Genomic DNA, 56,371 nt, shown 5'->3' on the forward strand with positions numbered 1-56,371 from the left:
CGAGTCGGCCCGCAGCTCCTCCAGCGTGACCGCCGTACCGTCCAGTTCCCCGGCCAGCCGGCCGGCGAGCCCCAGCCGCACCGGCCCCGACTCGCAGTCCACGACCACCGAGGCGATCCCGTCGGCCGCGAACAGCCGCGCCGCCCGCTCCGCGAGGGCCACCGGCTCCGTCCCGCCCGTCGCCCGCCCGTCGGTCACCACCACGACCAGCGCCCGCCGCGCCGCGTCCCGCAGCCGCTCCACCCGCAGCACCTCGTGCGCCTTCAGCAGCCCGGCGGCCAGCGGCGTACGGCCACCGGTCGGCAGCGACTCCAGCCGCACCGCGGCGGCGTCGACGGACGACGTCGGCGGCAGCGCCACCTCGGCCGAGGAGCCCCGGAAGGTCACCAGACCCACCTTGTCCCGCCGCTGGTAGGCGTCCAGGAGCAACGACAGGACGGCACCCTTGACGGCGCTCATCCGCTGCCGGGCCGCCATCGACCCCGAGGCGTCCACCACGAACAGCACGAGGTTCCCCTCGCGGCCCTCGCGGGACGCCTGCCGCAGATCGTCCCGGCGGATCACCAGGCCGGGACCCGACCGGCCGCGCGCCCGCTGATGCGGGGCGGCGGCCTGCACGGTCGCGGCCAGGTGCAGCTTGGTCAGCGCCCCCCGCGGCCGGCGGGACCCCGTGGTCCGGCCGTGCTCGGTGCGCGCCCGCGACCGCCGCCCGGCGGCGCCCTCACCGATCCCGGGCACACTCAGCACCCTGGCCCTGAACGGTTCCGCGGCACGCGCCGGGGACCGCTCGCCCGGGCCGGCACCGGACGGCTGCGGCTCCCCGCCGTCCGCGGCCTCCGGCCGCGCGGCGATGTCCCCGCCCTGCGGACCGGCGTCCGGCTCCGGCTGCCCGCCGCCCCCGCCGGGGCCACCGGGGCCGGGATCGTCGTCACCGTCCCCGTCCGGACCGTTCCCGTCCGCGCCGCCCCCGCCGTCCGGGTCGCTCCCGGCGAACTGCTCCAGCGTCTCGTCCAGCTTGTCCTCGTCGAGGCCCGGCGCGTCGAACGGGTTGCGCCGGCGCCGGTGCGGCAGCGCGAGCAGCGCCGCCTGCCGCACGTCCTCGGCGAGCACGTCGGTACGCCCGGCCCACGCGGCCAGGGCGGTAGCCGTACGGGCCATCACGATGTCGGCGCGCATGCCGTCCACCTCGAAGGCCGCGCAGGTCGCCGCGATCTGCCGCAACGCCGCGTCGCCCAGCCGCACCTGCGGCAGCAGCTCCCGCGCCGCGACGACCCGCTGCCGCACGGCGGCCTCCTCGCCGGCCCAGCGCGCCGCGAAACCCGCGGGGTCGTCGTCGTACGCCAGCCGGCGCCGCACGACCTCCACCCGCTGCTCCGGCTCACGCGAGGCGGCGACCTCCACGGTCAGCCCGAACCGGTCGAGCAACTGCGGCCGCAGCTCGCCCTCTTCGGGATTCATGGTGCCGACGAGCAGGAAGCGGGCCGCGTGCCGCACCGACACGCCCTCGCGCTCCACGTAGGAGGCGCCCATCGCCGCCGCGTCCAGCAGCAGGTCGACCAGGTGGTCGTGGAGGAGGTTGACCTCGTCGACGTACAGGATCCCGCGGTGCGCGTCGGCCAGCAGGCCCGGCTCGAAAGCCTTGACGCCCTCCGCGAGGGCCCGCTCGATGTCCAGGGCGCCGACGAGCCGGTCCTCCGAGGCGCCCACGGGGAGTTCCACCATCCGGGCGGCGCGCACGGCGGCGGGGCCGGCTTCGTGCGGACCGTCGGGGCACGACGGGTCCGGCGCCGCCGGATCGCACGAGAACCGGCACCCGGGCACCACGGCCACCTCGGGCAGCAGCGCCGACAGCGCCCGCACCGCCGTCGACTTGGCGGTGCCCTTCTCGCCGCGCACGAGGACACCGCCGACCGCCGGTGAGACGGCGTTCAGCAGCAGCGCGAGCCGCAGGTCGTCCTGGCCGACAACGGCCGTGAAAGGGAACGGGGTGGTCACTGGTCGCCCTCCAAGTCGCCTTCCAGCTCCAGATAGGTGGCGCGCAGCCGCTCCAGCGTGTCCGCGTCGGGCTCCGCCCACAGGCCGCGGTCCGCCGCCTCCAGCAGCCGTTCGGTGATGCCGCGCAGCGCCCACGGGTTGGACTTCTTCATGAAGTCCCGGTTCTCCGGGTCGAAGACGTACTCGGCGCTCAGCTTCTCGTACATCCAGTCGTCGACCACGCCGGCCGTCGCGTCGTACCCGAACAGGTAGTCCACGGTCGCCGCCATCTCGAACGCGCCCTTGTAGCCGTGCCGCCGCATGGCCGCCATCCAGCGCGGGTTGACGACCCGCGCCCGGAAGACACGGTGGGTCTCCTCGCCCAGCGTGCGGGTGCGCACCTGGTCCGGTACGGCGCTGTCGCCCACGTAGGCCTCGGGGTTGGCGCCCGTCAGGTGCCGGACCATGGCGACCATGCCGCCGTGGTACTGGAAGTAGTCGTCGGCGTCGACCAGGTCGTGCTCGCGGGTGTCGACGTTCTTCGCCGCGACGGCGATCCGCCGGAACGCGGTCTCCATGTCCCCGCGCGCCGCCCGTCCGTCGAGCCCGCGCCCGTAGGCGTAACCGCCCCACACCGCGTACACCTCGGCGAGGTCGGCGTCCGAACGCCAGTTGCGCGCGTCGATCAGCGGCAGCAGGCCGGCGCCGTAGGCCCCCGGCTTCGAGCCGAAGATACGCGCGGTCGCCCGCCGCCGGTCGCCGTGCCCGGCGGTGTCCTCGTCCACGTGCGCCCGCACGTAGTTCGACCCGGCCGGCTCGTCCAGTTCGGCCACCGTCCGCACCGCGTCGTCGATCAGCCCGACGACGTGCGGGAACGCGTCCCGGAAGAAGCCGGAGATGCGGACGGTGACGTCGATGCGAGGCCGCCCCAGCTCCGCCGGCGGGATCACCTCGAAGCCGGTCACGCGGCGCGAGGCGTCGTCCCACACCGGGCGGCAGCCCAGCAGCGCCAGGATCTCGGCGATGTCGTCGCCCTGGGTGCGCATCGCCGAGGTGCCCCACACCGTGAGGCCCACGGACTTCGGGTACGCGCCGGTGTCCTGGAGGTAGCGCTGCACCAGCGAGTCCGCCAGCGACTGGCCGACCTCCCAGCTGAGCCGGGACGGGATCGCCTTGGGGTCGACCGAGTAGAAGTTCCGGCCGGTCGGCAGCACGTTCACCAGACCGCGGGTCGGGGAGCCCGAGGGGCCCGCCGGGACGTAACCGCCGTCCAGGGCCCGCAGGATGTGCCCGATCTCGTCGGTCGTGCGGGCGAGCCGCGGTACGACCTCCGTGCAGGCGAACTCCAGCACCGCCACGGCGGCCGGGAGTTCACCGCCCAGCACCTCGCGGACCAGGGGGGCGCACTCGGCCGCGGCCCAGCCGCGCGCCTCCATGCCCTCCGCCAGCCGCCGGCACAGCTGCTCCAGCAGGTCGATCGTGTCGGCGGCGGTCCGGGCCGGGCCGTCGACCAGGCCGGTCAGCTCGGCCGGCACCTTCACCGGGGCGCCCGGCTCGGCCAGCAGCTCCTTCTCGTCCAGCCCGAAGTGAGCCGCGAGCGAGGCCCGCAGGCCGGGGATGGCGTTCGCCCGGCCGCCCCACACCTGCGAGGCGCGCAGCACGGCGAGGACGAGGTTGACCCGGGGTTCGGCGACGGGTCCGCCGCCGAGGATGTGCAGTCCGTCCCGGATCTGCACATCCTTGATCTCGCACAGGTAGCCGTCGATGTGCATGACGAACTCGTCGAACGCGGTGTCGTCCGGCTGCTCGTCCACGTGCAGGTCGTGGTGCAGCTCCGCCGCCTTGACCAGGGTCCAGATCTGGGCGCGGACGGCCGGGGCCTTCACCGGGTCGAGGTCGCTGACGAGGGCGTACTCGTCGAGCAGCTGCTCCAGCTTGGCCAGGTCGCCGTACGTGTCGGCGCGGGCCATCGGCGGGACCAGGTGGTCGACGACCGTGGCGTGCCCGCGCCGCTTGGCCTGGGTGCCCTCACCGGGGTCGTTCACGATGAACGGGTAGATCAGCGGCAGGTCGCCGAGCACCGCGTCCGGCGCGCAGCCGGCGCTGAGCCCGAGGCCCTTGCCCGGCAGCCACTCCATCGTCCCGTGCTTGCCCATGTGCACGACCGCGTCGGCGCCGAAACCGTGTTCCAGCCACCGGTAGGCCGCCATGTAGTGGTGGGAGGGCGGCATGTCGGGGTCGTGGTAAATCGCGATCGGGTTCTCGCCGAAGCCGCGCGGCGGCTGGATCATCACCACGACGTTCCCGAATTGCAGCGACGCCAGCACGATGTCGTCGCCGTCCACGTACAGACCGCCCGGCGGCTCGCCCCACGCCTCGGTCATCGCATCCCGCAGCCCCGGGTCCAGCTTCTCGAACCAGGACCGGTAGTCGGCCAGCGGCACCCGGGCGGGCGCGGCGGCCAGCTGGTCCTCCGTCAGCCACTCGACGTCGTGGCCGCCGGCCTCGATCAGCCGGTGGATCAGCTCGTCGCCGCCGGCGGGGTACTCGGTCAGGGAGTAGCCGGCGTCCCGCAGCGCGTCCAGCACTCGAACCGCGGACGCGGGCGTGTCCAGGCCCACCGCGTTGCCGACCCGGGAGTGCTTGGTCGGGTACGCGGTGAAGACCAGGGCGATCTTCTTCTCGGCGTTCGGCTTGTGCTTCAGCCGGGCGTGCCGCAGGGCGATCCCGGCGACCCGCGAGGCCCGCTCGGGATCGGCGACGTACACCGGCACGTCGTCCGGGCCCTGCTCCTTGAAGGAGAACGGGACGGTGACGAGACGGCCGTCGAACTCCGGGATCGCGACCTGCATCGCCGCGTCCATCGGGGACAGGGCCGCGTCGGACTCCTCCCACGCGGCCCGCGAGGAGGTCAGGCACAGGCCCTGGAGGACGGGCACGTCCAGGTCGGCGAGGGCGCCGATGTCCCAGGCCTCCTCGTCGCCGCCCGCCGAGGCCTGGGAGGCGTGCGTGCCGCCGGCCGCGAGGACGGTGGCCACCAGCACGTCGGCCCGCTCCAGCAGCCGGTACAGCCCGGCGTCCGCGCCGCGCAGCGAACCGCAGTACACGGGCAGGGCGTTGGCGCCCTTCGCCTCGATCGCGTCGCACAGCGTGTCCACGAAGGCGGTGTTGCCGCTCAGTTCGTGGGCCCGGTAGAAGAGGACGCCCACGGTCGGGCGGCCGGCCACGACCGGGCGGTCGCCGTGCACCCCGTACTCCGGCATCCCGCGCGGCCCCTCGAAGCCCTCACCGGTCAGCAGCACGGTGTCCGACAGGAACCGGGACAGCTCCAGCAGGTTCTCCGGGCCGCCCTCGACCAGGTACTTCAGCGCCTCGGCGACCACACCGGCCGGCACGGACGACTCGGCCATCAGCTCGGCGTCCGGGACGGCCTCGCCGCCCAGCAGCACGGTCGGGATCCCCGACGTCCGCAGCACCGCCAGCCCGTCCTCCCAGGCGCGCTTGCCGCCCAGCAGCCGTACGACGGCGATGTCCGCGCCCTCGACCAGGGCCGGCAGCTCCGCGGCGACGTCGACCCGGGTGGGGTTGCCGATGCGGTAGCCGGCGCCACAGGCCCGGGCCGCCAGCAGATCCGTGTCGGCGGTCGACAACAACAACACTGTGCTCATGCGGGCGCTCCCGGTGGAATGAAAGGCAGTCCTTGCGGCGCGCCCGACTCGATGAGCCGCCGGAGCGCGTCGGTGTCCGCGTGCTGTTCGATCAGGTCGCCGAGCCGGTCGAGCTGCTCCTCGCGCAGCGCGGCGAAGGAGGTGTCCGGCGCGGGCACGAAGCGGCGGCCCGCGGCGGCGGCCACCTCGCGCAGGAAGGCCCGCCGGAAGCCGTCCGACTCCAGCGAGCCGTGCCAGTGGGTGCCCCAGGTCCGGCCGGCGCGGCAGCCGTCCAGGAAGGCGTCCCCGCCGGTGACCTCGGCGACCCCGTGATGGATCTCGTACCCCTCGACCCGCTCGCCGAGGGCCTCGCCGACGGGCCGGGTGAGGGTCTTCTCGCGGGCGAAGCGGACCCGGACGGGGAGCAGGCCGAGTCCGGGGACGTGTCCGGCGCGGGACTCGACCTCGTCCTCGATGTGCTCGCCGAGTATCTGGAAGCCGCCGCAGATGCCGAGCACGGGGCGCCCCTCGGCGGCCCGCCGCGCGAGCGCGTCCGCCAGTCCGCGCTCCCGCAGCCACTGGAGCGCCCGCACGGTGCCGCGCGTACCCGGGACCACCACGAGGTCGGCGTCGGCCAGCTCCTCCGGGCGGTCCACGAAGCGCACGACGACGCCCGGTTCGGCGGCGAGGGCGTCCACGTCGGTGAAGTTGGACATCAGCGGGATTGCGCAGACGGCGACCCGCAGCACGTCCGCGCCGACCGGGGGCGTCACCGAGGACTCGCGCACGGTGCCCCGCAGGGACACTCTCAGCCCGTCCTCCTCGTCGATGCCGAGGCCGTGCCGGAAGGGCAGGACGCCGTACGTCCGCCGCCCGGTGAGCCCGTGCAGCATGTCCAGGCCCGGCTCCAGCAGCGACACGTCGCCGCGGAACTTGTTCACGAGGAACCCGGCGACCAGTTCCTGGTCCTCGGGGGAGAGCAGGGCGACGGTGCCGAAGAAGGACGCGAAGACGCCCCCGCGGTCGATGTCGCCCACCACCAGCACCGGCAGCCGCGCGTTGCGGGCGATGCCCATGTTGACGATGTCCGTCCGCCGCAGGTTGATCTCGGCCGGACTGCCCGCCCCCTCACAGATCACCGCGTCATACGTGCCCCGCAACTCCGCCAGGCAGTCCAGCACCGTGCCGAGGAGCCGCTGCTGGCGCCCCCCGTGGTAGCCGCGTGCGCTCAGCTCCCCGACGGGCTTGCCGAGCAGCACCACCTGGCTGCTCTGCTCGCCGCCCGGCTTGAGCAGCACCGGGTTCATGAGCGCGGTGGGCTCGACCCGGCAGGCCTGCGCCTGCATGGCCTGCGCCCGCCCGATCTCCGCGCCCTCCAGGGTGACGAACGAGTTCAGGGACATGTTCTGCGCCTTGAAAGGCGCCACCTTCACGCCCTGGCGGACCAGCCAGCGGCAGATCCCGGCCGTCACGACGCTCTTGCCGGCGTCGGAGGTGGTGCCGGCGACGAGGAGACCCCCGTTCACTTCCCACGTCCCTTCATCAGGCCGCGCGCGGCCAACGTGGTGCCGAGCGCGAGCAGGCCGACGCGGCGCGAGAGCCGTACGGCCCGGTCGATGTCGGCGACCCGGACGGGCCGTCCGGTGCCGCCGTTGAGCACGGGCCGGTGTTCGACCCGGCCGCCGTAGGAGAGCGTCCCGCCCAGCCGTACGCCGAGGGCGCCCGCGAACGCGGCCTCCACCGGCCCGGCGTTGGGGCTCGGGTGCCGGGAGGCGTCGGCCCGCCAGGCCCGCGCGGCGCCGCGCGGATCGGGTCCGGCGAGGGTGGCGAGTACGGCGGTGAGCCGGGCCCCGGGCCAGCCGGCGACGTCGTCGAGGCGGGCGGAGGCCCAGCCGTACCGGCGGTGGCGGGGCGACCTGTGGCCCACCATCGCGTCCAGGGTGTTGACCGCCCGGAATCCGAGCAGCCCCGGAACTCCGGCCACCGCGCCCCAGACGAGGGCGCCGACCACGGCGTCGGAGGTGTTCTCGGCGACCGACTCGACCACGGCCCGGGCGATGCCGTCGGCGTCCAGCGCCTGCGGGTCCCGGCCGCACAGGTGGGGCAGCCGGGCCCGGGCGGCCTCGACGTCCCCGGTCTCCAGCGCGCGCCCGACGGTGCGGGCCTCGCGGGCGAGCGAGGTGCCGCCGACGACGGCCCAGGTGGCGGCGGCGGTCAGCGCGGCGGAGACGGCGGGACGGGGACGCGCGGCGCGTGCGGCCAGCGTGCCCAGCGCGACCGCGCCGCCGGCGCACACGGCGGTGTGCAGGGCACCCCACCCGCGGTGGTCGTGCCACAGGACGCGTTCCACGGCTCCGGCCGCCCGGCCGAACGCGGCGACCGGATGCCCGCGGCGCGGATCGCCGAGGAGCAGGTCACCCAGGAGGCCGGCGGCGGCGCCGTACGCGTAAGTGCGATCGGCACCCATCGGCTCAGCCGGCCGCGGGGGCGGGAGCGGTCCGGGTACGGGTCCTCGAACGGGTCCTCGATGGGCAGCCGAGCATGTCGCTGTAGGTCCTCACTCAGGGTGTCCGCGCCCTGGTTCGACGTGAATCGGCGGCGAGAGTTCCTGGCTCCCGGGGATGACTCCCCGGTGACAGTGGCGGGACCGCGCCGGATTCGCACCGGCTTCCTCTTCTGCCGCCGTACATGGCCTGGGCAGTCCACCACGCGCCCGGAAGGGCCGTCAACTTGCCGTTGACCTGCGTGGGGAGAGTGTGCCCATCCCCACACCGCGGGACCCGTGGGACGGGCGGGGACAAGGCAGAGGCTCCCCCGCACGACCGGTGCGGGGGAGCCTCGGAGGGTCGGGGTCAGGACTTGGCCACGACCAGGTGGATGCCGTACGCCACCGCCGCCGCGCAGGCCGCGAAGCAGAGGTAGGCGCCGGTGACGGCCAGGCCGGCGGTGCCGCCCTGCGCCACGGCCTTCTCGCGCCGGTTCAGGCCCGCGATGCCGAGGGTGAACAGGGACACCAGGCCCACGGTGGCCACGAGGCTCACTCCGAAGACGGAGCCGAGAGCCGCCCAGTCGATCTTCATGGGGATGCTTCCTTCGGTAACCGGGGTGACCGGGCTCAGACGGTGGCGGCCGGGGCGGCCGGGGCAGCGGGCTCGGCGGCCGGGACGGCGGCCTGCTGCGGGAAGGCGATGTCCAGGTCGATGGCGACCGGACCGGCCGGGGGCGGGGTCACGGCGGCGATGGCGGTGGTGACCACACCGGCCGGCTCGCCGGCCTCCTGGGCCACGTGGGTGTGGTCCACGACCTCGCGGCGGGAGAACTTCCAGATCGCGGCGCTGGAGGCGACGAGGAAGAGGGCGACGGCGGCGGTGCCCCAGTCACCCAGGCCGGTGACGGACTCGGCACCCGCGCCGACCAGCGCGGCGGCCGGGAGGGTGAGCGCCCAGGCGATGAACATGCGGGTCGCGGTGGACCAGCGGACCACACCGCCCTTGCGGCCGAGGCCGGCGCCCATCACCGAGCCGGAGACGACGTGGGTGGTGGAGAGGGAGAAACCGAGGTGGGCGGAGGCCAGGATGGCGGTCGCGGCGCTGGTCTGGGCGGCGAAGCCCTGGCGCGGCTCCAGGTCGGTCAGGCCCTTGCCCATGGTGCGGATGATGCGCCAGCCGCCGATGTAGGTGCCGAGCGCGATGGCCAGGCCGGCGGAGAGGATCACCCAGGTGGGAGGGTTGGAGCCGGGGGCGATGGAGCCGCCCGCGACGAGGGCGAGCGTGATGATGCCCATCGTCTTCTGGGCGTCGTTGGTGCCGTGGGCCAGGGAGACCAGGCCGGCGGAGGCGATCTGGCCGGCGCGGTAGCCCTTGCGGGTGGCCTCGCCGTCGGCGGTGCCGCCGATGCCGTAGGAGAACCGGGTGGCCAGCAGCGAGGCGAGGCCCGCCACGACCGGCGCGGCGACCGCGGGGAGCAGCACCTTGGTGACCAGGACGTCACCGTGGACGGCGCCGAAGCCGGCGGAGGCGACGGTGGCACCGATCAGGCCGCCCATCAGGGCGTGCGAGGAGCTGGAGGGCAGGCCCACCAGCCAGGTCAGCAGGTTCCAGAGGATCGCGCCGACCAGGGCGGCGAAGATGACCTCGGGACGGATGCCGCTCTCGTCGACGAGCCCCTTGGAGATCGTGTTCGCGACCTCCACGGAGAGGAAGGCGCCCACAAGATTGAGGGCGGCGGACAGGGCCACCGCGATCTTGGGCTTCAGGGCGCCCGTGGAGATGGTGGTGGCCATCGCGTTCGCGGTGTCGTGGAAACCGTTCGTGAAATCGAACGCGAGAGCGGTTACCACCACTATCGCGAGGATCAGCGAGAAGCTTTCCATTTACCCAGGCAATCGTTCGAGGTCATTGGCAGGCTGAACGTAGGCAATCTGGGTGAACGGAAGATGAACTGGGACCGGCTTGAGAGTGACTGTCGGGCGGGCTCGGCGTGCTGCTCCGCCCGGTCGCCCCTTACGCCCCTTGGCTACCGGCCGCGCGCGAACGTCCGCGGCCGGCTCATGGAGCCGTCGAAGAGATCCTGGTCACCCGGCAGTCTGCCCCCGGTGCCGTACTGCCGGAACGTCCAGTGCCGCCAGCCGCCCGGCAGCGTGCCCGGCCGCGCGGTGCCGTGCCGGGCGGTCCACATCGGGTTCGAGCCGGCGAAGGCCTGTGGCTGTTGCCGGTGCACGGCTTCCACCACGTACACGAACCGCGCGCCCCTGGCCCGGGCGGCCGGCCGGTCGACCCGCTTCCGGTGGGACGACACGTCGTGCCCCCGGGGGAACGACGTGGCCGACTCCACCGGTCCGGCCGACGCGGTGGCGGTCCCCGCGAGGGCGAGGGTCGCCGTGGCCGCCGCCGCGAGGGCGCCGGCGTGGCGGGACAAGGGCGTGTGTAGGGGCCATGCGTCTCTCCGGTGCGTCTCTCCGGTGTGACGGACGGCCGGGCCCCGCGGGCGGTGGCGATCGTACGGATCGTCCAGTGGGCAGGTGTGGGCAGGTGTGGGCAGGACGGACCTTTGAAGGATCGGTGATCACCGAATCCGTGTCCGTTTCAGGCGTTTCGTGACCGAGTTCGCCCGTTCGGTGGTACGGCTCCTGGTACGGCTTCCGGCACGGCCCGCATCGGGAAGTGGCCGGTCCGCCCCCGGGGGCACCGGGCCGGCTGGCAGGATCGCCGCATGGCTGAACCGCGGCGCAACCCGGCAGAAGTGGAAGACATCCGGCAGGAAGAGGCCCGTCTATGGGCGGAACTGGTCGCGACGGCACGCAGGACCGTGGCTGACGGACTCGTGGTCGGCACCTCCGGCAACGTCTCCGCGCGCCTCGGCGACCTCGTGCTCGTCACCCCTACGGGCGTCCCCTACGACCGGCTCACCCCCGGCGACATCACCGGCGTCGACCTCACCGGCCGCCGGGTGCTCGGCTCCCTGGCACCGACCAGCGAACTGCCCATGCACCTCGCCGTCTACCGCACCACCGGCGCCCGGGCCGTCGTCCACACCCACGCCGTGCACGCCACCGCCGTCTCCACGCTCGTGAACGAGCTGCCGCTGATCCATTACATGGCCGGCGCCCTCGGCGGCCCCGTCCGGGTCGCCCCCTACGCCACCTACGGCACCGACGAGCTGGCCGAGCACATGCTCCGCGCCCTCGACGGCCGCTCCGGCTGCCTGCTCCGCAACCACGGCACGGTCACGTACGGCGCCACCCTGGACCAGGCCTACGACCGCACCGCCCAGCTGGAGTGGATGTGTCGCCTGTGGCTCACGGCGTCCTCCGTGCCGGGCCTGACACCGTCCCTGCTCTCGCAGGCACAACTGGCCGAAGCCGGGGAACGCTTGAAGGGGTACGGCCAACGGAGGTGACCCCTTGCCACCCAGCCCACCGAACAGGGCCCCGCACACCCCGGCCCGCGGCACGCCCCGGCCCCGCCTTCTCCGGCTCCGCCGCGCTTCCGGGAGCCGGCTGATTCGGCTCCGCCGCGCTTCCGGGGTCCGGGCGCCCCGGTTCCGTCTCGCTTCCCGGGTCCGGGCGCCCTGGTTACGGCGCGCGCTCGGGAAGCAAACGCTCCGGTTCCGCCGGGCTCCAGGGGATCGACTCCCCTTCATCCGGCGCGACGGCGTTCGGCCAGGGCGTACGGGCCCGGCCGTGGCGGTCCGGGTCGCACCACCCCGGAGCTCACCCCCGCCCACCGCTCCGCTGGCCGGTGGCGCACCCCGCCCCGACACTGGACCCGTGCGCACCGTCAGAGCCACCGCCACCGCGGTCACCGCCGCCGTCGCCGCCGGCCTGGCCTCCGTGGCCGTCGGACGACTCGCCAGCGACGCCGCGCTGAAGGCGCCCGCGGGCCGCCCCCTGCCCACCGAACCCCGTCTCACCGTGCACGGCACGGACGCCGGCCGGATCACACTGACCCGCGACCTGGCCACCCTGCGCCCGGGCACCTACGGCCTCGCCGGCGACGGCAGCCACGCGGTCGTCGGCCCCGTCCTGGAGGCGCCCCGGCACACCGCCGACACCGTCGTACGCCGCCTGGAACGCGTCACCCACGGCACCTTCGCCCCCGGCGACGCGGTGTGGCTGACCCCCAACCTGTACGTCGGCAACCCGGGCACCGCCCTCGGCCTCGACCACACCGACGTCGACGTGCCCGGCGAACTCGGGCCGCTGCCCGCCTGGTTCCTGCCCGGCCACCGGGACACCTGGGTGATCGCCGTGCACGGCCTCGGCACCACTCGCGAGCAAGTCCTCAACGTCCTGGGCTTCCTGCACGGCCGCAGCCTGCCGGTCCTCGCCCTCTCCTACCGCGGCGACCTCGGCGCTCCCCGCCCGCCGGACGGGCTGAACCACCTCGGCGAGACCGAGTGGCGCGACGTCGACGCGGCGATCCGCTACGCCGTCGGCCGAGGCGCCCGCCGGGTCGTCCTCCTCGGCTGGTCCACCGGCGCCACCATGGCCCTGCACGCCGCCGGGCACTCCACCGTCCGCGAGCGCGTGGCCGGACTCGTCCTGGACTCGCCGGTACTCAGCTGGCAGGCCACGCTGCGCGCCCTGGCCGCGGCCCGCCACACCCCCCGGCCGCTGCTGCCGCTCGCGGTGCGGGCCGCGCAGGGCCGGGCCGGGCTGCACACCGGCCGGATCACCGAGGACACCGGGCCGGCGCTGCTCCGTGTCCCCACCCTGCTCATCCACGGCCCGGACGACCAGGTCGCCCCCTGGCGGTTCTCCCGCCGGCTCGCCCGGCACCGCGCCGACCTCGTCGCCCTGCACACCGTGCCGGGGGCCCCGCACGCGGCGATGTGGAACGCGGACCCCGGCGAGTACGAGGAACGCCTGCGCCGGTTCCTGACCCCGCTGATGTGACCCCCGGCGCCGGGGCGTGGCCCGCCCCGGCCCGAACCGTTCCGCTTGTGGCCGTACGACTGGCCGGAACATGTCCTCCCGACCGCCCTGTCACCCTGTGCGTTGGCCACCCCCGTCGCCCCCCGTGACATTCCGTTTGGGTTTTCGGACCATCAACCGGAAGACTGCACCCGTGACGTCCCGTATCCCGCGCGACTCCAGGCTCCGCCTCGTCCGACCACGACCCCTGGCCGCCGCCCCCAGAGCTGTGAACCAGCGGCGCCCGCGCCGCGCCGCACCCCGGCCGCCGGAGGGCACGCCCGCACCCGCCGAACTGGCCGGAATGGCCCGCACCGGTCTGGCCGGCGCGGTCCGCGTGGCCCGCTGGGCGGACGCCGCCCTCGGCCCCGGCCGGGACGGCGCCACCGCCGACGGCAAGGCCACCCTCTCCGAGGCCACCGCTGAACGCGCCGCCGCAGATCTGGGACTGAGCCCCGGTCAGATCCGCGCCGACTGGGACACCGCCCGCCTCGCCGGGCTCGTCGAGGTGCACGGCGACGACGCGCGCCCCGGCTGGCGCCTGCGCGCGTGGGACCGCGACGACAGCGCCGTCCTGCGCGGCTGGGTCGCCCTCTTCGACGCCTGGTCGCTCGCCTGCCCGGAACCCGACGGGCACGAGGCCGCCGCCGTCGCCGAGGTCGTCTCGGCCATGCCCCAGGTGCTCTCCCTCCTCCAGCTGTCCGCCGGTCCCGTCCCGGTCGAGCAGCTGCTCGACCTGCTCCGGCAGCGGGTCACCGAACTGCGCACCGAACGCTGTGAGGTCTCCTACGAGCCCGGCACCGGCCGGCCCGCCGGACCTCCCGCCCCGGCGGAACCGGCCCCCGCCGACGCCCCCCTCGCCCCGCTCCTCGACTGGGCGCTGCGGGCCCTCGCCTCCGTCGGCGCCCTCACCTACGGCGCCGGCCAGGCCACCCTCACCCCGCTGGGCAGCTGGGCGGTGTGGGTCAAGCTGGAGCAGATCTGCGTGGCCGCGCAGAGCCCCGCCGGCAACATCGAGCAGCCGGCCGAGGACATGCTCCGCGGCTGCGCGCAGCTCCGCCCGAACGCGGCCCGCGCCGAGTACCGCGCCTGGCTCGCCGCCCGCCCCGTCGGCAGCGCCGTCACCGAGCTGATCCACGCCGCCCGCGGCGACGACGCCCTGCTGCGCGGCCTGGCCTTCGAGGCGCTGCGCGTCGTCGGCGCCCCCGCCGAGCCCGAGGTGCGAGCCGTCGTGGAGGAGCCCGCCCTGCGGCCGTACGCCCTGCTGTGGCTCGCCGAGCACGACGGCGTCGACCCCGAGGACGCCCACGAGGTCCTCACCCGCGAGGAGGCCACCTGGCTGTGGGTGGACACCGCCGCCGCCGTCGCCGACCACGGCGAGGCGCCGATGCTGGTCCGGCATCTGGAGTCCGCGGTGCAGCCCACCGTCCCCCAGCTGCTCGACGAGGTCCGCGCCGTCGGCCACCCCCGCACGGTGCAGGTCCTGGTCGCGCTCGCCGCCGCCCACCCCGACCCGGCCCTGGCCAAGGCCGTGCGCCGGGCCGCGTTCCAGGTGCACACCGGCCGGTGAGCGGCGCGGAGCCGGGTCAGACGCCGATCTCGGGGGCGTACGTGCCGAAGCTCCAGACGTTGCCCTCGCCGTCCCGCGCCAGGTAGTCCCGCGAGCCGTACTCCTGGTCCGTCGGCGGCATCAGGATCTCCACGCCGTGCGCCACGGCCCGCTCGTGGTGGGCGTCCACATCGTCCACCACGACGTACACCCCGGCGGGCCCGCCGTCTCTCAGCGCTGTGTCGAAGACCCCGCCACGGCCTCTGGAGCCGATCATCACCGCGCCGTTGCCCTGGACCAGCTCGGCGTGCAGCACCGTGCCGTCCGCCGTCTCGTACACCGACAGCTCGGTGAAGCCGAGGGCCTCCGTCAGCTGTCTGATCGCCCCCTTCGCGTCGGCGTACAGCAGCGTGGGGCAGATGCCCGGCCGTGCGCCACCCGTGCCCGCCATGCCGACCACTCCTTCGCGCCTCGCTTCCGGTGCCTCCGAGTGTGGCAGGCGTCACCGACAACACCCCGGCCGAGCGGCTCGCGCGCCACCGCCGCCCGGGCCCGGACGGGCGACGTACCGGCCCCGCCGGAGCCCGGCACCCCCGCCCCGGTCGCGGTCCCGGACCCGGCTACGCCCGCGCCCGATCCAGGCTCCGGGCCTTGTCCCGTACCGCGTCTCCGCGTCGTGGACGGCGACCCGCGCCGGGTGCCGCCCGGTCACCGGGGCTGCCTCTGCCGGCCGCATCCCGCCGTACGGCGGGGCGCGGCCCCGCTGCCCGCCCAGCCGTACGCGCACACCGCCTGGACCGGGCAGCTCGTCGCCCTGGACGACCGGGGCCGGATCACCCCGGGCCGCGACCCGCTCGGCGACGATCCCCCGCGCCGGGGTCCGCGCCCGCGGGCGTAGAAGAAAACCGCTTGCCCGGCCCCGTTAGACTTGGCCCATGGCCATTCTCCTCGCGCATTAGACGGCGGGAACGTCCGCAGCCGCCCACCCGTCAATCCCGTACGCCCTGGAGTCTGTCCGTGATCTCCGCCTCCGGTATCGAGCTGCGCGCCGGTGCGCGCGTCCTCCTCGAGAACGCCAGCTTTCGTGTCGCCAAGGGCGACCGCATCGGTCTCGTCGGCCGCAACGGCGCCGGCAAGACCACCCTCACCAAGTGCCTGGCCGGTGAGGGGGTCCCCGCCGGCGGCACGATCACCCGCTCCGGCGAGGTCGGCTACCTGCCGCAGGACCCCCGCACCGGTGACCTGGACGTCCTCGCCCGCGACCGCATCCTGTCCGCTCGAGGCCTCGACGTGCTGATCCGCAAGATGCGCGACAACGAGCAGCGCATCGCCAACGGCCAGGGCACCACCCGCGAGAAGGCCCTCAGGCAGTACGAGCGCCAGGAGACGGAGTTCCTCACCAAGGGCGGGTACTCCGCCGAGGCCGAGGCCGCCACCATCGCCGCCGCGCTGAACCTGCCCGACCGGGTGCTGGGCCAGCCGCTGCACACCCTCTCCGGCGGTCAGCGCCGCCGTATCGAGCTGGCCCGGATCCTGTTCTCGGACGCGGACACCCTGCTGCTCGACGAGCCGACCAACCACCTCGACGCGGACTCGATCGTCTGGCTGCGCGACTACCTGAAGACCTACCGCGGCGGCTTCATCGTGATCTCCCACGACGTCGACCTGGTCGAGACGGTCGTCAACAAGGTGTTCTACCTGGACGCCAACCGCTCCCAGATCGACGTCTACAACATGGGCTGGAAGCTCTACCAGCAGCAGCGCGAGGCCGACGAGAAACGCCGCAAGCGCGAGCGCGCCAACGCCGAGAAGAAGGCCGCCGCGCTGCACACGCAGGCCGACAAGATGCGCGCCAAGGCCACCAAGACGGTCGCCGCGCAGAACATGGCCCGCCGAGCGGACAAGCTGCTGTCCGGCCTGGAAGCGGTCCGCCAGTCCGACAAGGTCGCCAAGCTGCGCTTCCCCGATCCCTCGCCCTGCGGCAAGACCCCGCTGATGGCCGAGGGCCTGTCGAAGTCGTACGGCTCGCTGGAGATCTTCACCGACGTCGACCTGGCCATCGACCGGGGCTCCCGCGTCGTCATCCTCGGCCTCAACGGCGCCGGCAAGACTACGCTGCTGCGTCTGCTGGGGGGCGTGGAGCGGCCCGACACCGGCGAGGTCGTCCCCGGCCACGGCCTCAAGCTCGGCTACTACGCGCAGGAGCACGAGACCCTGGACCCCGACCGCACGGTCCTGGAGAACATGCGCTCGGCCGCCCCCGACATGGATCTGGTCGAGGTCCGCAAGGTGCTCGGCTCGTTCCTCTTCTCCGGCGACGACGTCGACAAGCCCGCCGGTGTCCTCTCCGGCGGTGAGAAGACCCGGCTGGCCCTCGCCACGCTCGTCGTCTCCTCGGCGAACGTGCTGCTCCTGGACGAGCCGACCAACAACCTCGACCCGGCCAGCCGGGAGGAGATCCTCGGCGCCCTGCGCACCTACAAGGGCGCGGTCGTCCTGGTCACCCACGACGAGGGCGCCGTCGAGGCGCTCCAGCCGGAGCGAATCATCCTGCTCCCGGACGGCGTAGAGGACCTGTGGGGTTCCGACTACGCGGATCTCGTCGCCCTGGCGTGATCGAAAGACTGATCCACTGAGTATGGATCATTCGGCCGATCCGTGATCCACCATCTGTGTGAGATCTCCTCGTATCGAGGTGTGTCGTACACGGATTTTCCGGCCGATCCCCCGGCAGTCGGGGGATCGGCCGTTCGCGTCTCTGACCTGCTGCTTCGTGAATCCACCCGTTCGGACCCACGGACACCCCCGGGCGGAATACTCGATTCCGATTGTGGGGACCGACTCCTGTCGTCACAACGATGTCGCACGGACCTTGCCGAATGGGTGGCCATCAGGCCCGGAAGGGGTGATCATGAGGAGAACCAGAGCGCACTTCCCATGAGGAGGCACGGGTGGCCGAGACTCTGAAGAAGGGCAGCCGGGTGACCGGCGCCGCGCGCGACAAGCTCGCGGCAGACCTGAAGAAGAAGTACGACTCCGGTGCGAGCATCCGGGCGCTGGCCGAGGAGACCGGCCGCTCGTATGGCTTCGTGCACCGGATGCTCAGTGAATCGGGCGTCACGCTGCGTGGACGCGGCGGGGCGACCCGGGGCAAGAAGGCCGCGACGTCCTGACGCCGGGCGGCCCATCGGCTTCGATGGTGGCCACCCGGTCGGCGGATTGATCGGCCGGGTGGTTACTGTGCAGTCACTTAGCTCTGCTCTGCTGACCGCACCCACCGGAGGCGCCCCATGGCTTCGCCCGACCAGGACCTTACTCCTGTACTCGACAAGGACGGCGTACGGCTCACCGTCGACGACGCACTCGCCACGGTGACGCTGACCAACGCGGCCAAGCGCAACGCCCAGAGCCCCGCTCTGTGGCGGGCGCTCGCCGAGGCCGGTCAGCTGCTGCCGGGCTCCGTCCGGGGCGTCGTGCTGCGCGGCGAGGGCAAGTCCTTCTCCGCCGGGCTGGACCGGCAGATGTTCACCCCGGAGGGAATCCCGGGAGAGCCGTCCTTCATGGAACTCGCGCGCCGTGACGACGCCGGGCTCGACGCCACCATCGCCGAGTACCAGGAGGCGTTCACCTGGTGGCGGCGGAACGACATCGTGTCCATCGCGGCCGTCCAGGGCCATGCCATCGGCGCCGGCTTCCAGCTCGCGCTCGGGTGCGACCTCCGGGTCGTCGCCGACGACGTCCAGTTCGCCATGCGTGAGACCAGCCTCGGACTCGTCCCCGACCTGACCGGCACCCACCCGCTGGTGAGCCTCGTCGGATACGGCCGCGCGCTCGAGATGTGTTTGACCGGACGGTTCGTCGGGGCCGAGGAGGCGGTGACGAGCGGCCTGGCCAACCTCGCCGTGCCCGCGGCGGAACTCGACGCGGCGGCACGGGACCTGGCCGCGGCGGTGCTGGCCGCGCCCCGGGACGCCGTGGTGGAGACCAAGGCCCTGGTGCGGGGCGCGCAGGGCCGGGACTACGACACCCAGCGCGCCGCCGAGCGCGCCGCACAGACCCGCCGTCTGCGCGACCTGGCCGGCCTCGGCGAATAACCCCACGCGCGCGTGCCGGTCGCACCACCGCCGCCGGCACCGCACGGCCTGCCGCCGGCTTCCTCACGGCGCCCGCTCCGTCGCCGCTCCCGCCCGCACGGCCGCCCCGGAGCGCAGCCGGCTCCCGTAGGGCCGCCCGGTCCGCAGACAGTTCCTCCACGGGGCCGCCCGGTCCGCCGGGCCGCACACACGGTCCGGCGGTCCGCCAGGCGTCGGTCGACTAGAACCCGTGCATCATGCCCCCGTCGACGGGCACCATGAGGCCGGTCAGATAGGACGCGGCCGGGGACAGCAGGAACGCGGCCACCCTGCCGAACTCCTCCGGAGTGCCGTAACGGCGCAGCGGGATGCGTGACTCGTTCGCCCGCCGGGTGGCCCCGGGGTCCGCGGACAGGGCGTCCAGCTCGCGCACGCGGTCCGTGTCGATCCGCGACGGCAGCACCCCCACCACGCGGATCCCCCGCGGCCCCAGCTCGTCCGCGAGCGACTTGGCGAACCCGGCGAGCCCGGGCCGCAGCCCGTTGGAGATGGTCAGCCCCGGGATGGGCTCGTACACCGACCCCGACAGCACGAACCCGATGACCCCGCCCGCGGCCAGCTCGGCCGCCGCCGCGCGGGCGACGCGTACCGCGCCGAGGAACACCGACTCGAACGCGCCGCGCCACTGCTCGTCGGTGTTGTCGGCGACGAACCCCGGCGCCGGCCCGCCCACGCTCACCAGCACCCCGTGGAAGCCGCCGAAGTGCTCACGCGCGGCGGCGATCAGCCGCTCGGCGGCGTCCGGGTCGGCGTTGTCCACGGCCACGCCCACCGCGTTCGGGCCCAGCGCGGCGGCGGCGTCGGCGACCCGCTGTTCGTCCCGGCCGGTGATGACCACCTTCGCCCCGTCGGCGAGGAGTTCCCGCGCGGCGGCGTTGCCCAGCCCGCGGGTGGCTCCGGTGACGACGTACACCCGGTCCTTCAGTCCAAGATCCATGGGCCCTATCCTGCCTCGTCGCCCCCGAACAGGGTGAGGGCGGTGTTGACCAGGCCGATGTGGCTGAACGCCTGCGGGTAGTTGCCCAGCTGGCGGCCGTCCACCGGGTCGTACTCCTCGGCCAGCAGCCCCACGTCGTTGCACAGGCCCACCAGCCGGTCGAACAGCTCCCGCGCCTCCTTCGTCCGGCCGGTCAGGTGCAGCGCGTCGGCCAGCCAGAACGAGCACGCCAGGAAGGCGCCCTCGGCACCGGGCAGCCCGTCGATCCGCGAGCTCGCGTCCTCGGTGTCGTAGCGGCGCAGGAACCCGCCGTGCCCGAGTTCGCCGCGGATCGCGTCGACCGTGCCGACGACCCGCGGGTCGTCCGGCGGCAGGAATCCGACACGGGGGATGAGCAGCAGCGCGGCGTCGAGTCCGCGGGAGCCGTAGTACTGGGTGAAGGTGTTCCGCTCCCGGTCGAAGCCCTTCTCGCACACCTCCCGGTGGACCTCGTCGCGCAGGCCGCGCCAGCGCTCCACGTCGCCGCGCAGCTCGGGGTGCCGCTCCAAGGTGCGCACGGCCCGGTCGAAGGCCACCCACACCATCACCTTGGAGTGCACGAAGTGGCGCCGGCCGCCGCGCACCTCCCACAGACCCTCGTCCGGCTGCCGCCACGCCGACTCCAGGTACTCCATCAGCGCACGCTGGATGGCCCACATGTGCGGCTTCGTGGGCAGGCCCGCGCCGCGGGCCAGCGAGAGCGAGTCCATCACCTCGCCGTACACGTCCAGCTGGAGCTGGTCGACGGCGCCGTTGCCGGTCCGTACGGGGGAGGAGCCGGCGAAGCCGGGCAGCCACGGCAGGTCCGTCTCCGGCAGCCGCCGCTCACCCGCGACGCCGTACATGATCTGGAGGTCGGCCGGGTCGCCGGCGACCGCGCGCAGCAGCCAGTTCCGCCAGGCCTCGGCCTCCTCGTGGTAGCCCGCGGTGAGCAGCGCGCCGAGGGTGAGGGTGGAGTCGCGCAGCCAGCAGTAGCGGTAGTCCCAGTTGCGCACCCCGCCCGGCTGCTCGGGCAGTGACGTGGTCGCCGCGGCGACGATCCCGCCGGTCGGGGCGTAGGTGAGGGCTTTGAGGGTGATCAGGGAACGGACGACCGCGTCGCGGTGGGGGCCGTCGTACCGGCACCGCCGCGCCCACCGCCGCCAGTCGGCGACGCTGTGCTCCAGCGCCTCGTACGGGTCGACGAGCGGCGGCCGCTTCTCGTACGAGGGGTGCCAGGTGAGCACGAACGCGATCCGTTCGCCCTCCTCGACGGTGAACCGCGCGTGGGTCGCGTGGTCCTCGCCCCAGGCGTCCACGGCCGGCTCGGTGCGCAGCCAGACGGAGTCCGGGCCCGCGACGGCCACCCGGTGGCCGTCCACGCGCCGCATCCACGGCATGACCGAGCCGTAGTCGAAGCGGAGGCGGAGCGTGCTGCGGACGGTGACCCGGCCGCTGAGGCCCTCCACGATCCGTACGACGTCGGGGGCGCGCCCGCGATGCGGCATCACGTCGGTGACCCGCACCGTGCCGTCGGCGGTCTCCCACTCGGTGTCGAGGACGAGGGTGTCGGACCGGTAGGCGCGGCGGGTGCAGACGTCCGCCCCCTCGGGGGCGATCCGCCAGTGGCCGTGGTTGTCGTCGCCCAGCAGCCGTGCGAAGCAGGCGCCGGAGTCGAAACGGGGCAGGCACAGCCAGTCGACGGAGCCGTCCCGCCCGATCAGGGCCGCGCTCTGCTCGTCGCCGATGAGGGCGTAGTCCTCGATGCGCGCGTTCACGGGATGCGGTTTCCCGGTGGACCAGGGAGCCAACCAGGGATGCGCCACCGGGGTGAGACTTCCCGGCAACCGACGGCGCCGGCAGCGCCCCGGTGGCCGGGGAGCCCGCGGCCGGGGGCCGGAGAGTCCGTCGGCGGGGAGCCTCGTGACCTCGTGGCCGGAGGACCCGGGGGCCGGGTGCCCCGGGGCGGCGAGCCCGGTGGGGCGGTGTGCGCCTCAGACCGTGGCCGGCTGGCTCTCCTCCGGCTCCCGCTCGGCCGCGGCCTCCTCCCGGTCGCGGATCTCACGCCGGACCAGGAACCACCAGCCGACCGGTACGGCCGCCGCGAACAGCCACCACTGGATCATGTACGCGTAGTTCAGCGGGGCGTCCTCGCTGCCCGGGTCGGAGATCTGCTCGGGGGAGCCGCCCTTCGCCCCGGGCGCGGTCTGCTCGACGTAGCCGCCGAGTACCCGCGCGCCCAGACGGTGCGCCTCCTCCGCGCTGTTGATCAGCATGATCTGCCGGTCGGGGAGACCCTTGACGTTCTTGATGCCGCTCGCCGCGGTGGTCTCGTCGGCCTTCAGCCGTCCGGTGATCGTGGTCCGGCCGGCCGGCGGGGCGGGGATCTTCGGGAACGCGGTCTGCACGCCGTCCGCGGGGATCCAGCCGCGGTTGACGAGCAGCACCTTGCCGTCCGTGAGCACCAGGGGGGTCAGGACGTGGAAGCCGACCTCGCCGTCGGCGCTGGTGCGGCGCCGGACCACGACCTGCCTGGCGGTGTCGAAGGTTCCGGTGGCGGTGACCGTGCGGTACTTCTCCGTGCGGGTCACGGCGTGCCCGGGAGACGTGAGCCGCTCCACCGGGACCGGTTCGGCGTGCAGTGCGGCGGAGACCAGGTCGTTGCGGGCGGTGCGCTCCTGGTACCGGTGCTGCTGCCAGAAACCCAGCTTGATCATCGTCGGGATCAGCGCGATCGCGACGAGGGTGAGGATCACCCACTGGCGGGACAACAGGAAGCGGTAGCGGTGCACCCCACGACGGTACCTCCGGGCCGCGGGGTGCAATCAGGGGGGTACCGGGTCACACCCGGTCGACGATGCCCGCGTTTCCCTCGGCGCGGGCGCAGTGCGCGCCGCAGAACCAGTGCCCGTCGACCTCGACACCCTGGCCGATGATCTGCACGCGGCAGTGCTCGCAGATCGGGGCCATACGGTGGATCGCGCAGGAGAAGCAGTCGAAGACGTGCACCGCGCCCTGCGCGTGCACCTCGAAGGTCATTCCGTAGTCATTGCCGCAGACTTCACATGTCGCCATGGTCCACAGGGTGAGCCGTCGCCGATGCGCGGGCGAGCCGGCGCCGGGTGAGTCGTGCGGCAATCACCCGTTCGTACGGTGACCCGCCGGGGCGAAGGTTCACCGGCGGACCCGCCGCCCGGTTCACCCGTCGGCGGGCTCGACGTCGCCGAGCAGCTGCCCGAACGCGGCCTCGTCCACGACCGGCGTGCCGTACTGCCGGGCCTTGACCGTCTTCGAGGTGCCCGAGTCGGGGTCGTTGGTCACCAGGAGGCTGGTCAGCCGGGAGATGCTGGTGGCGACGTGCAGTCCGGCCTCCACGGCCCGGTCCTCCAGCAGTTCGCGCTCGGTGGACGTGTCACCCGAAAAGGCTACGCGCATGCCCTGTTTGAGGCGTTTGCCCTCTTCGTAGCGGCCCGGATTGGGATGCGGGCATACCGGGCGTTTACGGGAGGGGCGCCAACTGCCGGACGGGTAGCCGCCGTAGCCGCCCGACGCCTGCCGGGGCACGGACCGGTCCGACCACTCGGTCAGCGGCCGGCACTCCAGCAGCGGCAGCCGTACGCCGCCCACCGCCGCGGCCCGCAGGCTGGGCCGGAACGCCTCCGCCAGCACGCGCGCGTCGTCCAGGGCGTGGTGCGCCCGCTGCTGCACCACCCCGAAGTGCGCGGCCAGCGACTCCAGCTTGTGGTTGGGCAGCGGCAGGCCCAGCTCCTTGGAGAGCGCGATGGTGCACAGCCGTTGCCGCACCGGTGCCTCGCGCCGCACGCGCGCGTACTCGCGGGCGATCATCTGCCAGTCGAAGACGGCGTTGTGCGCCACGAGGACCCGGCCGTCCAGGCGGGCGGCGAACTCCTCGGCGATGTCCCCGAACAGCGGCGCACCCTCCAGCACGTCACTCGTCAGACCGTGTATCCACACCGGCCCCGGATCGCGCTCCGGGTTGACCAGCGTGTACCAGTGGTCCTCGACCTCGCCGCGCCCGTCCAGCCGGTACACGGCCGCGGAGATGATGCGGTCGTCCCGGGCCAGGCCGGTGGTCTCCACGTCAACGACCGCGTATCCCCGCGGATACGCGGCCGGCCACGGGGTGGGGGAGGACACTGCGGTCGCATGGTCTTCGAGCATGGTCCCTGAGGATACGGGCCACGACTGACAGTGCCCTCCGTCAGGTACCGGCCGGGCCGCACGGGCTCACCCGCCTCCCGCGCGCTTGCCGCAACACCGCTCACGCCCCGTCGAGTTCGGTTCGCGCCCACGGCGCGCCCCGGCACCACCGCCGGGCCCCCGGCCGCCGGCGGTCCGGGCGGCGCCGTACGCGGCCGTGTACCGGCCGCCCGCAACACGTGCTCAGCGGCGACGCCTTCACCCGCCCGGACACCGGCGCCCCCGCGGCCTCCCGCCGGCCCGCCATCCCGAGGGCCGCGCCCGGTCGGGGACGGTATGCCCCGTATGATCCCTCAGTGCGTAGCCCCGTAGCCCCGTAGCCCCGTAGCCCGGTCGCCGGTTGGCCCGTACCCCGGCGAACTCCTCCACCCGTTCGCCGGGTTGCGGAGCCGCCGCAAAGAATCGGTCCGGCACTCCGGCAGGGTCCCGCCGGCGTTCACCGGTCGTCGCCGGCCCCCGCCGGACACCGCTGGGCCTGCTGCGCGGGCGACGGCATGGTGGGACGACATCGGCAGGAGCGTCGGTGCGGCCGCCGCGACCCTCCGGATGGCATCCTCCGTGCTGTGACGGAACCCACCCACGACGAGACCCACGGCGGCGCGCTCGGCTCCCGGCTGAACTGGCTCCGGGCCGCCGTGCTGGGCGCGAACGACGGCATCGTCTCCACCGCGGGCCTGGTCGTCGGCGTGGCCGGGGCGACCGGGAGCCGAGCCGCCCTGCTGACCGCCGGACTGGCCGGCCTGCTGGCCGGTTCCATGTCGATGGCGGCCGGTGAGTACGTCTCCGTCTCCACCCAGCGCGACTCGGAGATGGCGGCGCTGGCCGTGGAGCGCCGGGAGCTGCGCGAGCAGCCGGAGGCCGAACTGGAGGAGCTGACCGAGCTGCTGGAGGCGCGTGGCCTGTCCCGGCAGGTGGCCCGCGAGGCCGCCGAGCAGCTCACCGCGCGGGACGCGTTGAGAGCCCACGCGCGCGTGGAGCTGGGCATCGACCCCGACGAGCTGACCAACCCCTGGCACGCGGCCTGGGCGAGCTTCCTGGCCTTCACCGTGGGCGCCCTGCTGCCGCTGCTGGCCATCGTGCTGCCGCCGGCGAGTCAGCGGCTCCCGGTCACCGTGGCCTGCGTACTGGCCGCGCTCGTCCTCACCGGCTGGAGCAGCGCCCGCCTCGGCGCGGCGGACCCGGGGCGCGCGGTACTGCGCAACGTGGCGGGCGGCGTGCTGGCGATGGGCGTGACGTACGCGGCGGGGAGCCTGCTGGGCGCAGCGGGCGTGTGACGGTCACGCGGCGGGACCGGCCGGCAGCGCCTCCCAGCGAGTGCCGGGACAGCCGAGGGCGTGCCGAAGTGCGCTCGGCCACCCTCCGAGGCCACCGTACGAGCCTCCTCCGCAAGCGGCACCCGCCATGCCCGGCAGCGACCTGTGGGCGTAGGCCGCGAGACGGCCCGCCCTCCCTGCCGACTGTGCTGCGAACCCCCGAGAGCGCCGACGCCCGCTGACGGAGACCGCAAGGGTGCTCCGGGCAACGCCAGGACCGCCAGGGCGCCACGGCCTGGGGCCGGGGCCGACCCAGGGGCCGGACCCTGAGGGGGCCGCCGTCCCAAGCCCCGCAGGCATCGACGCCCGCTGACGGGGACCACGACAGCGAACCGGGCAGTGCCCAGGCCGCCCGTGGCGTCACCGCCAGCGGGCCGGGTCCGAGCCCCAGGGGCCCGGGGGCCGGGTCCAAGCGGTGGGGCCGCCCGCGAAGGACACGGCCGGGCCGGCGTGCCGCAGTCGGCTCAGGGGGCCGTCGGTCCTGGTCAGCCAGGCCTCCGGGCCCGGGTACGGTGCCCCCTCGGCCGGGGCCGGGCCGATGCCGGCCGCCAGCCAGTGGGCGGTCCGGGCCAGCGCCAGCCGGACCAGCCGGCTCCCGCCTTCGTACGACTGCTCGGTCAGCGCCCGCAGCACGGCCGCCGCCAGCAGATAACCGGTGCCGTGGTCCAGGGCCTGCGCGGGCAGCGCACCCGGCTCCCCGGCCGAGCCCTCGGTCACCGCGATGCCGGTGGCGGCCTGCACCAGGCTGTCGAAGCCGCGCCGCCCGCCCCACGGCCCGTACGCGCCCCACGCCGACACCTGCGCCACGATCAGGCCGGGGCGCCGCGCGGCCAGTTCCCGCGGGGAGAGCCCGAACCGGTCCAGGGCGCCGGGCCGGTACCCGGTGACCACGACGTCGGCCGCGCCCAGCAGGTCCTCGAAGGTGTCCCGGCCGACCGCCAGATCGAGCGCCGCGGAGCGTTTCCCGAAGCCCGTGTCGGCGTGCTGGTCCGGGAGTTCCGGCAGCCATGGGGCGTCCACACGCAGCACGTCCGCGCCGAGCAGCGCGAGTGTGCGGGTGGCGACCGGGCCCGCCAGGACCCGGGTCAGATCCAGCACGCGCAGTCCGGCGGCGGGCAGCAGGGGAGCGGTGGCCGGATCGAGCGGGGGGAGTACGCGCGTGCGTGCCGCGTCCAGCCGCTCGCGCTCGACAAGCGGCCGCAGGGCCACCTCGGCCGCCTGCTCGTGCGCCTGCCACTGCGCGGGCGTACGCAGGGCCACCGCGAGGCCGCCCGCCCCGCCGACCGCGTCCTCCGCCTCCAGGGCGGACATCGAGGCGAGCCGGGCGGCGACCTTCTCCACCGGGGCGTCGTGCGGCAGATCCAGCGCGCGGAGCAGCCGCACCCGGTGGTGCGGGTAGTTGGCATGGGTGCGCACCCAGCCGTCGGCCGTCCGCCAGAATCGGGACAGCGGCGCGAAGAGGACCGGTGCCCGTCCGTCGACCCGCAGGAGGCGCTCGCTGTGGAAGGCGGCCGCGACCGCGCCGTCGTCGACCCGGACGCCCGGCACCTCGCCGAGGCGGGCCCGGCCGGCCGCCAGCTCCGCCGCGGCCAGCGCGCACGCGCCCACGCACGCGCGGGCCAGGTGCCGTACGGGAAGGCGGGCCGGGAGCACGCCTTCCCGCGCGACGGTGGTGAGCCGTGCGAGCCGGGCGGGGTCACCGCCCAGGGCGGACCATGCATAGTTGATTGCAGTCATGACTGCACTATGCAGTATTGATTGAATCCATATATTGAGCCGGGGGGACCTACCTCGTCACGGCGGCCAGCGCGTCCGCCGTCCCCCAGCCGTAGAAGCCGTTGTGGTTCTTCGTCCCCTCGCACACCGCGTCCACCTTGCCGTCCCCGTCGATGTCGTACGGGTCCGTGCACGGCGCCGTGTCGGCCTCCGCGTACAGCAGTGCCTTGACGAGGGCCGCGGAGGCGTGCGGATGGGTTGACTTGATCAATGCGGCGACCCCGGCGACATGCGGTGTCGCCATGGACGTACCCGCCATGTAGCCCCACTTGCCGCCGGGCAGCGGGCCCAGGACGAGGCCGCTGGTCGCCGGGGGACGCGGCGCCTGGTAGGCCGTCGAGTCGCCGCCGGGCGCGGCGATGTCGATCACGCCGAGGCCGTAGTTGGAGAAGGAGGACTTCAGGCCCTTGGCGCCCGTCGCCGCGACCGTCACGACACCCGGCAGCTGGGTCGGTATGTCGTAGCACGTGTGCGGATCGATCACCCGCTGGGAGGGCGTGCCGTCGTTGGGGGAGACCGGGTCGGTGATCGAACGGGACGCGAGGTCGTAGCGCTCGTTGCCCGCGGCCGCGATGTTGACCGTGCCCTTCTTCTCCGCGTACCGCGAGGCCCGGGTCACGGCGTCCACCAGCGCCCTCTGGTCCGGGTCGGTGGTGCAGTTGAAGTACCACGGGTCGGTGTAATAGCTGTTGTTGGTCACGTCGACGTGGTGTTCGGCCGCCCACACGAAGCCGCAGACCACGGCCTCCGTGTAGAAGTACCCGCCCGGATTGCCGACCTTGATGCCGGCGACCCTGACGCCCGGTGCCACACCCGTGACGCCCACGCCGTTCTTCGCCGCCGCGATCTCGCCCGCCACGTGCGTGCCGTGCGGGCTCTCCGACGCGCTCGGCCGCCAGGCGCCGTCCGTCGTGTCCGGCCTGCCCGGCACGCAGTCGGCGGACGCCTCGCGGTCGAAGTTGGGCGCGATGTCCGGGTGGGTGTCGTCGACGCCCGTGTCGATGACGGCGACCGTGACGTCGCGGCTGCCGAGGGTCTTCTCGTGCGCCTTGTCCGCCTTGATGGCCGGCAGGTCCCACTGGAGCGGCTCCAGCGGGTCCTGGCCGTCTGCCGCCCGGGCGCCCGCCTCGGCGGCCTCCTCGGCGCCGAGCACCTTCGGCGTGCCGACGTCGGTGGTGGACTGGGCGGGCAGCGGCGCGTTGCGCGTGGCACCGGCCGAGTCGACCCCGCGCACCGTGCGTATGGCCTCGGCGAACCCGGGGTCGGCGGAGTGGGCGACGATCACGCCGATCCGGTCGTAGGAGATCACCACCGAGCCCCCGGCCTCGGCGATCGCCTTCCGCACGCGGTGCGCGACACCGTGCCCCGGGCCGACGTTGACGACATAGCTGAGTACGGGCCCGTCGGCGGCGGACACCGGGGCGCCCCCGGCGGCGGACGCGGTGGTGCCGGGCAGGAACGCCAGTGCCGTGGCGAGGGCCATCCCGGCCGGGAGGGCGACGGCGCGACGGCGGCGTGGCTTGAACGCGGTCATGGGTCGGTTCTCTCCAGTTCGTTCGAATTACGAGCGGGTCGTGCGGGTGGTGCGGCGAGGCGCCGCCCTGGCGGCGGTCGACCGACCGCGCGCAGCACGTCGAGAACCGGCACGGCGAGTGCGAGCCGGCGTCCGGAACGCAGATGGGCCATGGGATCTCCACATCATCCGGGTGCGGAACCCCCCCCGGGGCACGGGTTGGGCAGGTACATGACGGATGGTGCAGGCCGAAGTTATCTGCCGCACCCGGTCTCCGGAAGAGCCCGACGCGTGCCGCCCGGAAGCCGCGCACCCGCGCACTCCCGCGCGCGTGCGTCCGCGGAGCGGAACCGGCGTGAACCACTGCGCGCGCGGCGCCGTGACCGTGATCAGGGGGACCGGCCCGATCACGGTTCCCCGGAACACGAGAAGCAAGGCGCGACGTGGCATCCGGTCACCTGGCGCCCGTCCAGCCGAGTCAGGCAACGCGCAGGTCCGTCACCCGAGGAGACTCCGTGGCCACCGAGACACCGCCCCCCACGACACCGGGGACCCCACTTCCCTCCACCGAGGAGTTCACCGAGGTACAGCAGAGCGCGGAGTTCGGTGAACTGCGCCGCGCCCACCGCTCCTTCGCCTTCCCCCTCACCATCGCCTTCATCACCTGGTACCTGCTGTACGTCCTGCTGTCCAACTACGCGGGCGGCTTCATGGGCACCAAGCTGGCCGGCAACATCAACGTGGCTCTCGTCCTGGGCCTCGCCCAGTTCCTCACCACGTTCCTCATCGCCTGGTGGTACGCGCGGCACGCCGCCGCCGAGCTGGACCCGCGCGCCGAGGCCATCAAATCCCGGATGGAGGGCGGCGCATGAGCCCCGCACAGCACACCCTGTCGGCCACCGGCCGGGCATCGCGCACCCTGCTGGCCGCCGGTGAGGCGAGCGAGCACCGGACCCTGATCATCACCCTGTTCGCGGTGTTCGTCGCCGCGACCCTCGTCATCACCGTCTGGGCCGGCCGGCAGACCAAGGACGCCGCCGACTTCTACGCCGGCGGACGGCAGTTCACCGGCTTCCAGAACGGACTGGCCGTCTCCGGCGACTACATGTCCGCCGCGTCGTTCCTCGGCATCGCCGGCGCCATCGCCCTGTTCGGCTACGACGGCTTCCTGTACTCCATCGGCTTCCTCGTCGCCTGGCTCGTCGCCCTGCTCCTGGTCGCCGAGCCGCTGCGCAACTCCGGCCGCTACACGATGGGCGACGTCCTGGCCTACCGGATGCGCCAGCGCCCCGTCCGCACGGCCGCCGGCACCTCCACGATCGTCGTGTCGATCTTCTACCTGCTGGCCCAGATGGCGGGCGCCGGCGTCCTCGTCTCGCTGCTGCTGGGCATCACCAGCGACGGCGGCAAGATCGGCATCGTCGCCCTGGTCGGCGTCCTGATGATCGTGTACGTCACCATCGGCGGCATGAAGGGCACCACCTGGGTCCAGATGGTCAAGGCGGTGCTGCTGATCGCGGGCGCCCTGCTGCTGACCTTCCTGGTGCTGCTCAAGTTCGACTTCAACGTCTCGGACCTGCTGGGGAAGGCCGCCGCCAACAGCGGCAAGGGCTCGGCGTTCCTGGAGCCAGGCCTGAAGTACGGCGCCACCGGCACCACCAAGCTGGACTTCCTCTCGCTCGGCATCGCCCTGGTCCTCGGCACCGCCGGCCTGCCGCACATCCTGATCCGCTTCTACACGGTCCCCACCGCCAGAGCCGCCCGTAAGTCGGTCTTCTGGGCGATCGGCCTGATCGGCACCTTCTACCTGATGACCCTCGCCCTCGGCTTCGGAGCGGCCGCACTGATCAAACCTGACGAGATCACCGGCTCCAACAAGGCGGGCAACACCGCGGCCCCCCTCCTGGCGCTGCACCTGGGCGGCCTCCACTCCGACTGGGGAGCAGTCCTGCTCGCCACCATCTCGGCGGTCGCCTTCGCCACCATCCTCGCGGTCGTCGCGGGCCTGACCCTGGCCTCGTCCTCGTCCTTCGCCCACGACATCTACGCCAACGTCATCAGGAAGGGTCAGGCCACCGAGAAGCAGGAGGTCAGGGCGGCCCGCTACGCGACCGTGGGCATCGGTGCCGTCTCGATCCTCCTCGGCGCCCTGGCCCGCGACATGAACGTGGCCGGCCTGGTGGCCCTCGCCTTCGCGGTGGCCGCCTCCGCCAACCTGCCGACCATCCTCTACAGCCTGTTCTGGAAGCGGTTCACCACCTCGGGCGCCCTGTGGTCGATCTACGGAGGCCTGGTCACGGCGGTCGGCCTGGTGCTGTTCTCGCCGGTGGTCTCCGGCAAGGAGTCCTCGATGTTCCCCGGTGCCGACTTCCACTGGTTCCCGCTGGAGAACCCCGGGATCATCTCCATCCCGGTCGGCTTCCTGCTCGGCGTCGTGGGCACCCTGCTGTCGAAGGAGGTCCCGGACGCCGGCAAGTACGCGGAGTTGGAGGTGCGGTCCCTGACCGGCACCGGAGCGCACTGAAGGTGCGCACGGACGGCCGCGTCGCGGGGGACTGTACGGTCCTACGACGCGGCCGTGCCGCACCTCGTGGGATCGGGCCGCTGTCGTTGTCGGTGGGGTCACGTAGGCTCGCAGTTGACAGGAGACACGCAGCCGATACGGAGCGAGTGATCCGCAGAGGGAGGGGGCCCACGTGCTCATCGACACCTACGGCCGGGTGGCCACCGATCTGAGGGTCTCACTGACCGACCGGTGCAATCTGCGCTGCACGTACTGCATGCCGGAGGAGGGCCTGCAGTGGCTGGCCAAGCCCGACCTGCTCACCGATGACGAGATCGTCCGCCTCATCGACATCGCGGTCCGCACGCTCGGCATCGAGGAGGTCCGCTTCACCGGAGGCGAGCCGCTGCTGCGCCCGGGCCTGACCGGCATCGTCGAGCGCGTCGCGGCCCTCGCCCCGCGCCCCCGGATGTCCCTCACCACCAACGGCATCGGCCTCAGGCGCACCGCTGCGGCGCTGAAGGCGGCGGGCCTGGACCGGGTCAACGTCTCCCTGGACACCCTCCGCCCGGACGTCTTCAAGACCCTCACCCGCCGGGACCGCCACAAGGACGTGCTGGAGGGACTGGAAGCCGCCCGCGAAGCCGGTCTGACCCCCGTCAAGGTCAACTCGGTCCTGATGCCGGGCCTGAACGACGACGAGGCCCCGGACCTGCTCGCCTGGGCGGTGGAGCACGACTACGAGCTGCGTTTCATCGAGCAGATGCCCCTGGACGCCCAGCACGGCTGGAAGCGCGAGGGCATGGTCACCGCCGGGGACATCCTCACCTCCTTGCGCACCCGCTTCGACCTCATCCCCGAGGGCGCCCAGGAGCGCGGCTCGGCACCGGCGGAGCGCTGGCTGGTGGACGGCGGCCCGCACCGGGTGGGCGTGATCGCCTCGGTCACCCGCCCGTTCTGCGCGGCCTGCGACCGCACCCGCCTCACCGCCGACGGCCAGATACGGACCTGCCTGTTCGCCACCGAGGAGACCGACCTCCGCGCGGCCCTGCGTTCGGGCGCGCCGGATGAGGAGATCGCCCGCGTGTGGCGCCTGGCGATGTGGGGGAAGAAGGCCGGAGCGGGCCTGGACGACCCCTCGTTCGTACAGCCGGACCGGCCCATGTCCGCGATCGGCGGCTAAGAATCGCCGGTCCCGCGGCGTGGCGCGGCCCGGTGGGTCAGCGGGCGGGGGAGACGGCGAACGGCTCGAAACCGTGCCGGCGCAGGACGTGCGGCACGACCAGGATCATGGCCCCGGTGGCGCGGGCGGTGGTGATGTCCCCGAGGTCCTCGATCCACGCGGGCCGCCGGCCCAGGTCGCCGAGCAGGCCGGTGACGGTCGTCTTCGCGGGTGCGAGCGGTGGGGCGCTGGTCCGAGAAGGATGATGTTGCCCCCGGCGGGGTCGACGACCCACCACTCGCCGGGCGGCTGCGGGGCGGCTTGTCCCGCGCCCGCTCCTCGAAGGCAGGCGGCCCCAATGATTAACAACAAGTGCATGCTTTTTCACTTATAGAGTTACTTTCATGCAAGTGGACCTGAACCTGCTCACGGCCCTGGACGCACTGCTCGAAGAGGGCAGTGTCGCCGGCGCCGCCGCCCGCCTCCACGTCACCGCACCGGCGATGAGCCGCTCCCTGGGCCGCATCCGCAAGGCCACCGGTGACCAGATCCTGGTCCGCACCGGCCGCAGCATGGTGCCCACCCCGCGCGCGCTGGCCATCCGCGCCCAGGTCCACGCCCTCGTGCAGCAGGCCCACCAACTGCTGTCCGCGCAGCAGGACCTCGACCTGGCGGCTCTGGAGCGGGTGTTCACCGTACGCTGGCACGACGCGCTGACCACCGCCTGCGGCACGGCTCTCATCGCGGCCGTCCACCGCCAGGCCCCCGGCGTCCAGCTGCGCCTGCCCGCCGAGTCCGGCACGGACACTCCCGAGCTACGACGGGGGGAGGTCGACCTCGAATCCAGCTCCGGCCGGCCGACGCTCCCCGACATCCGCCACCGCCTCGTCGGCCGCGATCAGCTCGTCGTCGCCGTCCGGCCGGGCCACCCGCTCACCGAGGGCCCGCTGAGCATCGAGCGCTACGCCGCCGCCGAACACCTCACCGTCTCGCGACGAGGCCGGCTGCGCGACCCGGTCGACGACGCCCTGACCGCACGCGGGCACGAACGCCGTGTCGTCGCCACCGGGCCCACCCTGGCCTTCGCGCTGCAACTCGCACCCGAGACCGACCTGGTGCTCACCCTCCCCGACGCGGTCACCCGCGCGGCCCGGGACCGGCTCGGTCTGATCACCCTGCCGCTGCCGCTCCAGATGCCGGCCGTCCCGCTGTACCTGCTGTGGCACCAGCGCCACGACGACGACCGTGCCCACACCTGGCTCCGCGACCTGGCCACCGAAACCGTCCGGGCGCTGTTCGCACCACCGCCCGCCCCGCCGCGGGACGCCACCCCCTGAACCGGGCAGCGACGACCGGCGTCCGCGGATCGATCAGCGGTTCAAAAGGGGCTTCATCAGTCCGTCACCGGCGGCCCGGCGTCTTCGGACGCCTGCCACTCCTCGAGCGGCACCACGTCCTTGAGGAACCCCCGGACACCGAGGAACTGCGACAGATGTTCGCGGTGCTCGTCGCAGGCGAGCCACGTCTTGCGGCGCTCCGGAGTGTGGACCTTGGGGTTGTTCCACGCCAGCACCCACACGGCGTCGGTGCGGCAGCCCTTGGCGGAGCAGATCGGGGTCTCGTCACTCACGGGTTCGTCTCACGCAAACGGGGGGAACAAGGCGACGCCGAGCAGCCACGGGGGGAGCTGCCCGGCGTCGGTCTGTCGCTCCGACGGGGGATGCGGAGCGCGTACGCAGTATGTCACGCGCACCCCGCCGCCCGGCACCGGAACAGCAGGATTGATCTGAGGTTTTCTTGAGCTTGACACATGGCGGCATTCCGCTTCCGTCGCGTCCGCCGTGCTCAGGCAGGACCGGGGCGTTCACCGGGCATTCCGGACGGCTCCGCCCGTTGGTCCTCGCCCGGTGCCGGCGGCGTGATCATCGGCCGCACAGGCACGGTGACGAACGTCGACGGAAGCGACGGCGGCCTCTCCCGGCCCGCGTTGGCGATCACCACGGCGATGTAGGGGAGGACCGCGCCGAGCACGAGCGCGACGACGGCCACGTACCGCTCGACGTTCCACAGGCAGACCGCGAGGATCACCGAGAGCGTACGGATCGACATCGAGATCACGTACCGCCGCTGCCGGCCCCGTACGTCCTCGGCGAGTCCCGTCCGGGCCCCGGTGATCCGGAACACCTGGACGTCGTCGCCGTGCTGCTTCCGCATCACATTCCACCATCCGCCCGCTTCGGACCACCCCGGCTCGCGCCGCCGTCCACACCCGGCGGGGAACCGGAGGGGTACCGGACCGGGGCACTGTCAACGGTACGCCGCGTCCGCGCCGTCCACGAGACCGGGTCCCCCGCAACCTGCGGCGATGCGGGCCGCGCCGCCGCGTGCGGCGGAACCCGGCATGCGCCGGACGGTGCACGGCACCACACTGACCGTAATGCTCACGTCGAGCCGTACGAGGAGGCAGCCATGGGCTGGTTGTGGGCGATCATCGTGGGATTCGTGCTGGGCCTGATCGCCAAGGCGGTCATCCCGGGCAAGCAGCACAGCCCCCTGTGGCTGACCACCATCTGCGGTGTGCTCGGCGCCATCGTCGGCAACGCCGTCGCCCGCGCGCTCGGCGTGGCCGCGACCCCGGGCATCGACTGGAGCCGGCACGCCTTCCAGCTGGTGGCCGCGATCATCATCGTCGCCGCGGTGGACGCCCTGTACATGGCGACGCTGGGCAAGCGGAAGCACCAGCGCGCCTGAGCCCCCGGCGCGGCGGACGGGGCACGGGGTGGGTCGGCGCCCGCCACCGGACGGACACTCGCCCACACCCCGCGCCCCTGCGGCGTCTCAGCCGCCGGTGACCTCCACAGCGGCCAGGTTCTTCTTCCCCCGCCGCAGCACCAGCCACCGCCCGTGCAGCAGCGCGTCGGTCCCCGGGACGAAGTCCTCGGCGGCGACCTTCACGTTGTTCACGTAGGCCCCGCCCTCCTTCACCGTCCGCCGGGCGGCGGACTTGCTGGCCACGAGGCCGACCTCGGCGAACAGGTCGACCACCGCGGCCGGCTCGGCGACCCGGATGTGCGGCACCTCGGACAGCGCCGCGGCCAGCGTCCGCTCGTCCAGCTCCGCCAGCTCGCCCTGGCCGAACAGCGCCTTCGACGCGGCGATCACCGCGGCCGTCTGGCCGGCGCCGTGCACCAGCGTCGTCAGCTCCTCGGCGAGGGCCCGCTGCGCGGCGCGGGCCTGCGGACGCTCCTCCGTCTGCCGCTCCAGCTCCTCGATCTCGGCGCGGGACCGGAAGCTGAAGATGCGCAGGAACTTGGAGACGTCCCGGTCGTCCGCGTTGACCCAGAACTGGTAGAACGCGTACGGCGTGGTCATCTCCGGGTCGAGCCACACCGTGCCGGACTCGGTCTTGCCGAACTTGGTGCCGTCCGCCTTGGTGATCAGCGGCGTGCCCAGCGCGTGCACCTGGGCGTGCGGCGCGACCCGGTGGATCAGGTCCGTGCCGGAGGTGAGGTTGCCCCACTGGTCGCTGCCACCGGTCTGGAGCGTGCAGCCGTGCCGCCGGTACAGCTCCAGGAAGTCCATGCCCTGGAGGATCTGGTAGCTGAACTCGGTGTAGCTGATGCCCGCGTCGGAGTTGAGCCGCCGGGAGACGGCCTCCTTGGCGATCATCTTGTTGACCCGGAAGTGCTTGCCGATGTCCCGCAGGAACTCGATGGCCGACATGCCCTGGGTCCAGTCCAGGTTGTTGACCATCACCGCGGCGTTCGGCCCGTCGAAGTGGAGCAGCGGCTCGATCTGGGCGCGCAGCCGCTCCACCCAGCCGGCCACGACCTCCGGCGCGTTCAGCGTGCGCTCGGCCGTGGGCTTGGGGTCGCCGATGAGACCGGTGGCCCCGCCGACCAGCGCCAGCGGACGGTTCCCCGCCTCCTGGATGCGGCGCATCGTGAGGATCTGCACGAGGTTGCCGAGGTGGAGACTGGGCGCGGTCGGGTCGAAGCCGCAATAGAACGTGACGGGACCGTCCGCGAACGCCTTGCGCAGTGCGTCCTCGTCGGTGGAGAGGGCGATGAGCCCCCGCCACTTCAGTTCGTCGACGATGTCCGTCACGGTTCTCGTGTCTCCTCGAAGATGTCCGGGCAGTCGGGTGACAGCCGCCTACGAGGTTATACGCCCTGACTGACAGAGCTCATGTTGAAATCGGGGACGCGCAGCGCGGGCATCGCGGTCCGCGTGAACCAGTCGCTCCACTCGCGCGGCAGCGTCTTCTCGGTCCGCCCGGCCTCCGTCGCCCGCCCGAGCAGGTCCACCGGCGACTCGTTGAACCGGAAGTTGTTGACCTGCCCGGTCACCTCGCCGTTCTCCACGAGGTAGACGCCGTCCCGGGTCAGGCCGGTCAGCAGCAGCGTCGCCGGGTCGACCTCGCGGATGTACCACAGGCAGGTCAGCAGCAGGCAGGGCCCGCGGGTGCCCGCGACCATCTCCTCCAGGGAACGCTCCCGCCCGCCGTCCAGGATCAGGTTCCCCAGCGCCGGGGCGACCGGCAGCCCGGTCAGGCCCGCACTGTGCCGGGTGGTGGTCAGCCGCGTCAGCACCCCCTCGCTGATCCACTCGGTGGCGCCGGCCGGCAGCCCGTTGTCGAAGACGGAGCGGTCACCGCCGGAGGAGTGCGCGACCACGAACGGCGAGCACTCCAGGCCCGGCTCGTCCGGGTCGCTGCGCAGGGTCAGCGGCAGCGTGCTCAGCTTCTCGCCGACCCGCGTGCCCCCGCCGGGCCGGGAGAACACCGTCCGCCCCTCGGCCGCGTCCCGGCCCGACGCCGACCACAGCTGGTAGATCAGCAGATCCGCGACCGCGGTCGGCGGCAGCAGGGTCTCGTACCGGCCCGCGGGCAGTTCGAGCCGCCGCTCCGCCCAGCCGAGCCGTACGGCCAGCTCGGCGTCCAGCGCCCCGGGGTCGACGTCCTCGAAGTCCCGCGTGGACCGGCCGGCCCACGCCGAACGCGTACGGTCCGGCGACTTGGCGTTCATCTCCAGCGTGCCGCTGGGCTGGTCGTGGCGCAGGCGCAGCCCGGTGGACGTACCGAGGTACGTCGACACCAGCTCGTGGCTGGCGAAGCCGTACAGCTCCCGGCCGCCCGCACGCGCGCGTGCGAAGGCCTCGCCGAGCGACGGGGCGAAGCCGGCGAACACGGCGGAGGAGGTCTCCGCGGGCGCGTCCGTGAAGTCCGGGGACTGCGGCGCCCCGCCGACCAGCGGCTGCGCGTCCTCGGCGGGCCCGGCACCGCGCGCCGCGGCCTCCGCGGCCCGCACCAGCGGCTCCAGCTCCTCGGGGGTGACCGCCGACCGGGACACGACACCGGAGGCGGTGCCCTCCCGGCCGTTCACGGTCGCGATCACGGTGAGCGTACGGCCCCGGGTGACCCCGTTGGTGGTGAGCGCGTTGCCCGCCCAGCGCAGGTTGGCGGTGGAGTGCTCGTCGGCGATGACGACACAGCCGTCGGCGCGGGAGAGCGCCAGGGCCTGCTCGACGATCTCGTGCGGCTTGGTGGTGCGGGCGCTCATCGTCCGGCCTCCTGCGTGGTGTTGAGGATGTTCACTGCCCGGAACAGGGCGGAGGGGCAGCCGTGGGACACGGCGGCCACCTGGCCCGGCTGGGCCTTGCCGCAGTTGAAGGCACCGCCGAGGACGTACGTCTGCGGACCGCCCACGGCGGCCATGGACCCCCAGAAGTCGGTGGTCGTCGCCTGGTAGGCCACGTCCTTCAGCTGTCCGGTGATCCGGCCGTTCTCGATCCGGAAGAAGCGCTGCCCGGTGAACTGGAAGTTGTACCGCTGCATGTCGATCGACCAGGACCGGTCACCGACCACGTAGATGCCCCGGTCGACGCCCCCGATCAGGTCCTGAGTGGACAGCCCGGCCGGGTCCGGCCGCAGCGACACGTTGGCCATGCGCTGTACCGGGACATGATCGGGCGAGTCGGCGAAGGCGCACCCGTTGGACCGCTCGAACCCGGTCAGCCGCGCGATCCGCCGGTCGAGCTGGTAGCCCACCAGCGTGCCGTCCTTCACCAGGTCCCAGGACTGCGCCTCGACGCCCTCGTCGTCGTAGCCGATGGTCGCGAGGCCGTGCTCGGCGGTGCGGTCGCCGGTGACGTTCATCAGCTCGGAGCCGTACCGCAGCTTGCCGAGCTGGTCGAAGGTGGCGAAGGAGGTGCCGGCGTAGGCGGCCTCGTAGCCGAGGGCGCGGTCCAGCTCGGTGGCGTGGCCGATGGACTCGTGGATGGTCAGCCACAGGTTGGAGGGGTCGACCACCAGGTCGTACACGCCGGGCTCCACACTCGGCGCCCGCATCTTCTCGGCCAGCAGCCCGGGCATCCGCTCCAGCTCGTCGTCCCAGTCCCAGCCGGTGCCGGTCAGATACTCCCAGCCGCGTCCCGCCGGGGGTGCGAGGGTGCGCATGGAGTCGAACTCGCCGCTCGACCCGTCGACCGACACGGCCGTCAGCTCGGGATGCAGCCGCACCCGCTGCTGGGTCGTCACGGTCCCGGCGGTGTCGGCGTAGAACTTGTTCTCGTGCACGGTGAGCAGCGAGGCGTCGACATGGTCGACGCCGTTCGCGGCCAGCAGCCGCCCGCTCCACTCGGCCAGCAGCGCGGCCTTCTCCTCGTCCGGCACCGAGAACGGGTCGATCTCGTACGACGAGATCCACGTCCGGTCGGCGTGCACCGGCTCGTCGGCCAGCTCGACCCGTTCCGCCGACCCGGCCGCCCTGATCACCTGTGCCGAGAGCTTGGCCATCGCGACCGCCTGGGAGGCGACGCGCGCGGCGGCGTCCATGGTCAGGTCCACCCCGGAGGCGAAGCCCCACGTACCGCCGTGCACCACGCGGACCGCGTACCCGAGGTCGGTGGTGTCCGACGTCCCGGCCGGCCTGGCGTCCCGCAGCCGCCAGGACGCGCTGCGCACCCGCTCGAAGCGGAAGTCCGCGTGCTCGGCCCCCAGCGCACGCGCGCGGGCCAGCGCGGCGTCGGCGAGGGCCCGTAGGGGAAGCGCCGTGAAGGCTTCGTCGATGGAATGAGGCACGGAGGTCTCCCTGCTGTCGTGGCCTGTCGTCCCGATCATGTCCTGCGGGCGGTCGGGCGGACCACACCTTCGGGGGTCGCGGACCGGCCGAATCTGTAGGGACCCGACAGTGACACTCCCGCGCCACTGTCGGTGCCCGAATGTCCCCGCGGGAATCCGGACCGATAGGTTTCTGGTGAAGCCGCCTGTCATCCAGGTGTCCGGGCGGATTGTCGGACTGCATCAGACCGCTATCGAAAGGGTGATCCGTTGAGCCGCTCGGTTCTCGTCACCGGAGGCAACCGGGGCATCGGCCTCGCCATCGCCCGCGCATTCGCCGACGCAGGCGACAAGGTCGCGATCACGTACCGCTCGGGTGAGCCGCCGGCCGCCCTGACGGAGTTGGGCTGCCTGGCCGTCAAGTGCGACATCACCGATCCGGAGCAGGTGGAGCAGGCCTACAAGGAGATCGAGGACCAGCACGGTCCGGTCGAGGTGCTGATCGCCAACGCCGGCGTCACCAAGGACCAGCTGCTGATGCGCATGTCCGAGGAGGACTTCACCTCGGTCATCGACACCAACCTCACCGGCACCTTCCGTGTCGTCAAGCGCGCCAACCGCGGCATGCTGCGCGCGAAGAAGGGCCGGGTCGTCCTGATCTCGTCCGTGGTCGGCCTCCTCGGCTCGGCGGGCCAGGCGAACTACGCCGCCTCCAAGGCCGCCCTGGTCGGCTTCGCGCGTTCCCTCGCCCGGGAGCTCGGCTCGCGCAACCTCACCTTCAACGTCGTCGCGCCCGGCTTCGTCGACACCGACATGACGAAGGCGCTCTCCGACGAGCAGCGCAAGAACATCGTCTCGCAGGTGCCGCTCGGCCGTTACGCGCAGCCGGAGGAGATCGCCGCGACGGTGCGGTTCCTCGCCTCGGACGACGCCTCGTACATCACTGGAGCCGTCATTCCCGTTGACGGCGGACTGGGAATGGGTCACTGATCACCATGAGCGGAATTCTCGAAGGCAAGCGCATCCTGGTCACGGGTGTGCTGATGGAGTCCTCCATCGCCTTCCACGTCGCCAAGCTCGCCCAGGAGCAGGGCGCCGAGATCATCCTGACGGCGTTCCCGCGGCCCACGCTGACCGAGCGCATCGCCAAGAAGCTGCCGAAGCCGGCCAAGGTCATCGAGCTGGACGTGACGAACGAGGAGCACCTCGCGCGCCTGGCCGACATCGTCGGCGAGGAGCTGGGCGGGCTCGACGGCGTCGTCCACTCCATCGGCTTCGCCCCGCAGGACGCGCTCGGCGGCAACTTCCTCAACACGCCGTTCGAGTCGGTCGCCACGGCCATGCACGTCTCGGCGTTCTCCCTGAAGTCGCTGACCATGGCCTGCCTGCCGCTGATGCAGAACGGCGGCTCGGTCGTCGGCCTCACCTTCGACGCCCAGTACGCCTGGCCGCAGTACGACTGGATGGGCCCCGCCAAGGCCGCCCTGGAGGCCACCAGCCGCTACATGGCGCGCGACCTGGGCAAGCAGAACATCCGCTGCAACCTCGTCTCGGCGGGCCCGATCGGCTCCATGGCCGCCAAGTCCATCCCGGGCTTCAGCGACCTGGCCGCCGTGTGGGACTCCCGCTCCCCGCTGGAGTGGGACCTGAATGACCCCGAGCCGGCCGGCCGCGGTGTCGTCGCCCTGCTGAGCGACTGGTTCCCGAAGACCACGGGCGAGATCATCCACGTCGACGGCGGTCTGCACGCCATCGGCGCCTGACCCGCACCGGGCCTCACCGACGCCCCGTTCCCCGCCGTCACGGCGGGGAACGGGGCGTCACCCGTTCGGCTCACCCGCCGGGCCGCCCCCGCCACCCCGGCGCACCCTGGAGTACGCCGTCCCCCGCAGGTCCCTCCGCAGCCCGGCCGAGGAGGTCCCCTTGTGCGCCTGTCCCGCAGTCTCGCCCCGGTGACCGTGGCCCTGGCCCTCGTCCTCTCCCTGCCGTACGACGCGCTGCCGCACGCGCGCGTGAGCGACGGGAAACCGCCCGCGCCGAGCCGGTTCGGCGCCGCCTGCCGTACGGCCGTGCACGGCTCCCGCGTGGTGGCCTACTGCCACAACCCGTACGTCGACATCGACCGCGTGCGTCTGCACATCGAGTGCGCCCGCTGGTGGGACATCGACACCGACAGCGCCCCGGTGGACGCCGGGCCCGCCCTGACCGTACGGCTCACCGGCCGGTGCTGGAAGGAGGTCGGTACCGTCTGGGTCAGCCACCAGAAGGCGCGGTGAACCGGCCCGGACGGCACAGGAACGGATAGCTCGCGGCCTCCCGGGCCGCGGACTCCGCGTCCCCCGCGCGGATCGCGTCCGTCAGCCGCGTGTGGTCCATGTACGTCCCGGGAGTCAGCTCCGCGCCCACGTCCGCGCGCAGCCAGTCCCGCATCACCTCGCTCAGGTCGGCGTACATCGCGGTCATCACGTCGTTGTGGGAGGCGGCCACCACCGCCAGGTGGAACGTGGCGTCGGCCGTCACGAAGGCCTCGGTGTCCCCGCTCCGCCAGGCTTCCTCGCGTCGCGCCAAGAGCGCGTCCAGCTGCTTGAGGTCCTTCTCGGTGCGCCGCTCGGCGGCCAGCGTGGCGGCGGCCGACTCCAGCGTGGAACGCAGTTCGGCGATGTGCCGCGGGTCGGCGTCCGCGAACCGGCGGTGCATCACCCCGGCCAGCTCGCTCGTCGCCACCACGTACGTGCCCGAGCCCTGGCGGATGTCCAGCAGGCCGTTGTGCGCCAGCGCGCGGACGGCCTCGCGGACGGTGTTGCGGGCGACCCCGAGCTGCTCGACCAGTTCCGGCTCCGTCGGGATGCGCGAGCCGACCGGCCAATCGCCGGAGGTGATCTGTTTGCGCAGTTCGGCGATGACCTGCTCGGACAGAGCCGAACGACGGGGGTGGCTCAAGGGCATGGCACACCTTCGCACGCGGGGCCCGGGCACGGAGCTCCCGGGGATGGACAACCAATCATCCCATGATTCTATGATGGGCCTCATGGCTAGTGAGGAAACCCGGACAGCGGACACCCGTACGGCGATGGCACCGACCGAACACGGTACGGCCCCCGAGGCGCGCCCGCACGGAACGACCCCCGGGCCGCCCCCGCGCGCGTGGGCGGCCCGGCTGGTCGTCGTCGGCATCGTGCTCTCCGCGCTCAACCTCCGCCCGGCCATCACCAGCCTCGGCGCGCTCCTGGAGGAGGTCCGCGACGGCCTCGGCATGAGCGGCAGCGTGGCCGGCCTGCTCACCTCCGTTCCCCCGCTGTGCTTCGCCGTCTTCGGCGTCACCGCCCCCCGCCTGGCCCGCCGCTTCGGAGCGGCCGCCGTGGTGTGCGCGGGCATGGCCGCCATCACCGCCGGCCTGCTCATACGGCCCTACGCCGGGAACACCGCCGGATTCCTGGCCGGCAGCGCGCTCGCCCTGATGGGCATAGCCGTCAGCAACGTCCTCATGCCCGTCGTCGTCAAGCGCTGGTTCCCCGACCGCGTCGGCTCCATGACCGGCCTGTACTCGATGGCCCTCGCCCTCGGCACCTCCCTCGCCGCCGCGGTCACCGTCCCCCTGACCGACGCCCTCGGCGGCCACTGGCAGCCCGGGCTCGCCGTGTGGGCGGCCGTCGCCGCCGTCGCCGTCCTGCCCTGGCTGCCGCTCGTCCGGGACCGCGGCACGGCCCCGGCCGGGGAACACCGCCGGCCGGCGCCGGAACCGGCCCGGACCGCCCCGCTGCGGATCTCCCGCAGCCGCACCGCCTGGGCCCTCGCCGTCTTCTTCGGCCTCCAGGCCACCGCCGCCTACATCACCATGGGCTGGATGCCGCAGATCTTCCGGGACGCCGGTGTCCCGGCCGGCACCGCGGGCGTGCTCCTCGCCGTGACCATGGTGATGGGCGTGCCACTGGCCTTCGTCATCCCGCGGGTCGCCGCGCGGCTGCCCCACCAGGGGCCGATCGTGCTGGTCCTGGGCGTCTGCGGACTCGCCGGATACGCCGGGCTGTACCTCGCCCCGGCCGGCGGCGCCTGGGCCTGGGCGATCCTCCTCGGTGTCTCCAACTGCGCGTTCCCGCTGGCACTGACGATGGTCGGCATGCGGGCCCGCAGCGGGCCGGGCGTGGCCCAGCTGTCCGCGTTCGCGCAGAGCACCGGCTACCTGATCTCGATCCCCGGCCCGCTGCTGGTCGGCGTGCTCTACCAGCAGAGCGGCGGCTGGGGCCTGCCGATCGCCCTCATGGCGGGCCTCATGGTGCCGCAGATGGTGGTGGGCTTCCTGGCGGGCCGCGACCGTACGGTGGAGGAGGAGGCGGCGCGCTGACCCGTCCGGGCGCGCCCCGGCGGCCGGATCCGGGGGACAAGGTGCGAGACTTGGCGCATGCAGCCTGTGCTCGACCCGAACCCGCAGAACGGCCAGAAGAAGATGCTGCTCGTCTTCGGCTCGTTCTTCGCCATCTTCGTGATCATCGCGATCATCGCGATCATCGCGTCTCCCTGAACGACCGCCCCGCCCCGCCGGCCACCGCCCCCGGCGGACGGTCGTCCCGCCGCAGCCGTTTCCCGTGGGGATGCCTCAGCCGTTCTCCGCGGGGATGGTGGGGCTGGCCCCCCATCCCCTAGGGGGCCAGGGTCAGGGTGAAGTGGGTGGAGTTCCGGATGGGTTGGCGGCCCCGGATTCCGTAGCTTCGAGAGGTGACCGCACCCGGCGGTGACGGACCCGCTCGAGGACCCACGGAGGCGATCATGCCGCTCCGCACCCACTCCCGGCCCCACCCGGCGACCCCGGGCGGCTTCGACACCAGGCTGCCCTGGTGGGCGCTCGCCCTGCCCGCGCTGGCGTTCGTCGCCCTGCTGACGCTGATACTGAACCCGTCGGACGCCCACGCGGCCGGCGGCGCCCCGGCCACGGCGCGCCTCCTGGAGCACGCCCAGCGGCTCCTCGCCCGCTGACCGGGCCCCTCACGCGGTGAATCCCCATGTCAACTCCCTGAGCCGGGTGCCCTGTTTCATGCGAAGCTGGATTCCATGAGCGTCGCAGAACCCCGCAGGATCGCCCTCTTCCGGCACGCCAAGGCCGACTGGCCCGATGTCTCCGACCATGAGCGCCCGCTCGCCGAGCGGGGCCGTCAGGACGCCGCGGTCGCCGGACGCAAGCTGGCCGACACCGGCCTCACCTTCGACCTGGCCCTGTGCTCCACGGCGACCCGGACCCGCGAGACCTGGAAGCTCGCCGTCCACGAGCTGTCGCACCGGCCGAAGACGGTCTACGAGGAGCGGGTCTACGACGCCTCGCCCGGCGAGCTGATCGCCGTGCTGGACGAGATCCCGGAGGACGTGCGGAACGTGATCCTGATCGGCCACAACCCGGGGGTGCACGGCCTGGCCGAGATCCTGGCCGGCTCGGCCGAGGGCGACGCCCGCGAACGGATGAACCGCCGGGGGTTCCCCGCCGCCGGGTTCGCCCTGCTGACCGTCGACGGCCCGTGGAAGAGCGTGGAACCGGGCGTGGCCACCCTCACGGACTACTGGGCACCCTCCGAGTGACCCGGCCGGCCGCCCCCGGCAGCTGACTCCCGGCGCGCGACCTCCGGCCGGCCCGGTGCACCGGTGGGCCGGGATGCCGAAGGGTCCGGCACCGCACCGGGCACCGGACCCTCGGGCAAGCGTTTCCGGCCGGGCCCGGGCCGTGCCGTCCGACCAGTGCCGAGTCGCCTCGGACCGGGGCCGGGTCCGGCCGGGAACGCGGGGCTCAGCCCTCGTCGTGGGTTTCGGCCGCCTCGACCTCGTCCCGGGTGATGCCGAGGAGATACAGGACCGTGTCGAGGAAGGGGAAGTTCACCGCCGTGTGCGCGGCCTCACGGACCACCGGCTTGGCGTTGAAGGCCACGCCCAGCCCCGCCGCGTTCAGCATGTCCAGGTCGTTGGCGCCGTCACCGATCGCCACGGTCTGCGACAGCGGCACCCCGGCCTCCGCGGCGAACCGGCGCAGCAGCCGCGCCTTGCCCGCTCGATCCACGATCTCGCCGACGACCCGGCCGGTCAGCTTCCCGTCGACGATCTCCAGCGTGTTGGCCTGCGCGAAGTCCAGCCCGAGCCGCTCCTTCAGGTCGTCCGTGACCTGGGTGAAACCGCCGGAGACCACGCCGACCTCGTAGCCGAGTCGCTTCAGGGTGCGGATCAGCGTGCGCGCGCCCGGGGTCAGCCGGACCTCGGCGCGCACCTTCTCCACCACCGACGCGTCCAGCCCCTCCAGCAGCGCCACGCGTGCGTGCAGCGACTGCTCGAAGTCCAGCTCCCCGCGCATCGCCGCCGCCGTCACCTCGGCGACCCGGTCCTCGCAGCCCGCGTGGGCGGCGAACAGCTCGATGACCTCGTCCTGGATCAGGGTCGAGTCCACGTCCATGACCACCAGCCGCTGGGCCCGCCGGTGCAGGCCCGCCGAGACGACCGCTATGTCGACACCCAGTGCCGCCGCATCGGAGACCAGGGCCGTGCGCAGCGGCTCGGTCTCCACACCGGACACCGCGAACTCCACCGCCGTCACCGGAAACTTGGCGAGCCGGAAGATACGGTCGATGTTGCCGCCGGCCTTGGCGATCCGGGCGGCGATCGCGGCCGTCGACTCGGCGGTCAGCGGATGACCGAGGACGGTCACCAGGGAGCGCCCGAGGCCGCGCGGGCGGTTGTCGCCGTGCCCGGACAGGATCTCGGCCTGCATCTTCATCGACTCGGCCCAGCTGTGCACGGTGGCCCGCAGATCACCCTCGAGGCCGGCCGGCGGCTGCGTCACCAGCGCGCACAGCACCAGGCGGCCCCGGGTGACGACCTGCTCGATGTCGACCACGTCCACGAGGTAGGCGGCAAGGGTGTCGAAGAGGCCGGCCGTGATGCCCGGCCTGTCCTTGCCGAATATCTTGACGAGCAGGGTGGGCACATCGGGGGTCTGCGAAGCGGGGATCTGCGAAGCGCTCATGGTGTCACCACCGTATCCGGCACCCCGTGCCTCCTGCCGCCGAGGTCCGCCTGACGGACAGGGAACAACAGGTGCGGGGCCGGTGTCGACCAGCTTGCCGCGAAGGCCGGCGCCGCCCTGTGCGCACGGCACCGGTCCGCTTCCCTCACGAGGATCCCACGGCCGGCACGGGACGGCAGATCCAGGCGATGATCACCGCGCCGCTTCATGGCCTCCGGGCGGTGACCGCGGGCGGCGGCTCGTCGCCCCGCGTGCTCCCGGGCACTGGCCCGGACGCGGGTGCGGGCCCCTTCGCGCCCCAGGAGCAGGACCCGCACCAGGATCAGGACGAGGACCGGGAGCAGGCTCCGTACCACCGTGCCCGCAGGGGCGGGGAGTTCGGCCGGCGCACTCACGACTCCTCCCGCCGCAGGGGCCGCAGCGAGGACCGTGACAGGGGGCAGGGCAAGGGGCAGGGCACCGGCCGGGCTCGCACCGAGTGGCGTGATCCCGGCGCAGGAGTGAGCCACCCCCCGAGTGGGACCGAGCCGCCCGCCCGGAGCGCCGCAACGGCCCCCGCCTGGGCCCGGGGACGGATCGGGGTGGGCCGAAGCGCGTGCCGACACCCTTGGCAAGGCCCGGATTTCGGTCAGGGGGCCGAGCCTGAAATAGTTCCCCACGATGTTCGACATCCCTAGACTCCCCGCGACGGGGGCAATTCGGGGGACAACTCAGTGGGGCATGGAGTGCCGGAACTCGTACTCGAAACAAACGGACGTACCTGGACGCTCGATCCGTCCAGGACCTACACCCTCGGACGCGATCCGCAGGGAGACATCGTCTTCGACGACGCCAGGGTGTCCTGGCGGCACGCCACGGTCAGCTTCGACGGCCGCGGCTGGGCCATCGAGGACCATGGCAGCACCAACGGCACGTTCGTGCAGGGCCGGCGGATCCAGCACATGGAGATCGCCCCCGGCGCGTCGCTGCACCTGGGCAACGCGACCGACGGTCCGCGGCTGAACCTGTCCGCCGCCGTGGCGCCGGCCGGCGGCCCGGCCCAGCAGCCGCAGTCGGCGCCCTACGCGGCGGCGGGCGCGCCCGGCTGGTCCCAGCAGGCACCCGCCCACCAGCAGCCCGACCCGCACCAGACGCCCGCGCACCAGGCATCCGTGCCGCACCAGGCGTCCGGGCACCCGCAGGCTCCCGGGCAGGAGTGGCAGCAGGCGCCCGCGTTCCCGCAGCAGCAGGGCGGGTCCGCCGAGCAGTACGCGCAGCAGGCGCCCGGTGGTGGCGCGGGGGCGCCGCCGGTCCACGGTGACCGCAGCCCGACCACGTTCCACCAGTTCTCCCTCGGCCGCGTGATGCGCATCGGCCGTGCCTTGGAGAACGATCTGGTCGTCTCCGACCTCCAGGTCTCCCGCAACCACGCGGAGTTCCACGCCACACCCGACGGCCGCCTCGAGATCCGTGACCTCGGCTCGCACAACGGCACGTACGTCAACGGCCAGCCGATCGCCAAGGGCGGCAGCGCGCTGCTCGGCCCGACCGACATCGTCGGTGTCGGCCACTCCGCGTTCCGCATCGTCGGCGACCGCCTCGAGGAGTTCGTCGACACCGGTGCGGTCTCCTTCTCCGCGCGCCACCTGACCGTCACCGTCGACGGCGGCAAGCAGATCCTCAAGGACGTCTCCTTCGGTGTCCCCGAGAAGTCGCTGGTCGCGGTGATCGGCCCGTCCGGCTCCGGCAAGTCGACCCTGCTCAAGGCGCTCACCGGCTACCGGCCCGCCAATCAGGGCGAGGTCCTCTACGACAACCGGAACCTGTACAAGCAGTTCGCCGAGCTGCGCCAGCGCATCGGCCTGGTCCCGCAGGACGACATCCTGCACAAGGAGCTGACCGTCAGGAAGGCCCTGAAGTACGCGGCCAAGCTGCGCTTCCCGGCCGACACCACCGCGCAGGAGCGCAACGCCCGCATCGACGAGGTGCTGCGCGAGCTGAAGCTCGACATCCACAAGGACAAGAAGGTCACCTCGCTCTCCGGTGGCCAGCGCAAGCGGGTGTCGGTGGCGCTGGAGCTGCTCACCAAGCCGTCGCTGATCTTCCTGGACGAGCCGACCTCCGGTCTCGACCCGGGCATGGATCGTGACGTCATGCAGCTGCTGCGCGGCCTCGCCGACGACGGCCGCACGGTCCTCGTCGTCACCCACTCCGTGGCCGAGCTGGCCCTGTGCGACAAGCTGCTGGTCATGGCGCCGGGAGGCGCGGTCGCCTACTTCGGTCCGCCGGAGGAGGCCCTGAACTTCTTCGGCTACGACAGCTGGGCCGATGTCTTCTCCGCCTTCGAGAACTACCGCGACTACGACTGGGCGGGCCGCTGGAAGGGCTCGCAGCACTACCAGATGTACGCGGCGGACCTCGACTCGGTCGCCCCGCAGTCCGCACCCGGGCCGGTGCCCCAGGCCGTCAGACCGCCCAAGCCGCAGGGCTGGGGCTCCCAGCTGATGACCCTGATAAGGCGCTATGTGTCGGTCATCGCCTCCGACAAGGGCTTCCTGGCCCTGACGGTGATCCTGCCGGCGGTCCTCGGCGCGGTCAGCCTGCTGATCGACCACAGCCGCGGTCTGCTGGTCAACGAGGCGATCAACCCGAGGACCGGCACGCACGTCCCGAACGGCACGGCCACCACCGTCCTGCTGATCCTCGCCGTCGGGGCGTGCTTCGCGGGCGCCGCGAACTCGGTGCGTGAGCTGATCAAGGAACGGGTGATCTACGAGCGGGAGCGCGCGACGGGCCTGTCCCGTTCGGCCTACCTGATGTCGAAGGTGGTCGTGCTCGGTGCCGTCACCGTGCTCCAGGGCCTGATGGTCGGCGTCATCGGCTTCGCCAGCCGGGAGATCCCCGCGAAGGGGCTCGTCCTCGGCGGCTCGACGCTGCTGGAGCTGTGCCTGCCGATCATGGCGCTGGGCTTCACCTCGATGATGGTCGGCCTGGTGATCTCCTCGCTGGTGAAGACCGCCGAGAAGACCATGCCGCTGCTCGTCATGTTCGCGATCATCCAGGTCGTCTTCACCGGCTGCCTGTTCGCGCTGCACGGCACGCTCGGCGTCAACGAGTTCTCGTACCTGATGCCGTCGCGCTGGGCGGTGGCCGCGGCCGGCACCACGCTGGACTTCAACAACATCGCCCCGAACACCGACGACCCGGGCAGCACCGACCCGCTGTGGGACCACACGGCCGCGGCCTGGGGCCTGGACATGGTCGCGCTGATCGCGCTCGGTGTGGCCTGCGGCTTCTTCGTGGCCCGCTTCCTGCGCCGCCACGAGCCGGAGGTCATGCGCAAGTAACCGCACGCCCGTACGACGCCGAAGGGCGGCGCCCCCGCAGTGGGGGTGCCGCCCTTCGGCGCCGTCACCGAGGTCCGCGCCGGCCCTCAGTACGCGCTGTTGACGTTGTCGATCGAGCCGTACTTGTCCGCCGCGTAGTTGGCGGCGGCGGTGATGTTGGCGACCGGGTCGTAGATGTTCCAGGACGTGCCGGAGACGTGGTACGCGGTGAAGGTCGGCGGGATGACCTGGAGCAGGCCCTTGGACGGGATGCCGTTGACGGCGTTGACGTCCCAGTTGTTGATGGCCTGGGGGTTGCCGGAGGACTCCCGCAGGATGTTGCGGTGCAGGCCGTTGTAGGAGCCCGGGATGCCCTTGGTCCTCATGATGTCCAGGGCCTGGCGGATCCAGCCGTCGAGGTTGTCGGCGTACGTCTTGGCGGCGACCGGCTGCATCTGCGGGCGCTGGGCGGAACGGTCGGCGGCCGGACGGGCGGCGCGCTCCTGCACGGCCTTCCGGACGGCGGCGGCCTGCGCGGCCTTCTTCCGCGATGCGGCTTCGGCGGCCTTCTTCTGCGCGGCGGCGTCGGCCGCCTTCTTCGCGGCGGCCGCGTCCACGGCCTTCTTCTGTGCCGCGTATGCGTCGAGCTTGACGTTCGTGCCGGCGAGCTGGTCGGTGACCGTGCCCTTCACGTTCTTCAGGGAGGTGCCGGCCGCGACCTGCGCGGTCGCGGCGGGGGCGCCGGTGGTGACGGTTCCGGCGCTGCTGGGGACGGCCGAGAAGGCGAGCGCGGCGGTGCCGAGCGCGGCGACACCGGAAAGGACGATCCCGTGCTGCTTCGTCAGGGCACGACTGCGAGCACGGCCGAGAATGTTCTTGGGCATGGCTGATGGACCTCTTCGATAGCGCGGAGGCCGCTCTGCGTCCGCCGGAGGAATCGGCTCCCCCCGCACGAACGCCGCGGGCGGAACCCGCGGCGCTGAGCGACGAAAGCAATTCTTAGCTGGCGCAAAATCCCTAGGCAAAGGTGTGACGTACGATCCTGGGTAGTGGATCAGGGAGGGGCAAAATAGGACAGACAGGGCCGTCTGTCCCGTTCATGCGGGCCGGTTCGTCTCCTATGCCCCTTCGTACGTGATGCAGGCCCTATGTGCGGGCTCACACCGCGCTCCCCGCACTCTCACGATGGGTTGCCGCCGCAACGCTATGGGTGAGGGTCCTTGCGCGGGAGGAGGAGATGGACGTCGCCGAACTCGTGCCACAGGTAGCGCCCGCGCAGCGCCTCCTCGTAGGCACGGTCCACCGCCGCCCGCCCGGCGACGGCGTCCAGCATCAGCAGATGCGAGGCCTCCGGCTCGTGCAGCCCGGTCAGCAGCCCGTCCACCACCCGTACCCCGCGTGCGGGCGTCACCACCAGATCTGTCCACCCCCCGGCGGCCCGCACCTCCCCCTCCGGCCCCACCGCCGACTCCACGGCCCGCACGGCCGTCGTGCCGACCGCGATCACCCGGCCTCCCGCCGCCCGTACGGCGGTGATCAGCCGGGCCGACGCCGCCGGCACCGCGAACCGTTCCGGATACGGCGGCTCGTGCGCCTCCGCCGACGACACGCCCGTGTGCAGGACGACCGGCGCGAACAGCACCCCCCGGCTCACCAGCTCCGCCACCAGCCGTGCGGTGAAGGGCCGGGCCGCGCTCGGCATCTCCGCACTGCCCGAACCGTCCGGCGACGGCAGCGCGAACACCGTCCGGTACGCGGACAGCGGCTGGTCCCGCCGCGTGTAGGAGTACCGGATGGGCCGCCCGTGCTCCCACAGCACCTCGCGTACGTCCGCCCCGGCCGCCCGCGCCCACCACAGCCGCTCCCCGCGCGCGCTCAGCGGCTCCTCCAGCACCAGCCGGCCCCCGCCCGGCAGGGCCACCTCCGTACCCGCCGCAGTGGACGCACGCGCGCGCGTGGTGCCGTGTCCGTCCGGTTCCCGCAGCTCCACCGCCCACCGCCCATCGTCCCCCCGGGTGGAGAAGTGCACCACCACGCGCGCGTCCCCGGCCCGCCCGTCCACGGCGGCGGCCAGCGTCGGCGAGGTGTTCACCACCAGCAGGTCCCCGGCCCGCAGCAGCTCCGGCAGCTCACGGAAGGCGTGATGCGTCACCCGCGTCCCGCGCGACACCAGCAGCCGTACGGCGTCCCGGCCGAGCCCCGGCCCCCGCAGCTCGGCCGGCACGCGCGCGGACAGCTCCTCGGGAACCTTCCCCCACGCCCGGACCGCCCCCACCGGGGGAACCCCCGCCCCCGCGGTCACCGCTCCTCCCGCAGCCCGGCCGCGGTGTACCGGCCACTCGCCGGACGCCGGTCCAGCAGCCGCAGGAAGGCCGGTGCGATTTCCTCCGGCGCCGGCATCCCCGACAGGTCCTCGTCCGGCTCGGCCGCGGCGAGCATGTCCGTGCGCATCCCGCCCGGGTCCACCCACCACACCCGCAGCCCCGGCTCCTCCACCGCGAGCACGGCGGACAACTGCTCCAGCCCCGCCTTCGTCGCCCCGTACGCGCCCCACGCGCGGTAGGCCTCCACCGCCGCGTCCGAACCGACACCGATCACGGCACCCGCGGGCGCCTCCCGGAGCAGCGTCAGCGCCTCCTGCACCAGCCCCAGCGGGGCCACCAGGTTGGTCTCCAGAGCGGCACGGAAGCCGTCCAGCGACTGGCCGGCGAGCGGCACCAGCGGCTCGGCGCCCAGGACCCCGGCGTTGTTCACCACCAGGTCCAGCCCGCCCAGCCCGCGCGCCGCCGCCACCAGCTCCGCCCGGTGCCCCGCATCCGTCACGTCCCCGGGCAGCACCCGCACCCGGGTGCCGTGACCGGCGACGGCATCAGCCGCCGCCGCCAGGGCGCCCGCGCCCCGGGCGTCGAGCACCAGATCCCAGCCCCGCGCGGCCAGCGCCCCGGCCAGCGCCCGGCCCAGCCCCTTCGAGGCGCCCGTGATGATCGCTACCGGCATGACTACCGTCCCCTCGTCCCACCGCCCCCGCGGGCGGTGCGATCACCGTAGGAACGGCACGCCCCGCACCGCCTCGGACGCGGGCCGCAGAGCCCGGGGTCCCTTCGGTCTACACCCCGGGCCGCCCGCCCCGCGCCCCGGGCCGGAGGCCTACGCCGCAGGTCCTACGCCCAGCGGACCGGGTCCCGCCGGCACCGGACCGATCCGCCGTGTCACACCCCGCCGGTACCGTGAGCACATGAGCCAAGGCCCCCGGTCCGGCCTCGCCGCGGTCAGTTCCGCGCTGCTGGCCATGAGCAGGCACCTGGAGGTGCGCGACGTCCTCAAGACGATCGTCGCCTCCGCCCGTGAACTGCTCGACGCGCAGTACGCCGCCCTGGGCGTCCCCGACGACCACGGCGGCTTCGCCCAGTTCGTCGTGGACGGCGTCAGCGACGCGCAGTGGCGCGCCATCGGCCCGCTCCCGCGTCAGCACGGCATCCTCGCCGCGATGCTCCGCGAGGCGAAGGCCGAGCGCCTCGCCGACGTGCGCGAGGACCCCCGCTTCGAGGGCTGGCCGTCCGCCCACCCCGACCTGGCCGACTTCCTGGGCCTGCCCATCCGCGACGGCGACGACGTCATCGGCGCGCTCTTCCTCGCCAACAAGCTGTGCGCTCCGCAGGGACACCCCCCGAGCCCCAGGCCCGAGGGCGGATGCGGCTTCACCGAGGAGGACGAGGAACTGCTCGGCATCCTCGCCCAGCACGCCGCCATCGCCCTGACCAACGCCCGCCTCTACGAGCGCAGCCGCGAACTGACCATCGCCGAGGAACGCTCTCGGCTCGCCCATGAACTGCACGACGCGGTCAGCCAGAAACTCTTCTCCCTGCGCCTGACCGCCCAGGCCGCCGCCGCGCTCGTCGACCGCGACCCCGCCCGCGCCAAGGACGAGCTGCACCAGGTCGCCGCCCTGGCCGCCGAGGCCGCCGACGAACTGCGCGCCGCCGTCGTGGAGCTGCGGCCCGCCGCCCTGGACGAAGACGGCCTGGTCGCCACCCTGCGTACCCAGATCCAGGTCCTCGACCGCGCCCACACCGCGCGCGTGACCTTCACCGGCAACGGCTTCCGCGCCCTGCCCGCCGCCCAGGAGGAGGCCTTGCTCCGGGTCGCCCAGGAGGCACTGCACAACGCCCTGCGCCACTCCGGCGCCGCCCACGTCGACGTCAGCGTGCGGCGGAGCGGCTGCGGAGCGGTCCTGCGCGTCACCGACGACGGCGACGGCTTCGACCCCACGGCGGTCCGCCGCGCCGGACGCCACCTCGGCCTGGTCTCGATGCGGGACCGGGCGAGCGGCGCGGGCGGCACGCTGACCGTGGAATCGGCGCCCGGGAAGGGCACCACGATCGAGATGGAGGTCCCCGGTGGGTGAACCGATCAAGGTGCTCCTCGTCGACGACCACCAAGTCGTCCGCCGGGGCCTGCGCACCTTCCTGGAGGTCCAGGACGACATCGAGGTCGTGGGCGAGGCCGCCGACGGCGCCGAGGGAGTCGCCCGCGCCGAGGAGCTGCGGCCCGACATCGTGCTGATGGACGTCAAGATGCCGGGCACGGACGGCATCGACGCCCTGCGCCGGCTGCGTGAACTCGGCAACCCCGCGCGCGTGCTCATCGTCACCAGCTTCACCGAGCAGCGCACGGTCGTCCCGGCGCTGCGCGCGGGCGCCGCCGGGTACGTATACAAGGACGTGGACCCCGACGCCCTCGCCGGCGCCATCCGCTCCGTGCACGCCGGACACATCCTGCTCCAGCCGGAGGTCGCCGGTGCCCTGCTCTCGCAGGAGGAGACCGGCACCGGTCACGGCAGGGGCGGCACGCTGACCGAACGGGAGCGCGAGGTGCTCGGCCTGATCGCGGACGGCCGCTCCAACCGCGAGATAGCCCGCGCCCTCGTCCTGTCCGAGAAGACCGTCAAGACACACGTCTCCAACATCCTCATGAAGCTCGACCTCGCCGACCGCACCCAGGCCGCGCTGTGGGCCGTACGCCACGGCATGGCCGGCTGAGACGGCCCGGCCACGCAGCCCCGCCGGCCGGCGCTCACCGCACTCCCCGCTCCCGCTCCTCCACCACCGCGTTGTACGCCGCCACCTGCGCCCGCCGAGCCGTCCGCTCCACCGGCCGCAGCGCCTCGGCACGCGCCGCCATCTCGGCGGAGCTGACCGCGCCCCCGTGCCCGTGGTCGTACGCCAGCGACACCAGCAGCCCCACCCGCTGCGCCAGCTCCAGCACCCGCACCGCACGGGGCGGGTACCCCGGCGCCAGCACCTCCCGGCCGCGCTCGGCCCGCGACCGGTACGCGGCGATCGCCGCCTCAGCCACCGGACCCGACCCGGCGACGTCCAGCCCGGACAGCACCTCGGTCGCCTCCCGCAGCGCCTCCGCCAGCTCCCGCTCCGCCTCGCCCAGCGACGGCACGTCCGCCGGCGGCGCCTCCCGCACCGGCAGCACGCGCCACACCACCTCCACGTGCACATCACCCTCGGGGCCGGCCTCGGACACCTCGGGCACCAGCCCGGCAGCAGTGCCGTGGCAGACCACCGCCTCCCCGGCCTCCAGCGCCCGCGCGTTGAACTCGGCGGGCCCGCTCAGCCCCAGTGGATGCCCCGGCGCAGGCAGTGCCACCCGCAGCCCGGTCACCCCCAGCGCGCGCAGCCGTCCCAGCGCCAGCGTCAGACCGACCGGAACGGACTCACCGGGCAGCCCCTCCACCCGGTGCACCGCGTCCTCGCCCACGATGGCGAGCACGGCGTCGTCCGGAGAGACAACTCCGGCCAGAAGGGCGTTTCCCCAAGCGGCAAGGCGTCCTGAACGCGGTTCCAAGAGCATGCCCCCACCCTAAGGACCGGACCGATGGAATGGTGCGGGACGCTCGTGGCGTAGATTTCATAAGGGCTGCGCCCGCGGGCGTGGCGGACCCGAGCCACAGGCGTACGCGACAGCCGAGACCGGCGACACTGCAAGGGGAGACAACACGCTCATGAGCGATGTTCTGGAGCTTCAGGACGTATCCGTGGTCCGGGAGGGCCGGGCTCTGGTCGACCAGGTCTCCTGGTCGGTGAAGGAGGGCGAGCGCTGGGTCATCCTCGGTCCCAACGGCGCCGGCAAGACCACCCTCCTGAACGTCGCCTCCAGCTACCTCTACCCCAGCAAGGGCACCGCCACCATCCTCGGCGAGACCCTCGGCAAGCCCGGCACCGACGTCTTCGAACTCCGCCCCCGCATCGGCATGGCCGGCATCGCCATGGCGGAGAAGCTCCCCAAGCGCCAGACGGTCCTCCATACGGTCCTCACCGCCGCCTACGGCATGACCGCCGGCTGGCAGGAGGAGTACGAGGCCGTCGACGAGCAGCGCGCCCGCGCCTTCCTCGACCGCCTCGGCATGAGCGACTACCTGGACCGCAGGTTCGGCACCCTCTCCGAGGGCGAGCGCAAGCGCACCCTGATCGCCCGCGCCCTGATGACCGACCCCGAGCTGCTCCTGCTCGACGAGCCCGCCGCCGGCCTCGACCTCGGTGGCCGCGAGGACCTCGTCCGCCGCCTCGGCCGGCTCGCCCGTGACCCCATCGCCCCCTCGATGATCATGGTTACGCACCACGTCGAGGAGATCGCCCCCGGCTTCACCCACGTCCTCATGATCCGTCAGGGCAAGGTCCTCGCCGCCGGCCCGATCGAGCTGGAACTCTCGTCCCGCAACCTCTCCCTCTGCTTCGGCCTTCCGCTTGTCGTGGAGCAGGTCGGCGAGCGCTGGACCGCCCAGGGCCTGCCGCTGTCCTGACCCGCCCCCGAGCCGGTTCCGTTCCCGTTCGCGCCCTGTCC

General features: G+C 73.2%; 51 protein-coding genes and 1 riboswitch (1 of these 52 cut by a window edge). Of the genes, 24 read left to right on the forward strand and 27 right to left on the reverse strand.

Annotation, left to right across the window (positions count from 1 at the left end; genetic code table 11):
• The 7 genes from ACGFT1_RS23960 to ACGFT1_RS23990 form a co-directional block, all read right to left on the reverse strand.
• On the reverse strand, positions 1–1,995 hold the 5' portion of the coding sequence (locus ACGFT1_RS23960; protein WP_373910997.1) for a putative cobaltochelatase. Its footprint begins 51 nt before the window's first position; 1,995 of the gene's 2,046 nt are visible here — the first part of the coding sequence; the start codon lies at positions 1,993–1,995; its stop codon lies beyond the left edge, outside the window.
• Entirely contained in the window at positions 1,992–5,642 is a 3,651-nt protein-coding gene (gene cobN / locus ACGFT1_RS23965; RefSeq protein ID WP_373910998.1) for a cobaltochelatase subunit CobN, read from the reverse strand. Before cobN ends, ACGFT1_RS23960 begins: the two co-directional genes overlap by 4 nt.
• A complete protein-coding gene (locus ACGFT1_RS23970; protein WP_373910999.1) occupies positions 5,639–7,147 on the reverse strand; it encodes a cobyric acid synthase in 1,509 nt (502 codons plus the stop codon). Before ACGFT1_RS23970 ends, cobN begins: the two co-directional genes overlap by 4 nt.
• Positions 7,144–8,088 carry a cobalamin biosynthesis protein gene (locus ACGFT1_RS23975; protein WP_373911000.1) on the reverse strand — a complete coding sequence of 315 codons (945 nt, stop codon included), beginning with the start codon at positions 8,086–8,088 and terminating at the stop codon, positions 7,144–7,146. The genes ACGFT1_RS23970 and ACGFT1_RS23975 overlap by 4 nt, the downstream gene beginning before the upstream one ends.
• Positions 8,089–8,200: 112 nt before the next feature.
• A riboswitch (cobalamin riboswitch) is annotated at positions 8,201–8,343 on the reverse strand.
• A gap of 130 nt (positions 8,344–8,473) precedes the next feature.
• On the reverse strand, positions 8,474–8,701 hold the full coding sequence (locus tag ACGFT1_RS23980; protein ID WP_373911001.1) for a hypothetical protein: 228 nt from the start codon (positions 8,699–8,701) through the stop codon (positions 8,474–8,476).
• A gap of 35 nt (positions 8,702–8,736) precedes the next feature.
• The gene (locus tag ACGFT1_RS23985; RefSeq protein WP_373911002.1) at positions 8,737–9,993 is read right to left on the reverse strand and encodes an anion permease; all 1,257 of its coding nucleotides are present in this window, start codon (positions 9,991–9,993) and stop codon (positions 8,737–8,739) included.
• Between the two features lie 143 nt (positions 9,994–10,136).
• Positions 10,137–10,538: a hypothetical protein gene (locus ACGFT1_RS23990; protein ID WP_373911003.1), complete on the reverse strand. Its 402-nt coding sequence runs from the start codon at positions 10,536–10,538 to the stop codon at positions 10,137–10,139.
• 294 nt (positions 10,539–10,832) lie between these two features.
• On the opposite strand from ACGFT1_RS23990, the gene ACGFT1_RS23995 reads away from it, so the two are divergent.
• From ACGFT1_RS23995 to ACGFT1_RS24005, 3 genes are all read left to right on the forward strand, one after another.
• On the forward strand, positions 10,833–11,519 hold the full coding sequence (locus ACGFT1_RS23995) for a class II aldolase/adducin family protein (protein WP_373911004.1): 687 nt from the start codon (positions 10,833–10,835) through the stop codon (positions 11,517–11,519).
• 370 nt (positions 11,520–11,889) lie between these two features.
• Entirely contained in the window at positions 11,890–13,017 is a 1,128-nt protein-coding gene (locus ACGFT1_RS24000) for an alpha/beta hydrolase (RefSeq protein WP_373911005.1), read from the forward strand.
• 172 nt (positions 13,018–13,189) lie between these two features.
• Positions 13,190–14,605, forward strand: a complete 1,416-nt coding sequence (locus ACGFT1_RS24005) for a hypothetical protein (RefSeq protein WP_373911006.1) — start codon at positions 13,190–13,192, stop codon at positions 14,603–14,605.
• 16 nt (positions 14,606–14,621) lie between these two features.
• On the opposite strand, the gene ACGFT1_RS24010 is transcribed toward ACGFT1_RS24005, so the two are convergent.
• Positions 14,622–15,035, reverse strand: coding sequence for a VOC family protein (locus ACGFT1_RS24010; RefSeq protein ID WP_373911007.1), 414 nt, complete (start codon positions 15,033–15,035; stop codon positions 14,622–14,624).
• Positions 15,036–15,260: 225 nt separating this feature from the next.
• On the opposite strand from ACGFT1_RS24010, the gene ACGFT1_RS24015 reads away from it, so the two are divergent.
• From ACGFT1_RS24015 to ACGFT1_RS24030, 4 genes are all read left to right on the forward strand, one after another.
• Positions 15,261–15,482: a hypothetical protein gene (locus ACGFT1_RS24015; protein WP_373911008.1), complete on the forward strand. Its 222-nt coding sequence runs from the start codon at positions 15,261–15,263 to the stop codon at positions 15,480–15,482.
• Positions 15,483–15,601: 119 nt separating this feature from the next.
• A complete protein-coding gene (locus ACGFT1_RS24020) occupies positions 15,602–17,200 on the forward strand; it encodes an ABC-F family ATP-binding cassette domain-containing protein (RefSeq protein ID WP_373911009.1) in 1,599 nt (532 codons plus the stop codon).
• A gap of 335 nt (positions 17,201–17,535) precedes the next feature.
• Positions 17,536–17,757 (forward strand): helix-turn-helix domain-containing protein, encoded by a 222-nt coding sequence (locus ACGFT1_RS24025; RefSeq protein WP_010355597.1) that lies wholly within the window; start codon positions 17,536–17,538, stop codon positions 17,755–17,757.
• A 117-nt stretch (positions 17,758–17,874) separates the two neighbouring features.
• Positions 17,875–18,678, forward strand: a complete 804-nt coding sequence (locus tag ACGFT1_RS24030) for an enoyl-CoA hydratase/isomerase family protein (RefSeq protein ID WP_373911010.1) — start codon at positions 17,875–17,877, stop codon at positions 18,676–18,678.
• A 220-nt stretch (positions 18,679–18,898) separates the two neighbouring features.
• On the opposite strand, the gene ACGFT1_RS24035 is transcribed toward ACGFT1_RS24030, so the two are convergent.
• From ACGFT1_RS24035 to ACGFT1_RS24055, 5 genes are all read right to left on the reverse strand, one after another.
• The gene (locus ACGFT1_RS24035; protein ID WP_373911011.1) at positions 18,899–19,654 is read right to left on the reverse strand and encodes an SDR family oxidoreductase; all 756 of its coding nucleotides are present in this window, start codon (positions 19,652–19,654) and stop codon (positions 18,899–18,901) included.
• A 5-nt stretch (positions 19,655–19,659) separates the two neighbouring features.
• Positions 19,660–21,450: a glycoside hydrolase family 15 protein gene (locus ACGFT1_RS24040; protein ID WP_373911012.1), complete on the reverse strand. Its 1,791-nt coding sequence runs from the start codon at positions 21,448–21,450 to the stop codon at positions 19,660–19,662.
• A 216-nt stretch (positions 21,451–21,666) separates the two neighbouring features.
• Positions 21,667–22,464, reverse strand: coding sequence for an SURF1 family protein (locus ACGFT1_RS24045; RefSeq protein WP_373911013.1), 798 nt, complete (start codon positions 22,462–22,464; stop codon positions 21,667–21,669).
• Positions 22,465–22,513: 49 nt separating this feature from the next.
• Positions 22,514–22,747 carry a hypothetical protein gene (locus ACGFT1_RS24050; RefSeq protein WP_361995067.1) on the reverse strand — a complete coding sequence of 78 codons (234 nt, stop codon included), beginning with the start codon at positions 22,745–22,747 and terminating at the stop codon, positions 22,514–22,516.
• Between the two features lie 123 nt (positions 22,748–22,870).
• A complete protein-coding gene (locus ACGFT1_RS24055; RefSeq protein ID WP_373911014.1) occupies positions 22,871–23,854 on the reverse strand; it encodes a DEDDh family exonuclease in 984 nt (327 codons plus the stop codon).
• Positions 23,855–24,456: 602 nt separating this feature from the next.
• Between ACGFT1_RS24055 and ACGFT1_RS24060 the strand changes: the two genes are divergently transcribed.
• Positions 24,457–25,167: a VIT family protein gene (locus ACGFT1_RS24060; RefSeq protein WP_356823259.1), complete on the forward strand. Its 711-nt coding sequence runs from the start codon at positions 24,457–24,459 to the stop codon at positions 25,165–25,167.
• A gap of 399 nt (positions 25,168–25,566) precedes the next feature.
• On the opposite strand, the gene ACGFT1_RS24065 is transcribed toward ACGFT1_RS24060, so the two are convergent.
• Both ACGFT1_RS24065 and ACGFT1_RS24070 read right to left on the reverse strand, forming a co-directional pair.
• A complete protein-coding gene (locus ACGFT1_RS24065; protein WP_373911015.1) occupies positions 25,567–26,943 on the reverse strand; it encodes a CoA transferase in 1,377 nt (458 codons plus the stop codon).
• A 49-nt stretch (positions 26,944–26,992) separates the two neighbouring features.
• A complete protein-coding gene (locus ACGFT1_RS24070; RefSeq protein ID WP_373911016.1) occupies positions 26,993–28,516 on the reverse strand; it encodes a S8 family serine peptidase in 1,524 nt (507 codons plus the stop codon).
• 494 nt (positions 28,517–29,010) lie between these two features.
• Here ACGFT1_RS24070 and ACGFT1_RS24075 point away from each other — a divergent pair, with 494 nt between their 5' ends.
• The 3 genes from ACGFT1_RS24075 (at position 29,011) to moaA (ending at position 32,181) form a co-directional block, all read left to right on the forward strand.
• Entirely contained in the window at positions 29,011–29,367 is a 357-nt protein-coding gene (locus ACGFT1_RS24075) for a DUF485 domain-containing protein (protein ID WP_373911017.1), read from the forward strand.
• Complete coding sequence (locus tag ACGFT1_RS24080; RefSeq protein ID WP_373911018.1) at positions 29,364–31,019, forward strand: cation acetate symporter; 1,656 nt, start codon at positions 29,364–29,366, stop codon at positions 31,017–31,019. The genes ACGFT1_RS24075 and ACGFT1_RS24080 overlap by 4 nt, the downstream gene beginning before the upstream one ends.
• Positions 31,020–31,191: 172 nt before the next feature.
• Positions 31,192–32,181: a GTP 3',8-cyclase MoaA gene (moaA, locus tag ACGFT1_RS24085; protein WP_373911019.1), complete on the forward strand. Its 990-nt coding sequence runs from the start codon at positions 31,192–31,194 to the stop codon at positions 32,179–32,181.
• Positions 32,182–32,218: 37 nt separating this feature from the next.
• Here moaA and ACGFT1_RS24090 read toward each other — a convergent pair whose 3' ends face one another.
• Complete coding sequence (locus tag ACGFT1_RS24090; RefSeq protein WP_373911020.1) at positions 32,219–32,455, reverse strand: hypothetical protein; 237 nt, start codon at positions 32,453–32,455, stop codon at positions 32,219–32,221.
• A gap of 109 nt (positions 32,456–32,564) precedes the next feature.
• Here ACGFT1_RS24090 and ACGFT1_RS24095 point away from each other — a divergent pair, with 109 nt between their 5' ends.
• Positions 32,565–33,497, forward strand: coding sequence for a LysR family transcriptional regulator (locus ACGFT1_RS24095; RefSeq protein WP_373911021.1), 933 nt, complete (start codon positions 32,565–32,567; stop codon positions 33,495–33,497).
• 56 nt (positions 33,498–33,553) lie between these two features.
• Here ACGFT1_RS24095 and ACGFT1_RS24100 read toward each other — a convergent pair whose 3' ends face one another.
• Positions 33,554–33,790: a hypothetical protein gene (locus tag ACGFT1_RS24100; protein WP_373911022.1), complete on the reverse strand. Its 237-nt coding sequence runs from the start codon at positions 33,788–33,790 to the stop codon at positions 33,554–33,556.
• Between the two features lie 215 nt (positions 33,791–34,005).
• On the reverse strand, positions 34,006–34,374 hold the full coding sequence (locus tag ACGFT1_RS24105) for a DUF3099 domain-containing protein (protein WP_373911023.1): 369 nt from the start codon (positions 34,372–34,374) through the stop codon (positions 34,006–34,008).
• Positions 34,375–34,629: 255 nt separating this feature from the next.
• Between ACGFT1_RS24105 and ACGFT1_RS24110 the strand changes: the two genes are divergently transcribed.
• Positions 34,630–34,911, forward strand: a complete 282-nt coding sequence (locus ACGFT1_RS24110; RefSeq protein WP_356823278.1) for a GlsB/YeaQ/YmgE family stress response membrane protein — start codon at positions 34,630–34,632, stop codon at positions 34,909–34,911.
• An 87-nt stretch (positions 34,912–34,998) separates the two neighbouring features.
• On the opposite strand, the gene tyrS is transcribed toward ACGFT1_RS24110, so the two are convergent.
• Genes tyrS through ACGFT1_RS24125 form a run of 3 tightly spaced genes read right to left on the reverse strand, consistent with a single transcriptional unit; the run spans position 34,999 to position 39,241 of the window.
• Complete coding sequence (gene tyrS / locus ACGFT1_RS24115) at positions 34,999–36,267, reverse strand: tyrosine--tRNA ligase (RefSeq protein WP_373911024.1); 1,269 nt, start codon at positions 36,265–36,267, stop codon at positions 34,999–35,001.
• 56 nt (positions 36,268–36,323) lie between these two features.
• Positions 36,324–37,721 carry a metallopeptidase TldD-related protein gene (locus ACGFT1_RS24120; RefSeq protein ID WP_373911025.1) on the reverse strand — a complete coding sequence of 466 codons (1,398 nt, stop codon included), beginning with the start codon at positions 37,719–37,721 and terminating at the stop codon, positions 36,324–36,326.
• A complete protein-coding gene (locus ACGFT1_RS24125) occupies positions 37,718–39,241 on the reverse strand; it encodes a TldD/PmbA family protein (RefSeq protein ID WP_373911026.1) in 1,524 nt (507 codons plus the stop codon). The genes ACGFT1_RS24120 and ACGFT1_RS24125 overlap by 4 nt, the downstream gene beginning before the upstream one ends.
• Positions 39,242–39,490: 249 nt before the next feature.
• On the opposite strand from ACGFT1_RS24125, the gene fabG reads away from it, so the two are divergent.
• The 3 genes from fabG (at position 39,491) to ACGFT1_RS24140 (ending at position 41,496) form a co-directional block, all read left to right on the forward strand.
• Complete coding sequence (fabG, locus tag ACGFT1_RS24130) at positions 39,491–40,210, forward strand: 3-oxoacyl-[acyl-carrier-protein] reductase (protein ID WP_356823286.1); 720 nt, start codon at positions 39,491–39,493, stop codon at positions 40,208–40,210.
• A gap of 5 nt (positions 40,211–40,215) precedes the next feature.
• Positions 40,216–40,983, forward strand: coding sequence for an enoyl-ACP reductase FabI (fabI, locus tag ACGFT1_RS24135; RefSeq protein ID WP_373911027.1), 768 nt, complete (start codon positions 40,216–40,218; stop codon positions 40,981–40,983).
• Positions 40,984–41,145: 162 nt separating this feature from the next.
• A complete protein-coding gene (locus tag ACGFT1_RS24140; protein ID WP_373911028.1) occupies positions 41,146–41,496 on the forward strand; it encodes a hypothetical protein in 351 nt (116 codons plus the stop codon).
• Here ACGFT1_RS24140 and ACGFT1_RS24145 read toward each other — a convergent pair.
• On the reverse strand, positions 41,474–42,166 hold the full coding sequence (locus ACGFT1_RS24145; protein ID WP_373911029.1) for a FadR/GntR family transcriptional regulator: 693 nt from the start codon (positions 42,164–42,166) through the stop codon (positions 41,474–41,476). The two genes, ACGFT1_RS24140 and ACGFT1_RS24145, sit on opposite strands and share 23 nt — an antisense overlap.
• Before the next feature lie 124 nt (positions 42,167–42,290).
• Here ACGFT1_RS24145 and ACGFT1_RS24150 point away from each other — a divergent pair, with 124 nt between their 5' ends.
• From ACGFT1_RS24150 to ACGFT1_RS24165, 4 genes are all read left to right on the forward strand, one after another.
• Positions 42,291–43,562, forward strand: a complete 1,272-nt coding sequence (locus ACGFT1_RS24150) for a CynX/NimT family MFS transporter (protein WP_373911057.1) — start codon at positions 42,291–42,293, stop codon at positions 43,560–43,562.
• 57 nt (positions 43,563–43,619) lie between these two features.
• Positions 43,620–43,739 carry an SGM_5486 family transporter-associated protein gene (locus ACGFT1_RS24155; RefSeq protein ID WP_276209447.1) on the forward strand — a complete coding sequence of 40 codons (120 nt, stop codon included), beginning with the start codon at positions 43,620–43,622 and terminating at the stop codon, positions 43,737–43,739.
• Positions 43,740–43,984: 245 nt separating this feature from the next.
• Positions 43,985–44,191 (forward strand): hypothetical protein, encoded by a 207-nt coding sequence (locus tag ACGFT1_RS24160; protein ID WP_373911030.1) that lies wholly within the window; start codon positions 43,985–43,987, stop codon positions 44,189–44,191.
• A 75-nt stretch (positions 44,192–44,266) separates the two neighbouring features.
• Positions 44,267–44,785 (forward strand): histidine phosphatase family protein, encoded by a 519-nt coding sequence (locus tag ACGFT1_RS24165; protein ID WP_373911031.1) that lies wholly within the window; start codon positions 44,267–44,269, stop codon positions 44,783–44,785.
• A gap of 205 nt (positions 44,786–44,990) precedes the next feature.
• Here the strand turns inward: ACGFT1_RS24165 and serB are convergent, their stop codons facing one another.
• Entirely contained in the window at positions 44,991–46,214 is a 1,224-nt protein-coding gene (serB, locus tag ACGFT1_RS24170; protein WP_373911032.1) for a phosphoserine phosphatase SerB, read from the reverse strand.
• Positions 46,215–46,939: 725 nt separating this feature from the next.
• Here serB and ACGFT1_RS24175 point away from each other — a divergent pair.
• Positions 46,940–49,540 (forward strand): FHA domain-containing protein, encoded by a 2,601-nt coding sequence (locus tag ACGFT1_RS24175; protein WP_373911033.1) that lies wholly within the window; start codon positions 46,940–46,942, stop codon positions 49,538–49,540.
• 86 nt (positions 49,541–49,626) lie between these two features.
• On the opposite strand, the gene ACGFT1_RS24180 is transcribed toward ACGFT1_RS24175, so the two are convergent.
• From ACGFT1_RS24180 to ACGFT1_RS24190, 3 genes are all read right to left on the reverse strand, one after another.
• Positions 49,627–50,403: a transglycosylase SLT domain-containing protein gene (locus ACGFT1_RS24180; protein WP_373911034.1), complete on the reverse strand. Its 777-nt coding sequence runs from the start codon at positions 50,401–50,403 to the stop codon at positions 49,627–49,629.
• Between the two features lie 320 nt (positions 50,404–50,723).
• Positions 50,724–51,821 (reverse strand): S-adenosylmethionine:tRNA ribosyltransferase-isomerase, encoded by a 1,098-nt coding sequence (locus ACGFT1_RS24185; protein WP_373911035.1) that lies wholly within the window; start codon positions 51,819–51,821, stop codon positions 50,724–50,726.
• On the reverse strand, positions 51,818–52,516 hold the full coding sequence (locus tag ACGFT1_RS24190) for an SDR family NAD(P)-dependent oxidoreductase (RefSeq protein ID WP_373911036.1): 699 nt from the start codon (positions 52,514–52,516) through the stop codon (positions 51,818–51,820). Before ACGFT1_RS24190 ends, ACGFT1_RS24185 begins: the two co-directional genes overlap by 4 nt.
• Positions 52,517–52,754: 238 nt before the next feature.
• On the opposite strand from ACGFT1_RS24190, the gene ACGFT1_RS24195 reads away from it, so the two are divergent.
• Both ACGFT1_RS24195 and ACGFT1_RS24200 read left to right on the forward strand, forming a co-directional pair.
• Positions 52,755–53,924 (forward strand): GAF domain-containing sensor histidine kinase, encoded by a 1,170-nt coding sequence (locus ACGFT1_RS24195; protein WP_373911038.1) that lies wholly within the window; start codon positions 52,755–52,757, stop codon positions 53,922–53,924.
• A complete protein-coding gene (locus ACGFT1_RS24200) occupies positions 53,917–54,558 on the forward strand; it encodes a response regulator (RefSeq protein ID WP_373911039.1) in 642 nt (213 codons plus the stop codon). Before ACGFT1_RS24195 ends, ACGFT1_RS24200 begins: the two co-directional genes overlap by 8 nt.
• A gap of 34 nt (positions 54,559–54,592) precedes the next feature.
• Here the strand turns inward: ACGFT1_RS24200 and ACGFT1_RS24205 are convergent, their stop codons facing one another.
• Positions 54,593–55,381, reverse strand: a complete 789-nt coding sequence (locus ACGFT1_RS24205; protein ID WP_373911040.1) for a hypothetical protein — start codon at positions 55,379–55,381, stop codon at positions 54,593–54,595.
• A 151-nt stretch (positions 55,382–55,532) separates the two neighbouring features.
• Between ACGFT1_RS24205 and ACGFT1_RS24210 the strand changes: the two genes are divergently transcribed.
• Positions 55,533–56,330 (forward strand): ABC transporter ATP-binding protein, encoded by a 798-nt coding sequence (locus tag ACGFT1_RS24210; RefSeq protein WP_373911041.1) that lies wholly within the window; start codon positions 55,533–55,535, stop codon positions 56,328–56,330.
• Positions 56,331–56,371: the final 41 nt, after the last annotated feature.

The organism is Streptomyces sp. Y20 (assembly GCF_043195475.1).
In the GTDB taxonomy this organism is placed as follows: domain Bacteria; phylum Actinomycetota; class Actinomycetes; order Streptomycetales; family Streptomycetaceae; genus Streptomyces.

Bases quoted from the DNA above. Each gene is read 5' to 3' on its own strand.
- cobN (WP_373910998.1), bottom strand. From the start codon at position 5,642: ATGAGCACAGTGTTGTTGTTGTCGACCGCCGACACGGATCTGCTGGCG.
- ACGFT1_RS23975 (WP_373911000.1), bottom strand. From the start codon at position 8,088: ATGGGTGCCGATCGCACTTACGCGTACGGCGCCGCCGCCGGCCTCCTG.
- ACGFT1_RS23980 (WP_373911001.1), bottom strand. From the start codon at position 8,701: ATGAAGATCGACTGGGCGGCTCTCGGCTCCGTCTTCGGAGTGAGCCTC.
- ACGFT1_RS23985 (WP_373911002.1), bottom strand. From the start codon at position 9,993: ATGGAAAGCTTCTCGCTGATCCTCGCGATAGTGGTGGTAACCGCTCTC.
- ACGFT1_RS23995 (WP_373911004.1), top strand. From the start codon at position 10,833: ATGGCTGAACCGCGGCGCAACCCGGCAGAAGTGGAAGACATCCGGCAG.
- ACGFT1_RS24010 (WP_373911007.1), bottom strand. From the start codon at position 15,035: ATGGCGGGCACGGGTGGCGCACGGCCGGGCATCTGCCCCACGCTGCTG.
- ACGFT1_RS24030 (WP_373911010.1), top strand. From the start codon at position 17,875: ATGGCTTCGCCCGACCAGGACCTTACTCCTGTACTCGACAAGGACGGC.
- ACGFT1_RS24035 (WP_373911011.1), bottom strand. From the start codon at position 19,654: ATGGATCTTGGACTGAAGGACCGGGTGTACGTCGTCACCGGAGCCACC.
- ACGFT1_RS24050 (WP_361995067.1), bottom strand. From the start codon at position 22,747: ATGGCGACATGTGAAGTCTGCGGCAATGACTACGGAATGACCTTCGAG.
- ACGFT1_RS24055 (WP_373911014.1), bottom strand. From the start codon at position 23,854: ATGCTCGAAGACCATGCGACCGCAGTGTCCTCCCCCACCCCGTGGCCG.
- ACGFT1_RS24065 (WP_373911015.1), bottom strand. From the start codon at position 26,943: ATGACTGCAATCAACTATGCATGGTCCGCCCTGGGCGGTGACCCCGCC.
- ACGFT1_RS24070 (WP_373911016.1), bottom strand. From the start codon at position 28,516: ATGACCGCGTTCAAGCCACGCCGCCGTCGCGCCGTCGCCCTCCCGGCC.
- ACGFT1_RS24080 (WP_373911018.1), top strand. From the start codon at position 29,364: ATGAGCCCCGCACAGCACACCCTGTCGGCCACCGGCCGGGCATCGCGC.
- ACGFT1_RS24095 (WP_373911021.1), top strand. From the start codon at position 32,565: ATGCAAGTGGACCTGAACCTGCTCACGGCCCTGGACGCACTGCTCGAA.
- ACGFT1_RS24105 (WP_373911023.1), bottom strand. From the start codon at position 34,374: ATGCGGAAGCAGCACGGCGACGACGTCCAGGTGTTCCGGATCACCGGG.
- ACGFT1_RS24110 (WP_356823278.1), top strand. From the start codon at position 34,630: ATGGGCTGGTTGTGGGCGATCATCGTGGGATTCGTGCTGGGCCTGATC.
- ACGFT1_RS24120 (WP_373911025.1), bottom strand. From the start codon at position 37,721: ATGAGCGCCCGCACCACCAAGCCGCACGAGATCGTCGAGCAGGCCCTG.
- fabI (WP_373911027.1), top strand. From the start codon at position 40,216: ATGAGCGGAATTCTCGAAGGCAAGCGCATCCTGGTCACGGGTGTGCTG.
- ACGFT1_RS24145 (WP_373911029.1), bottom strand. From the start codon at position 42,166: ATGCCCTTGAGCCACCCCCGTCGTTCGGCTCTGTCCGAGCAGGTCATC.
- ACGFT1_RS24150 (WP_373911057.1), top strand. From the start codon at position 42,291: ATGGCACCGACCGAACACGGTACGGCCCCCGAGGCGCGCCCGCACGGA.
- ACGFT1_RS24155 (WP_276209447.1), top strand. From the start codon at position 43,620: ATGCAGCCTGTGCTCGACCCGAACCCGCAGAACGGCCAGAAGAAGATG.
- ACGFT1_RS24160 (WP_373911030.1), top strand. From the start codon at position 43,985: ATGCCGCTCCGCACCCACTCCCGGCCCCACCCGGCGACCCCGGGCGGC.
- ACGFT1_RS24165 (WP_373911031.1), top strand. From the start codon at position 44,267: ATGAGCGTCGCAGAACCCCGCAGGATCGCCCTCTTCCGGCACGCCAAG.
- serB (WP_373911032.1), bottom strand. From the start codon at position 46,214: ATGAGCGCTTCGCAGATCCCCGCTTCGCAGACCCCCGATGTGCCCACC.
- ACGFT1_RS24180 (WP_373911034.1), bottom strand. From the start codon at position 50,403: ATGCCCAAGAACATTCTCGGCCGTGCTCGCAGTCGTGCCCTGACGAAG.
- ACGFT1_RS24190 (WP_373911036.1), bottom strand. From the start codon at position 52,516: ATGCCGGTAGCGATCATCACGGGCGCCTCGAAGGGGCTGGGCCGGGCG.
- ACGFT1_RS24195 (WP_373911038.1), top strand. From the start codon at position 52,755: ATGAGCCAAGGCCCCCGGTCCGGCCTCGCCGCGGTCAGTTCCGCGCTG.
- ACGFT1_RS24205 (WP_373911040.1), bottom strand. From the start codon at position 55,381: ATGCTCTTGGAACCGCGTTCAGGACGCCTTGCCGCTTGGGGAAACGCC.
- ACGFT1_RS24210 (WP_373911041.1), top strand. From the start codon at position 55,533: ATGAGCGATGTTCTGGAGCTTCAGGACGTATCCGTGGTCCGGGAGGGC.